Source organism: Nocardioides sp. SRI_004, assembly GCF_057586415.1.
Genome location: NZ_JBYCZV010000003.1, coordinates 112625 through 168970, shown reverse-complemented (window position 1 = coordinate 168970; position 56346 = coordinate 112625). Strand labels below are relative to the sequence as shown.

Below are 56346 nucleotides of genomic sequence, written 5' to 3'. Positions count from 1 at the left end.
CCACTGGTCGCCGGTCACCTTGACGTAGGCCGACGCGTAGCTGTCGGTCACGCCCTTGGTCGCCGAGCTGGTGCGCAGCCGGAGCTCGTAGACACCGCTGAACGAGCCCTGGCCGGCCCCGTCGAAGGCGGCGACGGCGTCGGCGAGGGTGTAGCCCCCTGCGGTGTGGACGTAGGGCCGGCCCGCGAGCGGAGCAGGTGCGGTGACCGCGCCCTCGCCCGTGAACCGGTCGGTCCCGGTCGCCTGGACGCCGGGCCACGCGCCCGCCGCCGTGCCCGACTGGGCGGCGTGCACGAAGAGCGAGGCGTGGGTGTCGTTCGCCCGCACCGTGCCGCCCGCCGCGGCGAACGCCGGGAGCGCCGCGGTGACGGAGCCCGAGGTCACCTCGACGCCGCTGGCGTCGTACAGCTGGAGGCCGACGGCCGTGCGCGCCGGGTCGTCGATCGTCGCCTCGTCGCCGGTGTACCAGGCGAGCGAGGTGGGATCACCGGAGAACTCCGGCGCCGCGACGGCGAGGCCGCCGACGGTGGAGGCGACGAGCGCGAGCCCGACGGCGGCACCCCACCTCTTCTGCTTGCTGATCTTCATCTCTTCTCCTCGAAGTCTGTGGTCGACCGGTCGGGTCAGGAACCGTCGGCGACGGCGGACGCGGCGTCGCGGCACGAGGCGGAACCGCCGCGCACCAGCTCCCACCGGTCGCCGTCGACCTTGATGTCCGCCGTGTCGTAGCCGTCCGCGAGCGTCCCGAGCTGCGGCGTCCCGAGCACCAGCCGCAGCTGGACGTAGCCCTGGAGGCTCGCCGGGAAGGCCGTGACGAAGTCCCCCAGGGACCAGGCGTCGGCCGTGACACGGGTGGCCGGACTGGACGGGTCGGCGAACGCGACCGCGGCCGTGATCGGCGAACCGCTGAACTCACCGGGCGCGATGCCCTCCCGCGGCTGGTAGGCGTACAGCGTCGCCACCGCACCGGCCGGGTCGGCGTCGTCGGGCAGCGGGGTGTCCCCCAGCACCAGGTCCGCGAACGGCCTGTCCCCCGTCCGGCCCTCCGTGACGGCCTTGCCGTCGGCCGAGCAGAGCGTCAGTCCGCCCGTCGACGCCGGGTCCGTGTACGGCGCCTCCTCGGTCGACCCGAGCCGCCACACGAGCACGCTCGCGACGACGACGACGACGGCGACGACCGCGAGGCCGAGCGCGAGGCGCGTCCTCGTGCCGGCGCCGCTGATGGTGAGCACCCTGGTTCCCATGACGGTTGGTTCCTGGCCCGGCGGGCTCAGTCGACCGGGATCTCTGCGTTGTTGGTGCCGAACACGTGGTAGTCCGGCGTGACGCCGGCCGCCTCGAGCAGGGCCTGGCCGGCAGGCGTGCGCACGAAGGGCAGCGGGCCGTCCGGGTTGTAGAACAGCGCCTGGACCCAGTTGAGCGTGCTGCCCGGCTGCCACGGCTCGTTGGACGTCAGGTCCGACTCGCGGATCAGCGCGTTGTAGGCGAAGTTGCCGCCGTACGGCGCCGTCTTGTCCAGCACGTCGGAGGTGCTGTCACCGTCGAGGAGCTTGATGCCGCTGGCGTCCGCAGGGGTGCGGTGGCCGGTCTCGGTGTTGTAGTTGTTCGTCTTCTGACCGTCGAAGGTCTGCGTGTAGTAGCCCGTGTTGAGCGTGCGGTAGCGCCCGCGCGGGAACGGCACGATCGCGTTCTTGCGCTGCGCGTCCGGCAGGTTGGTGATCGCGGTCGGGTCGTTCTGCTGGACCTGGATCTTGTTCGGGTTGCTGCGCAGCACGTCGCTGGTGACCGAGACGCCGGGGTTCTGCTGGCCGACGTTCTTGACGAAGGTGTTCCACATGCCCGCGTCGGTCGGCAGGATCAGCGGGATGATCGTCTCGCCTGCAGCAGGGCCGGAGTAACCGGGCACCTGGCCCCACGTGGTGATGTCGCCCTTGTAGATCTTGAGGATCGTCTCGGCCGAGAGGGTCGCGGGCGCGTTCGTCGTCGTGGCCGTCGCGATCAGCTGCCGGTCGGTGGCGATCTGGACGCGGTAGAGCTTGGTGCCCTGCTTCGACTGGATCAGGTTCTGGTGGGTGTCGTTGAGCGCGTCGGGGCTGCGGCCCACGTCGATCCAGCCCTGGTCGTCGTTGATGATCGCGTCGCGACCGCCGCCGCCACCGCCGCTGGGCCGGACGACGAGGTCCTGGCCGGCGCGCAGCGCGATCGTCGGGTTGAGCAGCTTGATGTCGGACTGCTTGACGTACTTGGTGTCGGCGTCGCCGACGGTGCCGTTGCCGGTGATCGTCGGCAGCAGGCGCGGGTCGGTGAAGGCGCTGCGGCCCTGGGCGTCGCCCGAGGAGTCGAAGTTGATGAACCGGTAGCGGTTGCCGGCCGTGTTGTAGCCGGGCAGCTCGTGGTAGCCGTCGGCGAGGAAGTTGAACGAGTTCTGGATGATGTCCGAGCCCGTCGCCACGACGTCGTCGGGCTGGGGGGCCGGGTCGGCCTGGGCGGGGGTGAGGGTGAAGGCGAGCCCGGCGACGGTCGCCAGGCCGAGCACCGCTGCGGAAGCAGACGTCCTGCGGATCATGAAACTTACCTATCTCTAGTGGTTCAGTCGATTTAACGAGCGGGCGAGGCCCCGGTGACCCGGGGCCTCGCGGACCGGGATCAGATGAGGGCAGGCAGGAGGCGGGCTCCGATCGACGAGACCAGCCACAGCGCGGCCACGACCGCGGGCGCGCCCGCGATCCACGCCGCCCTGCGCGACCAGCGGCTCCACGCCCACACGAAGGCGGCGAGGGCACCCAGCAGCACCTGCAGCGCGAGCGCGAGCTCGGCCAGGGTGAGCCGGTCGACGTGCGGCTCCAGCAGCGTCGGCTCCGGGTCCGCCGACGAGCGCGGACCGGCAGCGGCCGCGCCGGAGCGGAGCTCGGCGTCGACGTACACGGTGTGGGAGGTTTGGAGCCGCGCCAGGCGCGAGCCCGAGCCGGAGGAGGTCACCAGGATCAGCCGGCTCGCCCCGTCCCCCGGGGGCGCGGGCATCGGGTCGCCGTCGACCCGGATCCCGGAGACGACGTACTCGAAGCGTCCCTGGGCGGTCGTCACGACGACCTCGGCACCACGCTCGATGTCGGGCAGGTCCGCGAACGGCCTGCCGTACGACGTCGAGCGGCCTGCCACGACACTCACGCCCTGCTGTCCCGGCAGCACGGTGCCCGGGCGGTGGCCCGGACCGTCCTGCAGCTGGCGGGACCGCGTGCCCTCCACGACGACCAGCGAGTCGACGTCGAGGGAGGGGATGTCGAGCAGGGCGACGGGCGCACCGGCTCGCACCGGTGCGCCCGTCGGTGCCGTGCCCTCGGCGAGCTGGGTGCGTAGCTCGCCGTAGAGCACGTTCTGTGCATGGTTCTGCTCGAAGTCGCTCAGAACCAGCAGGTACAGGAGGAACCACCCGAGCAGCAGGGACAGCGCGAGCATCGCGCGGCCTCCCGCGATCCGGATGTGCTCCTCGGCGCGCCCGGGCGGCGGCGAGGCGTCGACCTCGCCGTCGTGGACCAGGGTGCGGGTGGGGTCGCTCATGCCCGCCTCCGGGGTGCGGGCCGGCGGGCGCTGGCGACGACGCTGGAGACCAGTCCCTGCAGCAGGTCGAGCCAGCGCAGCACGGACCCGGCGATCGCGCTCAGCGCCGCCATGAGCACCAGCGTGGGCAGGCCGACCCGGCCGAGCGAGGACTGCTCGCCGGCCGTGAGCACGGTCTCGGCCTCGACCACCGGCGCAGCCGGGGCGGCGGCGGGCTTCTCAGCCGGCGGCGCGTCATCGGCCACGACCGGTGCGGCCGGCACGTCGCCTGCGGCCCCCGCCTTCGGCGGTGACTCCTGGACCGGCGCAGCGGCGGTGGAGAAGTCGCACGCCTTCGCGAGGGTGGGCGCCTTCCCCGTCACCTCGAGCGCCGGGACGGCGCCCTTCTGCGCGCGCACGGCGTTGACCGCGTTCGCCAGGTAGGCCTGCTGCGTGGCGAAGCCGTTGTCGGCCGTGAGCGGCAGGTAGCCCGCGGGCAGCGAACCGTTGGCCTGGCCGGGCGTCTGGCCGGCGCCGCCGGCGTAGCAGAGGAACTTCGCCAGCTTGGTCGCCGTGGCGGTGTCCTCGCCGCTCGTCGGGAAGACGGCGTACACCGGCATCGCCCCCGGATAGGCCGCCTTGCCCTTCGCCGTGCCGAGCGCGTCGTCGGCGACGACCCAGGTGCCCGCCTCGTCGTCGGCCTCCAGCAGGCCGGCCGCGGCCGTGAGGCCCTTGGTGTCGGGCTCGACGAACGTCCGCCCGGAGGCGTCCGAGAACTGCTTGCCGGCGGCCACCTCGGAGCTCGACTGCAGGGCGGCCGTGCGGAGGTTGTAGCGACGCGCCGCCGGGAGCGAGACGAGCCCGAGGACGAAGCGGTAGCCGACGGCCTGCCGGCCCTCCGTGCGCAGCGGCAGCGTCGTGGCGTCGTACCCGTCGTAGCGGCAGACGGTGGCTGCGGCCGAGCTGGCGAACTGCAGGTTGAGGCCGACGGCACCGAGGCCGGACAGCGGGTTCGCGACCAGCTGCAGGTAGGGCGTCGGGCTCTTCCGGTAGCAGGCGTTGTCGTCGATGTACCACTGCGGGGCGACGAACTCGTCGAGCAGCGGCCAGTTGTCGACCGGCAGGTCGAGGCCCTTGTACGCCGGGTTCACCTTCATCCCCCACGGGTCGGGCGTGCCGTCGAGCCAGGCACGGGCCTCGGGGTCGGCGTCGATCCAGCGGGTCAGCGCCCACACGAGGTCGGAGTTCGACGAGAACACCTGCAGCGCCGCGCCCGCCTGCAGCGTCGATCGCTCGTCGATGCCGGGGTTGAGCGCGCGGAACTCCGGGTCGAGGGTGATGTTGAGCGGGTTGTCGCCCAGCCCCTCGTGCCCGTTGCGCACGAACGCCACCGCCGGGTACGACGCGCTGAGCAGCTTCGCGACCAGGCGGGCGTTGAGGTTCAGCTGCTCACGGCGCCGCTTGTCCCCGTTGTCGATCGAGAACGCGATGGCGAACCCGCCGAACGCGATGGGGGCCTGGGCCACCGGGCGCTGGTAGCCGCCCGGCTGCGGCGCGGTGCTGAACGCACCCTTGATCTCGCCGGACTGGACGAGGCTGCGCGCGAGCGACTCGGCCTGCTGCACGTGGGTGAACGAGTACAGCGAGTCGGTGGTGCAGAACTTCGGGCGCCACGAGGCGGTCAGCTCGTTGAGCACCACGGAACCCATCAGCTCGAGCGGCTTCTCGACCGACTCCACCGGGCAGACCTCGGCGGTCTGCGCGAACTCGAGCGGGACCGTGATCCGGTTGCGCCAGTTCGACGGCGTCCACCACAGGTTGCCGCGCACGGCCTGGTCGGAGGTCCGGCTCGACGCCGGCTCCCCCGCCGCGTACGAGCCGGTACGACGGCAGGTGGCATCGCCGCTCGCCAGCTGGGCGTCGGTCAGCGGCACCCCGGCCTTGGTCGTCAGCTGGGTGCCCTCCGGCAGCGTGGTGCCGAACGCGTCGCAGCTGACGCCGACGACGGGCACCGCGACGAGGGCGCAGGCGACCTTGGCCGAGCACCCGAGCGAGGCGTTCTCCGCCTTGGTCCACACCGCGAAGTCGGCGGAGCCCTTGCCGTCGGAGCCGGTGATGCCGTAGGTCGTGTTGCTCGGCAGGCCGCCGGCCTCGGCCGAGTCGGACTCCGGCGGCAGCGGCATGCAGCCGACGCCCGGGTCCGGTCCGCCGTAGTAGGTCGTGCCGCCGGCGGCCTTGAAGGGCAGCCAGTGCTCGGTGGTCAGCTGGGACACCGACGAGCACGCCTTCGGCAGGGTGGCGGGCGGGCCGACGATCGCCTCGCGGTCCTCGGCCTTCGCCCAGGCGTCGAAGCGCCACGACGGCGTGCTCGAGGCGGCCGCGAGGTAGCGCTCGGGCGCCGTCTGGGTCCAGCAGGTCTCCGGCGAGAGCCTCACCTGCCCCTTGGGGGTGGCACCGTCGGTGTCGACGCCGCGGCACTGCAGGAGGACGAAGGGGTACTCCTGGTTGCGGCCGTCGGACGAGTTCGGGTCGGGCACGACGGCGCCGGTCGGGTGCGCCCCCTCCCAGCGGACCTTGATCTCCTGGCGTCCGCGCAGGTTGGTGGTCTGCGAGACGTTGAGCCGCACCTTGTTGGTGGAGGCGACCGTCTCCTTGCCGTCGGCGTCGAGGAAGGCCCGGACGGCGGTCACCGACTTCGTCACGCCCTCGGCAGCACCGGCGGGCGCCTGTCCGCCGGGGAGCACGACCGCCAGGCCGCCGAGCACGAACGCGAGCGCGAAGAGGAGCCGCTCGGCCCGGCGTCGTGCCGTGCCCCCGCCTGTCACCCGGCCTGTCGCCCGGCCGGCCATCACGACCGCCTCCGGCCGACCACCTGCGCCACCACGGGCGGCACGATGAGCACGCCGGCGAACAGGCCGATCACGAGCGCGGCCAGGACCGACGGCGGGCCGGACCCCGCGTCGGGGTCGAGGGTGGTCGCGACGACCTGCACGTCGTCGCTCGTGGTCCCGGCGCCGGTGCCGTCGGCGCCGCCGCCGGCCACCGGGACGTCGCCGGCACCCGCCGGGGCGTCGGGGATGCCGTCGCCGTCGGTGTCGGTCGTCGCGGCACCGGGCGTGTCGGAGCCGGTGTCCGTCGTACCGCCCTTGGGGCCGCCGGTCCCGTTCGGGTTGTCGTTGTAGGAGCCCACGCCGTCGGCGCACGGGCCCTTGCCGGGCCGGTCACAGTCGGCCGGGAAGGGCGCGATCTTCGCGAGCAGGTTCTGCTCGGGGTGGCCGGCGACGAACGTCGGGTTGTGGCAGTTCTTGACGTTCTGGATGATCGAGGCGTCGAAGGACACCTTGGGGTCGGCCTTCTTCAGCTTGTTGACCTGGGTGAAGCTCGCCTGGACCAGGTTGATCGGCAGCGGCGAGTAGCCGATCGGGCCGATCTCCGACTGGCCCTCGCAGATCGAGTGCTTGAGGAAGTCGACGATCGTCTGGCGCTTCGCCGTCGTCATCCGGGAGTCGTCGGCGGCGGTCGGGATGATCGCGTACACGTACGACGACAGCGGGTAGGTCCGCTTGTCCGGGTTGACGTAGACCTTGTCGAGCTTCTGGGTCAGGTAGTTCGGGTCGCTCGGGTTGTCGTTGATCTCCGCCTTGGTCAGCGCGACCGCGACGTTGTACTGCGTCGGCAGGGTGAAGTAGCCGGCCTTGTTGAGCAGTTTCGCGACCGGGTAGCCGGCCATCAGCGGGTAGGAGTACTCCTCCATCGCGATGGCGCCGACCGAGCCCTTGGCCTTGATGAAGTTCATGACGCCGTCCGAGCCGGTCTGCGCGCGCTGGGGACCGCGGGCCTCGCCGCAGTTGAGCGGGAAGTAGTCCGTCGGGGCTGCCTTGCCGCCGTTGCAGTCCTTCCAGAGACCCGCGTGCTGGCTGGTCATCCACGTGCTGAACTGGTTGGTGACACCCGCGCCGTCGGCGCGCACCACGGGGATGATCGGGATCGACGGCAGCGCCCGGCCGTTGTTGTCGCTGGTGATCGCGGGGTCGTTCCAGTTGCTGATCTTGTTGGTGAAGATCTTCGCCAGGGTGTCTCCCGACAGGCGCAGGTTGCGGATCTTCTTGCCGCCGACCTCGATGTTGTAGGGGAAGGCCGTACCGCCGGCCACGACCGGCAGGTAGGCGAACGAACGGCCGAGCGAGGAGTCCGTCGCGCCCGTCGTCGGGTCCTTCCCCCGGTAGGGCGAGTCGGTCACGCCGAAGTCCGTGGACTTGTTGGCGTAGTCCTTGCGGCCCTGGGCCGCGCCGTTGGCGGTGTAGACGACCTTGAGTCCCTTGGCGTCGACGTCGGCCACCCACTGGTTGACCGCGTTGGCCGCCCACGAGGAGCCGGAGCCCTGGATCAGCGCGTACGACGGCGCGGCGGCGCTGGCCGCGCCGGGACCGGCCGCGACGGCGAGGTAGCCGGCGAGCAGGAGCGCGACGGTGCGGACGACCCGCATCCGGGTGCGCGTGGCGATCATCGGTTCTTCCTTCCCCTGGCCGCCAGGCGGGCGAGCAGGAACAGCGAGAGCACCACGGCGAGCAGGACGGTCGCGCCGGCGTACGCGCGCTGCTCCATCTCCGGGCTTCCGGTGCTCACCGAGGCGTAGACGAACAGCGGGAGCGAGTTCATCGGGTTGTGGGTCGGGTTGGCGTTGAAGAAGGTCGAGGCGCCGGAGGTCAGCAGCAGCGGCGAGGTCTCGCCGACCGCGCGGGCCACGCCGAGGATGAGCGCGGTCGCCAGGCCCGGGCGCGCGGTCGGCAGGACCACCTTCCACACGGTCTGCCAGCGCCCGGCGCCGAGGGCGTACGACGCCTCGCGCAGGCCGTTCGGCACGACGCGCAGGACGACCTCGCTCGCGCGGGCCATGATCGGCAGCGCCATCACCGCGAGCGCGAGCGAAGCCGCGAGGCCGCTCGTCTCCATGCCCAGGTTGACGATCCAGACGGTGTAGATGAACAGGCCCGCCACGATCGAGGGCAGCGCGGTCATCGCCTCCACGACGGTGCGCACGAGGACCGCGCCCCGGCCGCCGACCTCGGAGATGTAGACCGCCGTCGCGACGCCGAGCGGCATGGCGATGGACACGGCGATGCAGACCTCGATGACGGTGCCGACCAGCGCATGGGCGATACCGCCCGTCGTGAAGGGCGCATCGGCGTGCACCCCGGCCATGTCGTCGAAGAAGAAGTTCCAGTGCGTCAGGGCCGGCAGGCCCTTCCACACCGTGGAGACCACCGTGCTGAGCAGGGCGAGGCCGACCAGCGCCGGAGCGGCCATCACGACCGACGCGACGACGCGGTCCACGACGATGCGGCGGGGCTGGGTGAGCGCCGTCAGGCCGGCGTAGAAGGCGACGAAGACGGCGTACCAGATCACGGCGAAGCCGACGGCGCCCGAGAACGGCAGCACCTGCGTGTAGCCGACCCAGGTCGTCGCGGTCGCGCCGACCAGCGCGCCGACCAGGGTCAGCGTGTCCTCCCGGGTGCGGTGCCCGGCGCGGCGGAGCGTCTCGGGAGCGGGCACCGTCTCGGGCTGCGGCTGCGGGTGGTCCTCGGCACGGGCCTCGGGCCGGGTCTCGACGGCGGTCACAGCTCGGTCACCCCGCCTCCGCGCGAGCGGGCCACGACGACCGCGGCGAGGCTGTTGACCACGAGCGTCATCACGAACAGCAGGAAGCCCGCGGTCAGCAGGGCCGAGAGCTGCGCCGGCGTGGCCTCCTTGAACCCGGACGCGATCAGCGCCGAGATGGTCGCCGTACCGGACTCCAGCACGTTCGGCTTGATCTCGAAGGCCTGCGAGATGACCATCACCACGGAGATCGTCTCGCCGAGCGCGCGGCCCAGGGCGAGCATCGTCCCGCCGATGACGCCACCGCGGCCGAACGGCAGCACCACCGTGCGCACCATCGCCCAACGGGTGGCGCCCAGCGCGAGCGCCGCCTCCTTCTCGCCTGCCGGCGCCTCCGAGAAGACCTCGCGCATCACGGAGGTCGCCATCGGGTAGATCATCATCGCCACGGCGAGCGCGGCGATCGCCGCCGACCCCGCGTACGACGGGTAGCCCGGCGCCTGGTTCCAGATCGGGTAGTCGACGTCGGTGCGGACCTTGAAGAACGGGATCCAGCCGAAGTGCTTGCTGATCCAGTGGGTCACCAGCGTGGCGTGCGGCTGGACGACGATCAGCACCCACAGGCCGAACACGATGCCGGGCACGGCGGCCATCAGGTCCACCGCACGCACGAGCAGCGGCCGGGCCCAGCCCGGGGCCCAGTCGGTGATGTAGAGCGCGGTCAGCAGCGAGAGCGGGAAGGCGATGAGCAGCGCGATCACCGCGACCTGGATCGTGCCGAGCACGACCGCGGCGATGCCGACGATGTCCTGGCTGGGCAGCCAGCGGTACTCGGTGAAGAACGAGAGGCCGTAGTGCTGCAGCGTCGGCACGGACTGGATCCCCAGGAAGATGCCGATGCCGGAGGTGATGACCAGGACGGTGAAGGCGAGCACCCGCACGACCTGCAGGAACACCCGGTCCTGCACGGAGTACCGCACGGCGATCGGCCGTGGGACGTCCTCACCCGGGTCCTCGTAGGACGACGCAGGTGGCGTCGGGACAGCAACACGCGACATACCGGGGGCACCCCTACCCGTAGGCGGCCCCCGATGGCCGAACCAACAACTGCATTAAGTCTAGTGGTTCGGCTGGATTAATTTGGAAACTACAGATCAGATGCTGGACGTGTGTCCTCCGCCACCTCGTCCGGCGTGGTGGCCCGCCCGTCGACGTACACGTCCTCCTCCCGGCCGGGCCGGTTGCGCAGCGACCACACGAAGTACGCCGCCGCGAGGACGAAGAGCACGATCGAGGTCCACACGTTGAAGCGCAGGCCGAGGACGTCCTCGAGCTGCACGTTGTCCACGCGGATGTACTCGATCCAGCCCCGGCCCAGCGTGTAGGCCATGACGTAGACGGCCATCACCCGGCCGTGCCCGAGGCGGTAGCGACGCTCGAGCCAGATGATCAGCGCGAAGGCGGCGAGGTTCCAGAGGCACTCGTAGAGGTAGGTCGGGTGGAAGACCGTGCCGTCCGCGTACGGTCCGCCGAAGGCGGTGCCGCAGTACTTGCCGGAGGTCTGCACGCCGTCGACCAGGCACTGCCAGTGGTCCTGGTCGATCTCCAGGCCCCAGGGCAGGTCGGTCGGACGGCCGTAGAGCTCCTGGTTGAACCAGTTGCCCCAGCGGCCGATCGCCTGCGCCACCAGGACGCCGGGCGCGAGCGCGTCCAGCATCGGCAGCAGCCGGATCCCCTTGCGGCGGGCGCCGATCCAGGCACCCACGGCCCCCAGGCCGACGCCGCCCCAGATGCCGAGGCCGCCGTGCCAGACGTAGAGCGCGTCGACGGGCGAGCCGTCGGAGCCGAAGTACTTCTCCCAGTCGGTCGCGACGTGGTAGAGCCGGGCGCCGATGAGGCCGAAGGGCACGGCCCAGAGAGCGACGTCCTGGACCTCGCCCAGCGTGCCGCCGCGCGCCTGCCAGCGCTTCTCGCCGATCCAGATGGCGACGACGATGCCGAGGATGATGCACAGCGCGTAGCCGCGCAGCGGGAACGGCCCGATGTGCCACACGCCGTTGGCCGGGCTCGGGATCGTGGCGGTGATCAGCTGGGGCAGCACGGGTCAGTCCTCGGTGAGCAGGGTGTGGATGTCCGCCGCGAACTCGGCGGCCGAGGTCTCCTGGTTCCACAGGACGACGGCCTCGTCGTGGCTGTCGATGGCCAGGGTGAAGGTCGAGTGGCCGCCGAGGTCGTAGCCCCCGGTCGGCAGCTTCTTGCCGTCGTTGACGTAGACGTGGATCGGCTCGCCGAGCTCGATGATCGTGTCGAGGTCGCCGGTCAGGCCGATGAACGACTTGTCGTAGCGGTCGAGATAGGCGCGCATGGTCTTCTCGTCGTCGCGCTCGGGGTCCGTCGTGACCAGCACGACGTCGACCTTCTTGCGGTCGGCGGCGTCGAGCTGGTTGAGCCCGGCCGCGATGTTGTTGAGCACCAGCGGACAGAAGTCCGGGCAGTTGGTGTAGCCGAAGAAGACCAGGGTGAGCGGCTTGTCGGTGCTCGCCGCGAGCGAGTACGGCTTCCCGTCGGTGTCGGTCAGCGCGATGTCCGGCGCCTGGTAGGGCTGCTCCAGCCGGGTGCCGGTGAACTCGGCCTTCTCGTCGGCCGTGCCGCAGGCGGCCATCACCAGGCCGAGCAGTGCGCACAGCACTGCGAGCCTACGCACGAACGCCCCCCGCCAGCTCCTCGGTCAGGGACTTCAGCGCCGCGAGGCCCGCCGCCCGGTCGTCCGGGTGGTCCAGCAGGGTACGGACGAACGCCGAGCCGACGATCACGCCGTCGGCGTACGCCGCCAGGGCGGCCGCCTGCGCACCGGTGCTCACCCCGACCCCGACGCCCACGGGGAGGTCGGCCCCGCCGTTCGGGCTCAGCGCCTTGGTGCGCTCGATCAACGGCGCCACCCCGGCGGCCGTGGCCTGCGTCGTGCCGGTGACGCCCATGATCCCGGTCGCGTAGACGAAGCCGCGCGAGGCGGCCGTGGTCAGGGCGATCCGCTCGTCGGTCGACGACGGCGCGACGAGGAAGACCTTGTCGAGGTCGCGCGCGTCGGCGGCCGCGATCCACTCGGGAGCGAAGTCGGGCGTGAGGTCGGGCGTGATCAGGCCCGCTCCCCCGGCGTTCGCCAGGTCCTGGGCGAACCGCTCGACGCCGTACCTCTCGATGGGGTTCCAGTAGGTCATCACGAGCGTCGGCACACCGGTCGCCGCGACCGCCTCGACCGTGCGCAGCACGTCGGTGGTGCGCACCCCCGCCTCGAGCGCCTGCTGCGCGGCGGCCTGGATCGTCGGGCCGTCCATCACCGGGTCGCTGTAGGGCAGGCCGATCTCGATGATGTCGCAGCCGGCGTCGACCATGGCCTTGAGCGCGGCGATGCTGCCGTCGACGTCGGGGAAGCCCGCGGGCAGGTAGCCGACGAGGGCAGCGCGACCCTCGGCCCGCGCCTTCGCGAACGCGGTGCTCGTGCTGGTCACTTCTTCTCCCCCGCCTCACCGAGGTGGAACCACTCCATGGCGGTGCCCATGTCCTTGTCGCCGCGGCCCGAGAGGTTGACCAGCAGGGTCTGGCCCGGCCGGTCCTTCGCGACCTTCAGCGCGCCCGCGATCGCGTGGGCGCTCTCGATCGCCGGGATGATGCCCTCGGTGCGCGCCAGCAGGGCCATCGCGTCCATCGCCTCGGCGTCGGTCACCGGGAGGTACGACGCCCGGCCGCCCGCCGCGAGCGCGGCGTGCTGCGGGCCGACGCCGGGATAGTCCAGGCCGGCGGAGATCGAGTGCGACTCGACCGTCTGGCCGTCGTCGTCCTGGAGCACGAAGGTGCGCGCCCCGTGGAGCACCCCGATCGAGCCGGCGAAGATCGTCGCGGCGTGGCGACCGGTCTCGACGCCGTCGCCGCCTGCCTCGAAGCCGTAGATCGCGACCTCCGGGTCGTCGACGAAGCCCGCGAACAGCCCGATGGCGTTGGAGCCGCCGCCGACGCACGCCGCGATGGCGTCGGGCAGGGCGCCGGTGAGGTCGAGGCACTGCTGGCGCGCCTCGTCGCCGATGCCGCGCACGAAGCTGAGCACGAGGCTCGGGAACGGGTGCGGGCCCGCGGCCGTGCCGAAGAGGTAGGCGGTGTGGTCCACGCTGGCGACCCAGTCGCGCAGGGCCTCGTTGATCGCGTCCTTCAGGGTCCGCGAGCCGCTCCTGACCGGGATCACCTCGGCGCCGAGCAACTGCATCCGCGCGACGTTGAGCGCCTGGCGCTCGGTGTCGACCTCGCCCATGTAGACGGTGCAGTCGAGCCCCAGGTACGCCGCCGCCGTCGCCGAGGCCACGCCGTGCTGGCCGGCGCCGGTCTCGGCGATGACGCGCGTCTTGCCCATCCGCTTGGTCAGCAGCGCCTGGCCGAGCACGTTGCGGATCTTGTGCGCGCCGGTGTGGTTGAGGTCCTCACGCTTGAGCAGGATGCGCGCGCCGGCGTGCTCGGAGAGCCGCTTCGCGTCGTAGAGCATGCTCGGGACGCCGGCGTAGTTCTGCAGCAGGTCCTCGAACTCCGCGGTGAACGTCGGGTCGACCATCGCCTTCTGCCAGGCGATGTCGAGCTCGTCCAACGCAGCCATCAGGGCCTCGGGCATGAACCGGCCGCCGAAGGCGCCCGCGCCTCCGAACCAGCCGAGCGCGTCGGCGTCGTACGTGCTCCCTGCGCCAGTCATCGCTGCTCTCCACTCCTCCGTTGCAGGCCGGTCATGGCGGCCACGGCGTCCCTCGGTGCTCCGTCCCTGACCAGCGCCTCACCGACCAGCACCGCACGGGCGCCCTCGTCGACGAAGCGCTGCACGTCGGCCTGCCCGGTGATGCCGGACTCGGCGACCAGGACCCGGGCGGCCGGCACCAGCGGCGCGAGGCGGCCGAAGGTCCCGGCGTCGACCTCGAGCGTCTTCAGGTTGCGCGCGTTGACACCGATCAGCTCGGCGCCGATCTCGATCGCGCGCTCCGTCTCGGCCTCGTCGTGCACCTCCAGCAGCACCGTCAGCCCGAGCTCGCGGGCGAGGTCGTGCAACCGGTCCAGCCGGTCGTCCGGCAGGCACGAGGCCATCAGCAGCGCCAGGTCGGCACCCGCCGCCCGGGCCTCGAGCAGCTGGTACTCGGTGACGATGAAGTCCTTGCGCAGCACGGGCACCTCGACCGCGGCCCGCACGGCGCGCAGGTCGTCCAGGCTCCCACCGAAGCGCCGCTGCTCGGTGAGCACGCTGATCGCGGCGGCGCCGCCGGCGGCGTACTCCTTCGCCAGCGCGGCGGGATCGGGGATGTCGGCCAGCTCGCCCTTGCTCGGGCTCTTCCGCTTCACCTCGGCGATCACGCTCGAGCCCGCGTCGCGGAAGTGCGGCATCGGGTCGCGCGGCGCCGGAGCGTCGGCGAGGGCGGCACGCAGGTCGGCCTCGGGCACACTCGCCTGCCGGAGCGCGAGGTCCTCGCGAACACCGGCGACGATCTCGTCAAGCACAGTTCCCATCGCTGTCAGTGTTCCACGCGGCAGGGAACGCACCGCACAGTGGCTGGACTTGTGGACCTCCGGCCAGCCGATGGTTTCCGGGGCGCCGACGCGGTTAGGCTGCTGCGACCGCCCGGATTTCGGCCGGGCCCGACCCAGAAGGATCAGCGTGAGCTACGGATCTCCGCCGCCCCCGCCCGGCAACCAGCCTCCCTACGGTGGCAACCCCTACGGCCAGCAGCCGCCCTACGGCGGCGGTGCGCCCTTCGGCGGCCCCACCTCCGGTGACCCCGGCACCCTCGACCTGCCCTACTACGGCATCGGGTTCGGCGCCGCGGTCCAGCGGGCGTTCAAGAAGTACGCGCGCTTCGACGGTCGCGCCAGCCGCAGCGAGTACTGGTGGTACGCGCTCGGCGTCGGCCTGATCGGCGTGGTGCTCTACGTCCTGCTCTTCATCGGGCTCGCGGCCGAGTCCACGGCGCTGACGCTGATCTTCGGCCTGCTGTTCCTGGTGTACTTCCTCGCGACCATCGTGCCGAGCATCGCCATCGGCGTGCGGCGCCTGCACGACGGCGGCTTCAGCGGCTGGATGTACCTGCTCGGCTTCATCCCGGGCTGTGGCGGCATCATCCAGCTGGTGATGATGTGCCTGCCCTCGAAGCCCGAGGGTGCGAAGTACGACCGCGTCGGCGGTGGACAGAACTTCGGCGGGGGCGGCTACGGCAACCCCTACGGCCAGTAGCCGCTGCCGCTCAGGACGTCACGACGCCCCGGACCGTTGGTCCGGGGCGTCGTTGCATGTCAGGTGCGGGCCGGCCGCTCGTCAGGGCGCGAGCCAGGCGCCGGCGGGCAGGTTGCGCAGCACCGTGAAGACGAGCATCGCCACGCCCAGGATGATCGCCGACCTGTTGAGCGAGCGGTCGGACGGACTCCACGGGGTCCCGGTCCAGCGGCCGTGCGCCCAGCGGTAGAAGGCGTAGGCGATGAACGGCAGCGACAGCACGAAGAGCAGGTTGCTCGACGCCGCGGCGCCGATCTGCAGGTTGCCGAGGTCGTTGACGGCACGCAGGCCGCCGCAGCCCGGGCAGGAGAAGCCCATCGCGGCGGTCGGGCAGATCCCCCAGCTGTTCTGGTCGTGGGGGTCACGCAGGTGCAGCGCCAGCGTGGCGGCCGCGAGGCCGCCGGCCACCGCGGCGGGCGGCACCATCCGGCGCCACCGGGAGACCCCGGTGGCGGGCGTGGAGGGTGCCGTGAGGGTCATCGCCTCGGCCGAGCCTCAGTGGCTCGACTCGTGCAGGCCCATCTTCACGAGGACGAGGAACAGCGGGCCGGCCGCGACCGCGATGACCGCGCCGATCCAGAAGAGCGGCCAGTTCAGCGGCGAGACGGACATTCCGATGGCGCCGACCACGAAGCCGACCAGCGAGACCAGCACTGCAGTCCAGGCGGCGGGGGTGTTGCCGTGGTTGTCGGCCATGGGTGGGAACTCCTCGTTCAAGCGGGTCGGTCAGGAGGATTCTAGGGGGTCAGCTGTCCGTCGGGTCGCTGCCCTCGTCCAGTGACTTCCACAGGTCGAGGTTGGTGCGGTCCTCCGGGGCGCCGGCGGGCGGGGGCGAGGCGTCGGCGGCGGCGCCCGGGGCGTCGTACCGGGTGCCCATCTCGGGCCACTCCGGGACCATCCGGACGGCGGCACCGGCGGCCAGGAAGGCCACGAGCGAGGTCAGCAGGGCGATCCACAGCCACGGGGTGCGCTCGACCTCGACGGCGGAAGCGTTGAGGCCCAGCCGGATCGCGAGGTCGCCGGCTGCGGAGTCGTCCTGGACGAAGCCGCCGACAACGACGACGACCCCGATGCCGGCCGCCGCGACGAGCGCGAGGACGGCGACGATCCGGCGCACGACGCCGCGGGTGACCAGCAGGACTCCCCAGGCGGCCAGCGCCACCAGGGCCAGCGCGCCGGCGAGCGGGAACTCGACGGACCGGTCCTGGACCGTGCGGGCGAGCCCGCCCGCAGCCGTCAGCGTCGACTCCGGGACGGTCAGCATCTCCTTGTGCCCGGCGACGGCGGCGAACCCGCTGCCCGCGATGCCGAGGAGCACCGTCGGCCCGAAGGTACGACGGCCGGCCGGCGCCGCGGGGCGCTCAGCCACCGAGCAGCCCGTCGTCGAAGCAGGTCCGGGCACCGGTGTGGCACGCGACGCCGACCTGGTCGACCTTGACGAGGAGGGTGTCGCCGTCGCAGTCGAGCCGGACCTCGTGGACGTGCTGGGGATTGCCGGACGTCTCGCCCTTGACCCAGTACTCGTTGCGGGAGCGGCTCCAGTAGGTCGCCCGCCCGGTCGTCAGCGTGCGGTGCAGCGCCTCGGTGTCCATCCACGCGAGCATCAGCACCTCGCCGGTGTCGTGCTGCTGCACGACGGCGGGCAGCAGCCCGTCGTCGGTCAGCTTGAGCCGGTCGGCGATGGCGGGGTCGAGGGAGGTCACGGCTCCATTATCCGGTCAGGGGTGGTGCCGCGCTGCGCGACCCACGACGCGTGGAGCCGTGCGTAGGGCGTGTCCGCCTGCTGCGCCAGCTCGCGGTGCGGGCCGTGCTGCACGATCCGGCCGCGGTCGACCACGACCACCACGTCCGCCGCCTCGGCGGTCGAGAGGCGGTGCGCGATGGTGACCGAGGTGCGGCCGGTCATCAGGCTCTCCAGGGCTCGCGCGATCCGGGTCTCGAGCTCGGGGTCGACGGCGCTGGTCGCCTCGTCGAGCACGAGCAGGTCGGGGTCGGCGAGCTGTGCCCGCAGCAGCGCGACGAGCTGGCGCTCCCCCGCCGACAGCGACTCGCCGCGCTGGCCCACCCGCGTCTCCACGCCGTCGGGCAGCCCGGCGAGCCAGTCACCGAGGCCGATGGAGTCGGCCGCCTGCTGGATCTCCTCGGCGGTGGCACCGAGACGGCCGTAGCGGACGTTGGCGGCCAGGGTGTCGTCGAAGAGGAAGCCCTCCTGCGGCACCAGGACCACGCTGCTGCGCAGCGCCGCCTCGCTGATCTCGCGGAGGTCGACGCCGTCGAGCAGGACGCGTCCGCGGCTCGGGTCCATCAGCCGGGTCAGCAGCTTGGCGATCGTCGACTTGCCCGAGCCGGTCTCACCGACGACGGCGACCCGCTGGCCGGCGGGAATCGCCAGGTCGATGTCGCTGAGGACCTCCGAGCCGCCCGGGTAGGCGAACCCGACGCCCTCGAACCGGACGTCGATCGCGCCCTTCGGCAGCGTCTGCCCGTCCCGGCCGGGGTCGACGAGGTCGGCGGGGGTGTCGAGGATGCCGATCACCCGACGCCAGCCGGCGATGGCGTTCTGGGCGTCGGTGAGGATCTGGGTGCCCATCTGCACCGGGCCGACGAAGAGGGTGACCAGGAAGGCGAAGGCGAGCACCTCGCCCGCGGTGATCCCCTCCCCCCACGCGAAGCCCTGGCCCAGCCAGATGCCGACGATGAGCACACCCGCGTTGGCGAAGCCGGCCGAGATCCCGCCGAGGCTGAACGAGAACGCCGTGAACCCCTGGGCCCGCGTGCTCGCCGCCTTGTGCGTGTCGATCGCCAGGTCGATGCGCTCCTGGGTGCGGTCCTCGATCGCGTAGGACTTCACCACCGTCGCGCCGACCACGGGCTCGGACACCGCGGAGAGCAGCACGCCGACCTGGCGTCGTACGGTCCCGTAGGCGGCGGCGAGCTTGCGCTGGAAGTAGCGCAGGCTCAGGAAGAGCGGCGCGAAGCAGAGCCACACGACGAGGGCGAGCTGCCAGCTGTAGAAGAGCATCACGAGGGTGGCGACGAGCATCTGGCCGACGCTCACCACGAAGAGCAGGCCGCCGAAGACGAGGAACTGGCTCACCTGGTCGACGTCGCTGGTGACCCGCGAGACGAGGGCGCCGCGGCGCTCGGTGTTCTGCGTGAGCAGCGGCAGGTCGTGGACGTGGCGGAAGGCCTTCACCCGCAGCGTCGCCAGCCCGCGCTCGGCGGTGGAGAACAGGCGCGCCGTCATGGCGTACGACGCCCAGCTGGTCACCACGATCGCCGCACCGGCCGCGAGGGCGAGCCAGGTGGTGAAGGTGACGTCGGGGCCGTCCGGACCGCGCAGGCCCTTGTCGACCGTCTGCTGGATCGCGATCGGCACGATGACCTGGCCGACGGAGGCGAGCACGGCCAGCAGCAGCGTGCGACCGATGCCCTCGACCAGCTCGGGCGAGTGGCGCACGCCGCGGCGGATGGTCTCCCAGGCGCCGATGTCCTCGCCGGTGTGCAGCGCGGTGCTCATGCCGGCACCTCCTGCTCGTCGGTCTCGTAGGCGTTGACCAGGCGCGCATAGTCGGCGTTGCGTGCGACGAGCTCGTCGTGCGGGCCGCGGTCGGCGATGGCACCGTCGACGAGGTAGAGCACCTCGTCGGCGAGGCCGATCGTGGCCTTGCGGTAGGCGACGACGACGAGCGTGGTGTCGGTGGAGCCGAGCGCGCCGAGGATCCGCGCCTCCACCTCGGGGTCGACGGCGGAGGTGGCGTCGTCGAGGACCAGCAGGCGGGGTCGCCGGACCAGGGCCCGGGCGAGCGAGAGCCGCTGCCGCTGGCCGCCCGACAGGGTGGTGCCGCGCTCCCCCAGCCGCGTGTCGAGCCCGTCGGGCAGGGCCGCGACGAACCCGTCGGCCTGTGCCGTGCGCAGCGCCTCCCACACGTCGGCGTCGGGGACGTCGAGGCCCAGCGTCACGTTGCCCCGGACGGTGTCGTCGAACAGGAACGCCGTCTGCGGTACGACGGCCAGCGCCTCCGCCAGCGCGCCGCGCCGAAGGTCACGCACGTCCGTGCCGTCGACCCGGATCGCGCCGCCGTCGACGTCGACCAGCCGCGCCACCAGCGTGGTCAGGGTGCTCTTGCCGGACGCGGTGGCGCCGACGAGGGCGACCGTGCGGCCCGGCGCGACGTCGAAGCTCAGGTCGCGCAGCAGCGGGCGGTCCGGGGTGTAGCCGAACTCCGCACCGGCCACCTCGAGCCGCGCGCCGCCCTCGTGGGCGGGGAGCACCTGGTCGCCGTACTCCATGGCGCCGGAGGCGCGCAGCACCGCGGCCACGCGGCGGTAGCCGACGACGCTGCGCGGGAAGTCGCCGAGGAGCCAGCCGATCGAGCGGATCGGGAACGCGACGACCGTGAGCAGGTAGGTCACCGTCACGACGTCGCCGGCCACGGTGGCACCGGACATGACGCGGTGCACCCCGAGCACGAGGACCACGAGGACCGCGAGGTTGGGCAGCGCGGCGAGCGTGGGGTCGAAGGCGGCGCGGATCCGGCCGACCCTGATGTTGGCCTCGCGCAGCTCGACGGCCTTCGCCCGGAACCTCTCGGTCTCCTCGGGCTCACGGCCGAGGGTCTTCACGACGAGCGCGCCGTCGAAGGACTCGTGCGCGATCTCGGACAACTCGGCGCGCAGCTGCTGGGCGCGGGTGGCCCAGCCCTGGGCGAGGCGCTGGTAGACGACATTGGTGCCGATGACCACCGGGAAGACCAGCAGTCCGACCGTCGCGAGCGCCAGGTCGGTCAGCAGCATCTGCACGACCGCGATCACCATCATCGCGACCGTGCCGACCGCCATCGGAAGCGGAGCGATCGGTCCCCAGGCTGCCTCGACGTCGGAGTTGGCGTTGGACAGCAGCTCGCCGGTCGGGTGCCGCTGGTGCCACTCCATCGGGAGGCGGAGGTACTGCCGGGTGACGGCGCGGCGGCTGTGCGCCTGCATGCGGTACTGCATGACGCCCGCGCCCAGGCGGCGCGCGACGATGCCGACCGCGCGGAGGATGGCCACCCCGACGAAGAGTCCCAGCACGGCCCAGAGCAGGCCACCGCCGATCTCGCCGTTCTTGAAGGCCGGCAGCACGACGTGGTCGGTCGACCAGCCCAGCACCCACGCGTCGGCGACGGTCAGCGCCCCGAAGAGCACGCTCCCGACCGTGGAGAGGGTGAAGATCCAGGGCTCGCGCTTGATGGCCACCCAGAGGACACCGAAGCCGGCGGACGTCGTACCGGTTCCTGTGCTCACTTCACCCCGCAACCTGCTCGCCGATCGGCCTATTCCCTGCCGACGAGCCGGACATCACACAGCGACTGCTGCTCGACCGCGCGGGCCAGGCGTGCGTCCGAGGTGACCAGGGGCACCGACAGCGCCCGCGCCAGCTCGACATAGAACGCATCGGTGATCCGCAGGTTGTCGCGGCGCGACCACGCTGCCCGGACAAGGGGGTGACTCGGATGAAGAGCGAGAGGCATGGAGCCGAACTCCCGCACCGCGTCATCTGCGCCGGGATGCCCGGCGCGCGCCCGACGAGCCAGTGCTGACACGACCTCCCCGGTCACGACATCGGGGGCGTGGAGCCTGTCGACGCCCACGATCTCCTCGGTGGCAACGCCCGGGCGACCGCCTGACAGCAGGTCGACCACGGATGACGCATCAATCACCCACGCCATCGGCCGCGTCCCCCCACCGTGTGCCGAACTCATCGCGGACTTCGTCCATGATCCGCTGCGCTTCCTCGCGCGAGAGCTCCGGCAACGGGGGGTTCGCGCGCACCCGCTCCATCCAGACCCTCATCGCCGTGCGCTGCAGCTCCTCCTCGATCGCCTCCTGCGTCAGCTTTGACACGTTGAGCCCCGCCTCCCGCGCGCGAGCGGCAAGCTCGTCGGGGACGTAGACATTGAGGCGTGCCATACACACACGATACACACCTCAGACCGCACGCAGTCGGTCCTTGCCCGTCCCGGTCCGGCCATTCCTGCCCGGCGCAGGACGCAGGACCGCCTGGCGTCGTACCCGCGTGCCGTCCACGACGAGCGCCGTGAACGCGCGGTCGGCGTGGCTCCAGAGCACGAGCGCACCGGAGATGGCATGGTCCACCAACAGGGTGCCGACCACGTGCGCGAGCCACGGCTCGATGGCATCGACCCGCACGTACGACGCCTCGCTGATGTCGAGGCAGCAACCGTCCGGGCAGGACACCCACGGGTTGGGTCCGTCCGGGTGCCCGGGCGCCAGCGTGTCAACCAAGGCGGACGGCTTGTCGTCGAGCGACGACCGCAGGCTCGCCGCCGCGATCGCGTGCAGGAGCTCGATGTCGTCGGCCTCGAGGCGCGGCTCGATCGTCAGTGAGCCGCTGATGGTGATGCCGCTGTCAGCGTGCAGTGGGGCGTCCATGGGTCCTCCCGAGATGGAGCTCTGATGGGAGGGTTCACCCTGCACCGGGGTTCGCGCGTCCGCCACTGCAGTCACGCGGCCTGTGGAGAACTTCCCGGCTCCCGGCTGTTGTCCACAGGCGCCGCTCCGGGCGATTGCGGCGGCCGTCCGGTGCGACCACTCTCGACGTCACCAACGACGAGAGGAAGGGGCACCGTGGACCCCATCGGTACCCGCCTCGGGATCCTCTGCGTCGCGCTCGGACTGTCGATGAGCGCGTGCGCAGGTCCCGACGCAGCAGCACCGGACCTTCGTACGCCGCCGGCGCGCGACACACCCTCCAGCACGCTCGGCGACCTGGCCCGGCAGGGAGCGGAGGGAACGCAGCCCTAGGAACTGCACCCCTGGTTTCCCGGTTCACCGGACCGGACCCGGCGCGTGGCGCTACGGTCGGGTCGGTCGTCGGGTCGACTCCGGCGCGAACGCGTCCCGGGAGGAACGAGAGTCCATGAACCGCCGCCTCCGCTCCCTGTGCCACGCGACTGCTCTGTTACTGGCAGCCACCGGTGTCACGATCCTCGGCAACGCCGTGCCGGCGTCAGCGGCGCCGCCGGCCAACGACGACTTCGAGGCGGCCGAGGTGATCTCGCCCGAGTCCGGTGGAGCGTTCATCAGGCGCTACCCCACCCTCGCGGAGGCGACCCTCCAGGACGGTGAGCCGGACCACAACCCTGCAGGCGTGTCGGCGGCCGGGTCGGTCTGGTACTCGATCACGCCCGCCACCGCGGGAAACCTCACCGTGTGGGCCGGGGGAACCGATCCTGCGCTGGCGGTCTACACGGGGACGACCCTGTCCTCGTTGACCCAGGTCGCACACAACGACGACGAGTCGCCGGGGTGGAGATCGAGCCGGATCGACTCCCTGCCGGTCGACGACGGGACGACGTACTGGATCGTCGCCACGGCCACGACCTCGCAGGCGCTCACCTGGATCTCCTTCCGCCTCAGCCCGACTCCCCTGAACGACATGCTGGCGAACCCTGCGCCGTTGATCCCGGACTACCGGTCCACAACGTTCAACACCCGGGCTGGCGTGGAGGACGGTGAGGACTCCCTGTGGCAGGCGGCATGGGCGACCTCACCGCAGGCGACCCTGTGGTGGCGCTTCAGCCCAGGCCGCAACGGGACCCTCGACCTCGAGGCCACCGGCATCGATCAGGCCGTCCGGATCGCGGTCCTGAGCGCAACGTCGGAGCCCGCATCGGTGACGGACCTCCAGCCGGTGGCGCTCTCCACCGCTGCGACACCGACCTCGACACTCTCCGAGATCTCCGTCAAGGGAACGAAGTCCTACTACGTCAGCGTCTCCGGAGCGACCGCTGACGACCGCGGCCAGGTCCAGCTCATGCCGCGATGGACTCCGTCGCCGTACCCCGACAACGACAGCTTCGGCGATGCGACCTTCATCCCCAACCCCGCCGTCGACGCCGCCGCGGAGGTCGACTTCGACTCCGTCGGCTCGACCACCGAGACCGGCGAGCCGGACCACGCTCCGGGAGTCCCCGTCGGTGGCAGCGTGTGGTTCCGCTTCGTTGCTCCCTCGACCGGAATGGTCGAGGCCAGTCTCCCGTGGACGGCATTCGACAGCGTCGCCGTCCTCTACCGGGGAACGAGCCTGAGCACCTTGACGCGCGTCGCATCAGACCGTGGTGCCACCGCCGTGCCCGCACGAGAGACGCGGGTGCGGGCCCCTGTGACGATGGGCGAGACCTACTACGTCGCCGTCCTCGGCGTGGACGGCAGTGGTAATGACACCCAACTGTGGCTCCGGTTCGGGCTCCGGCCGGTCGTGACCAGCACCAGCACGAAGCGCGGCTCGACCGGAGCGCCCAACTGGGTGACCATCCGGGGAGCCCATCTCGACGCCTACGGCGCGGCCGTGTGGTTCGGCGACCGGAGGGCGCGCTATGTCGGGTCCACCGATCCGTCCGACCCCGGGGCCGTCTCCGTCCTGGTCCCCAGCGGACTACCGCGCGGCCCGCTCCGCATCACCGTCAGAACCTGGGCGGGAACCGCGGCCACCCACCCGCTCTGGATTGCCGGAGTCCCCTACATCCTCAGGCTGTCGGAGACCGTGGTTCCGAGGCGCGGTGGCGTCTGGGTGGTCGTCTACGGACGTGACTTCGACGGAACCACCTCCGTCAAGGTGGGCGGGGTGCCAGCCCGTAGCTTCCGCGTACTGCGGCCCACCGTCATGCGAGTTCTCATCCCGCGCCACGCGCCCGGCCGGGTGCGAGTGTCCGCGCGCGACCGGTGGGGCGGCGTCGGCGTCAGCTCCGTGACGATGCGCTACCGCTGACTCCTCAGCGGACGGGCACGCCTGCTCCGGCGAGCGACTCCTTCACGTCCGCGATCCGCAGCGTCCCGAAGTGGAAGACCGTCGCGGCGAGGACCGCGTCGGCGCCGGCCTCCACGGCCGGCGGGAAGTGCTCGACCGCACCGGCGCCGCCGGAGGCGATCACCGGGATCGAGACCTCGGCACGGACCTTGCGGATCAGCTCGAGGTCGAAGCCGTCGGTGGTCCCGTCGGCGTCCATCGCGTTGAGCAGGATCTCCCCCGCGCCCAGCTCGGCCGCGCGCACGGCCCACTCGATGGCGTCGATGCCGGCGGACTGGCGCCCGCCGTGGGTGGTGACCTCGAACCCTGAGTCGGTGCGCACCTCGGAGCCGGCCGGCACCCGCCGGGCGTCGACCGAGAGCACCAGCACCTGGTTGCCGAAGCGCTGGGCGATCTCGGCGATCAGCTCGGGCCGCTTGATGGCGGCCGTGTTGACCGCGACCTTGTCGGCGCCGGCGCGGAGCAGGCGGTCGACGTCCTCGACCGAGGAGACTCCCCCGCCGACCGTGAGCGGGATGAAGACCTGCTCGGCCGTCGCGGAGACGATCTCCATCGTGGTCGCCCGGCCCTCGTGGGAGGCGGAGATGTCGAGGAAGGTCAGCTCGTCGGCGCCCTCGGCGTCGTAGAGCTTGGCGAGCTCGACCGGGTCGCCGGCGTCACGGAGGTCCTGGAAGTTGACGCCCTTGACCACGCGGCCGGCGTCGACGTCCAGGCACGGGATCACCCGGACGGCCAAGGTCATACGAGGCCGCCCTTGGTGAGCGCCAGCGCGTCCTCGAGGGTGAACTGGCCGGTGTAGAGGGCGGTCCCGGCGATGGCGCCCTCGACCCCGACGGGGACGAGCTCCATCAGCGCACGGATGTCGTCGAGCGTGGTGACGCCGCCGGAGGCCACGACCGGGCGGTCGGTGGCGGCGCAGACGTCCTGCAGCAGCTGGAGGTTCGGGCCCTGCAGCATGCCGTCCTTGTTGACGTCGGTGACGACATAGCGCGCACAGCCCTCGGCGTCGAGGCGGGCCAGCGTCTCGTAGAGGTCGCCGCCCTCCTGGGTCCACCCGCGGGCGGCCAGCGTGCGGCCGCGGACGTCGAGGCCGACGGCCACGCGGTCGCCGTACGTCGCGATCGCCTTGGCGCACCACTCGGGCTGCTCGAGCGCGGCGGTGCCGATGTTGACCCGGCGGCAGCCGGTCGCCATCGCGGCCTCGAGCGACTCGTCGTCACGGATGCCGCCGCTCATCTCGACCTTGATGTCGAGCCGACCGACGATCTCGGCCTGCAGCTCGCGGTTCTGGCCGTGGCCGAACGCCGCGTCGAGGTCGACCAGGTGCAGCCACTCGGCGCCGGCCTCCTGCCAGCGCAGCGCGGCCTCGATCGGGTCGCCGAAGCGCTTCTCCGAGCCGTCCACGCCCTGCACCAGCTGGACGGCCTGGCCGCCCTTGATGTCGACGGCGGGCAGCAGCTCCAGGTAGGAGGTCACAGCGACTTCACCCAATTCCTCAGCAGTTGCGCGCCCGCGTCCCCCGACTTCTCCGGGTGGAACTGCGTGGCGCAGAGTGGTCCGTTCTCGACGGCGGCGACGAAGCGGTCGCCCGCCCCCTCGACAGATCCCGTCTCCGCCCAGGTGACGAGCGGCTGGTGGCTGTCGGGCGTGCGGTCGTTGGTGACCAGCGTCCAGTCGCGCACGCCGTAGGAGTGCACGAAGTAGAAGCGCTCGTCCTCGATGCCCGCGAACAGCCGGGTGCCCTCGGGCACCTCGACGGTGTTCCAGCCCATGTGCGGCACGATCGGCGCCTGCAGGCGCTCGACGACGCCGGGCCACTCGTCGCAGCCCTCGGTCTCGACGCCGTGCTCGATGCCGCGCTCGAAGAGGATCTGCATGCCCACGCAGATGCCCAGGACGGGGCGGCCGCCGGACAGCCGCCGAGCGATGATCCGCTCGCCGCGGATCGCGCGCAGGCCGCGCATGCACGCCTCGTAGGCGCCGACACCGGGCACCAGCAGGCCGTCGGCCTCCATGGCGGCCTCGAGGTCGCCGGTCAGCGTCACCTCCGCACCCGCGCGCTCGACGGCGCGCACGGCGGAGCGCAGGTTGCCGGAGCCGTAGTCGAGGACGACGACGGACGGCTTGCGGTCGCTCATCGGGTTACAGGGCGCCCTTCGTGGAGGGGATGCCGGTCTCGCGCGGGTCGAGGGCGACCGCGTCGCGGAAGGCGCGCGCGAACGCCTTGAACTGCGTCTCGACGATGTGGTGCGGCTCGCGCCCCGCGAGCACGCGCACGTGCAGCGCGAAGTGGCCGTGGAAGGCGATCGACTCGAAGACGTGCTGGGTCAGCGAGCCGAGGTAGGAGACGCCGGAGCCGCCGAGCTGGACGTACTGCTGGCCCTCGGGCTCGCCGGTGTGCACGCAGTAGGGACGGCCGGACACGTCGACGACGGCGTGCACGAGCGCCTCGTCGAGCGGGACGGTCGCGTCGCCGAAGCGGCGGATCCCCTTCTTGTCACCGAGCGCCTCGCGCAGCGCCTGGCCGAGCGCGATGGCGGTGTCCTCGGTCGTGTGGTGCGCGTCGATGTGGACGTCGCCCTCGGTCTGCACGGTCAGGTCGACCAGCGCGTGGCGCGCGAACGCGGTGAGCATGTGGTCGTAGAAGCCGACGCCCGTGGAGATGTCGTGACGGCCGGTGCCGTCGATGTCCACCTCGACGAGGACCTTGGACTCGCTCGTCTGCCGCTCGACGCGGGCAGTCCTGGCACTCATGCGCGCTCTCCATCCACATCAGTCAGTGCGGCCCGGAAGGCCGCCATCTCGTCGGGGGTGCCGACGGAGACCCGCAGCCACCCCTCGGGCCCGGTCTCCCGGATCAGGACTCCCCGGTCGAGGAGACCCTGCCAGACAGCATGACGGTCGGCGAATCGCCCGAACAACACGAAATTCGCGTCCGAGTCGGCGACGTCGTACCCCTCGGCGCACAGCCAGGTCACGAGCGCATCGCGCTCCGCGCGCAGCTCGTCGACCTTGCCGAGGAGCTCGGGCGCGTGGCGCAGCGCCGCCAGCGCGACCGCCTGGGTGACCGCCGAGAGGTGGTAGGGCAGGCGCACGACGCGGATCGCGTCGCAGATCTCCGGCGCCGCGGCGAGGTAGCCCAGCCGCAGGCCGGCACCGGCGAACGCCTTGCTCATCGTCCGGGTCACCACGAGGTTGCGGTACGACGGCAGCAGCTCGAGCGCGCTCGGGACCCCCTCACGGCGGAACTCGCCATAGGCCTCGTCGACGACGACCAGCCCGTCACCGGCGGCCTCGCACAGCTCGCCGACGGCCTCGGGCGGCAATGCCGTGCCGGTCGGGTTGTTGGGGCTCGGCAGCAGGATCACGCTCGGCTGCTCGGTCTTGACCAGGTCGCGCGCGGCGTCGAGGTCGAGCGAGAAGTCGTCGGCGCGACGACCGGCCACCCAGCGGGTGTTCGTGTCGCGGGCGTACTCCGGGTACATCGAGTACGTCGGCGCGAAGCTCACCGCCGTCCGGCCGGGTCCGCCGAAGGCCTGCAGCAGCTGCAGCATGATCTCGTTGGAGCCGTTGGCCGCCCAGACCTGCTCCGGGAGGATCCCGGCGAGGGTGTCGCGCGAGAGGTACCAGGCCAGCGACTGGCGCAGCGCGACGAACTCGCGGTCCGGGTAGCGGTTGAGCGTCACCGCCGCCTCGGCCGCGGCCGTCGCGATGTCGGCGACGCACGCCGGGGAGGGCCCGTAGGGGTTCTCGTTGACGTTGAGCTGCACCGGCACGTCGAGCTGCGGGGCGCCGTACGGCTCGATCCCGCGCAGCTCCTCGCGCAGCGGGGGCCAGGGGGTCGGCTCGGTCATCGAGCCACCCGAACGGTGATGGCGGCGCCGTGTCCGGGCAGGTCCTCGGCCTCGGCCAGTGTCACGACGTGGCCGGCCACCTCGTCGAGCGCCGCGGCGGAGTAGTCGATGACGTGCACCGACTTGGTGAACGCGCGGACCGAGAGGCCCGAGGAGTGGCACGCGCAACCGGCGGTCGGAAGCACGTGGTTGGACCCCGCGCAGTAGTCGCCGAGGCTGACCGGGGCGTAGGGGCCGACGAAGATGGCGCCGGCGTTGCGCACGCGGGCGGCCCAGTCGGCGGCGTCCTCGGTGTGGATCTCGAGGTGCTCGGCGGCGTAGGCGTTGACCACGTCGAGGCCCTGCTCGAGGTCGCGGACGAGCACGATGCCGGACTGCCGCCCGCCGAGGGAGGTCGTGATCCGGTCGGTGTGCTTGGTGGCGGCGACCTGCTGCTCGAGCTCGTGCTCCACGTCCGCGGCGAGCCGCTCCGACGTCGTCACCAGGACGGAGGCGGCCAGCGGGTCGTGCTCGGCCTGGCTGATCAGGTCGGCCGCGACGTAGGCGGCGTTGCCCGTGTCGTCGGCGAGGATGGCGATCTCGGTCGGACCGGCCTCGGAGTCGATGCCGATCTGGCCCTTGAGGATCCGCTTGGCGGTGACCACCCAGATGTTGCCGGGCCCGGTGACCAGGTCGACGCGCTGGCAGGGGCCGACCCCGTAGGCGAACATCGCGATCGCCTGGGCGCCGCCGACGGCGTACACCTCCTCGACGCCGAGCAGCGCGCACGCCGCCAGGATCGTCGGGTGCACCGAGCCCCCGAACTCCTTCTGCGGCGGGCTCGCGAGGGCGATGGACTCGACGCCCGCGGTCTGCGCCGGGACGACGTTCATCAGCACGCTGGACACCAGCGGCGCCAGGCCGCCGGGGACGTAGAGGCCGACCCGCCCGACCGGGACCTTGCGGTGGGTCACCCGGGCGCCGGGACCGAGGTCGGTGACCGCGTCCTGCTCGACCTCGTTGGCGCAGGTCGCCCGCAGGCGCCGGATCGACTCCTCCAGGCCCGCGCGGATGTCGGGGTCGAGGTTGTCGAGGGCAGCCTGCATCACCTCCGGGGCGACCCGGATGTCGTCGACGCGCACGCCGTCGAACTTCTCGCCGAACTCCACGATCGCGTCCAGCCCGCGGGTGCGGACCTCCTCGCAGATCGCATGCACCGCCGGCACCGCGGCTTCGATGTCGAAGTCGGCACGGGGCACTGCTGCGCGGTAGTCGACCGAGGAGTCGGCGTCGCGCAGGTCGATGCGGCGGATGAGGGACATGTCCCCGATTCTACGGTTCCGCCGGTGCCTCCCCCGCCTCGGCGACGCCTGCCGGGACGACTGGCGGGACGACCGGCGAGAGGACTGGCGGGAGGACGGCGAGGGCGAGTCGGCGGCCGGTGTCGAGGGCGGCGTCGTCGCCGAACAGCTCCCGGCGCGTGTTGGCGGCGACGAGGTAGGCGTCGATGCGGAACGCCGCCTCCGCGGGGTCCGGTACGCCGGCCACGGACAGCTCGCGCTCCAGGACGCCGATCCACTCCCGCTTGAGCTCGCGGACCGCGTCCGCCACGCGCCCCTCGCGGTGGCCGAACTCGGCCGACGTGGTCGCCACGAAGCACCCGCCCGGGAAGACCTCGTCGCGCAGGTAGCCCACCCAGTGGTCGAGCAGCGCGCGCAACCGGGGGGTGCCCGAGGGCTCGGTCCACGCGGGCGCGATCACGTGCTCGACGTACAGGGTGCGGGCCTCGGCCACCGCGGCGACGAGGATCTCCTCACGGTTGCCGAAGACGGTCAGCAGCCCGCTCTTGCTGGCCCCGGTCGCCTCGGCGAGTGCGCCGAGGGTGATCGAGTCGAGGCCCTGCACGGTCGCGAGCCGGGCTGCCGTGCGCGCGGCGTGGCGGCGGGTGCGATCGCCCCGCTCGCGCCGGCCGTCGACCGTCGAAGTCATGACGACCAAGATACCCGACCGACTGGACGCATTGTCTCGGCGCGGCTACGGTGCGGCAATAGACGACCGATCGGTCGCTTACCGACAGGAGGCCCCTCATGACCACCAGCAGCGACGTCCCGACCCTGCAGGACCACGAGCCGATCGCCGCCTCCCCCGAGACGGTCTGGGCGCTCGTTGGCGACCCCACCCGGATGGCCGAGTGGAGCCCCCAGGTCGACTCGACCCGGCTGGCCGGCGACGCCACGGCCTGTGCCGTGGGCACCCGGTTCACCAACCGCAACGTGCAGGGTGAGCTGGCCTGGATCACCCACGGGGAGGTGGTGCGCCACGAGCCCGGCCGGGCGCTGGCCTTCCGGATCGAGGAGAACTGGGCGGTCTGGTCGTTCGAGCTCGAGCCCACCGCCGACGGCGGCACCGTCCTGCACCAGCGGCGGGACGCGCCCGACGGCATCTCCGAGCTGTCCCGGCAGCTGACCGACGCCTACCTCGGCGGCATGGAGACGCTGACCGACACCCTGCGCGCCGGGATGCGCGAGACGCTCGCCAGCATCCGCGCCGCGGCGGAGCGCGAGCAGTAGCCGGGCGGGCACTAGGGTCGGAGGCGTGTCCGACGAGCTGCCCATGTTCCCGCTCAACGCGGTGATCTACCCCGGGGTCAGCCTCCCGCTCCACGTCTTCGAGGACCGCTACCGGGCGCTGGTCCACCATCTGCTGCGGATCGATGATCCCGCCGAGCGGGTGTTCGGGTCGGTCGCGATCCGTGAGGGCTACGAGGTCGGCGACCACGGCGCGCAGTCGCTGTTCCGGGTCGGCGTGCGCCTCCAGCTGACCGACGTGGAGAGCAATCCCGACGGCACTTTCGACATCGTGGCGGTCGGCCGCGACCGGATCCAGCTCGACCGGCTGCGCACCACCGAGACCTTCCCGGTGGGTGAGGTGCGGGTGCTGAACGAGCCCGAGGTCGTCGTACCCGTCGAGGTGGTGGAGCGGGCCCGGGCGACCTTCACCGCCTACCGCGCGATGGTCCGCGAGATCGCCGGGGACCCGCTCGAGGGCGAGCTCCCCCGCGACCCCGCCTACCTGTCCTGGACCCTCGCCGCCTGCACCCCTCTCCCCCTCGGCGAGCGCCAGGAGCTGCTCGAGGCCGCCGACCCCACCGATCGGCTGCTGCTGGTCACCGACCTGCTCCGCGCCGAGCTGCGTGCGATGAACGTGATCACCTCGCTGCCCGCCACCGAGGTGGCGCGGACGCGGTGGAGTCCCAACTGATGGCCCGCAGGAAGGCGGCCGGCGGCACGCAGGCCACGGTGGCGCTCACGGCTGCCGGCGTGGCGTTCACCGTCCACGAGTACGCCCACGACCCGCGCGCCGACTCCTACGGGCTCGAGGCCGCCGAGGCGATGGGGGTCGACCCAGGACGCGTGTTCAAGACGCTCTTCGCCGACCTCGACGGCGCACTGGTGGTCGGCGTCGTGCCGGTCGCCGGCCAGCTCGACCTCAAGGCGCTCGCCCGGGCCCTCGACGGCCGCAAGGCCGCGATGGCCGACCCCAGGGCGGCTGAGCGCGCCACCGGGTACGTCGTCGGCGGGATCTCGCCGATCGGCCAGCGCCGGGCGCACCCGACCGTCGTCGACGAGACCGCGCTCGACCACGAGACGGTCTTCGTCTCGGCCGGACGCCGCGGGATGGAGGTCGAGATCAGTCCTGCAGAGCTGGTTCGGATGACGGCTGCCCGGGTCGCTCCCATTCGCCGCTAGGCGTGCGGGAGTTCAGCGCGAGCATCACGACCAGGTAGCCGAGCAGGCTGCCGACCGGCCAGGCGAGATAGGGCGTCCAGCCGCTGACCTCGAGGTGCCCGGGGAGCTCGGTCCCGATCTTCACCTCGTCGACCTTGTCCTGCGGGTCGGACGGGCTCTGCACCAGCCCGATGACGGTCATCAGCGCGCCCGCCACCACGCTCGCCACGGCCACCGCGGCGAGCCCGGCCAGCGCCCGGTCGCGCGCGAACCAGCCGGCGACGACGCCGAGCAGCAGGGCCAGGCCGAAGGCGATGACCACGAAGTCCGCCGTACCGCTGAAGTCACGGGTGATGCCGGGGTCGAACGGGTCCGGGTACCAGGTCGGGCCCGCGGCCGTGTCGTAGACCTTGCCCTCGGGGGCGGGGCCCCACCACGTCCACCACAGCCAGCCGCCGGCAGCACCGAGCGCGGCGCCCAGCACCACCGGGACCACGATCGCCCGGAGCGCCTCCTGCGGCCTCATCCGGCGAGGCACCCCGGCCCGAGGAGCTGCTTGAGGTCGGCGAAGAGCGCGGAGGAGGGAGTCACCCGGAGATTGTCCCCCAGACGCATGACCTTGGTGGAGTCACGGCTCAGCAGCTGCAGCCGGACCTCGGTCAGGCCGGCGTGGGTCACCAGGACGTCCTTCAGCTGCTGCACCACCGGCCCGGTGCACCGCGTCGACGGAAGGCTGATCACCACGGGCCCGTCGGCGGTGTTCTCCAGGTCGGGGACGGTCACCTCCTGGCCCCGCAGCTGCGAGGGCTCACGCTCGGTGTCGAGCTGGCCGCGGACCCGCACGATCGCGTCCTCGGTGAGGTACGGCGCCGCGAGCCGGTAGCTGCTCGGGAAGAGCAGGACGTCGATCGCGCCCTCGAGGTCCTCGAGCGTGACCGTGGCCCAGGGGTCGCCGTTCTTGGTGATCTTGCGCTGGATCGACGTGATCAGGCCCGCCACCGTGACCGTCGAGTTGTGCGCGCGGTCCTCGTCGGTCATCAGCTGGCCGATGGTGCAGTCCGTGCCGTTGGACAGCACGTGCTCGAGACCGAGCAGCGGGTGGTCGGAGACGTAGAGCCCCAGCATCTCCCGCTCGTGGCCGAGCAGGGTCATCTTGTCCCAGTCGTCGATGTCCGGGATCGCGACGCTCACGCCGAAGCCACCATCGCCCCCGTCGTCGTCGCCGAGCCCGGCGAAGAGCGAGTCCTGGCCGATGGCCTCGTTGCGCTTGATGTCGACGTACTGGTCGACGGCGGTCTCGTGGATCGCCACCAGCGCACGCCGCTTGTGCTTCATGTCGTCGAAGGCGCCAGCCTTGATCAGCGAGTCGATGACCCGCTTGTTGCAGACCTGGGCCGGGACCTTGGAGAGGAAGTCGTTGAAGTCCGCGAACCGGCCCTCCTCGGTGCGGGCCGCCACGATGCCGTCGACGACATTGGACCCGACGTTGCGGATGGCGGTGAGGCCGAAGCGGATGTCGGGACCGACGGCGGTGAAGTTGTGGGCCGACTCGTTGACGTCGGGCGGCAGCACCTGGATCTTCATCCGGCGGCACTCGTTGAGGTAGATCGCCATCTTGTCCTTGTCGTCCTTGACGGACGTCAGGAGGGCGGCCATGTACTCGGTCGGGTAGTTGGCCTTGAGGTAGGCGGTCCAGTAGGTGATGACGCCGTACGCCGCGGAGTGCGACTTGTTGAAGGCGTAGTCGGCGAACGGGACGAGGATGTCCCACAGCGTCTTGATCGCGTCCCTGGGATAGCCGCGCTCGAGCATGCCGGCCTCGAAGCCCTCGAACTGCGCATCGAGCTCGGCCTTCTTCTTCTTGCCCATGACCCGGCGCATGTTGTCTGCAGCGCCCAGCGAGTAGCCCGCCAGGACCTGGGCGATCGCCATCACCTGCTCCTGGTAGACGATCAGGCCGTAGGTCTCCCCCAGGACCGGCTCGAGGGCATCGGCGAGCGCCGGGTGGATCGGCTCGATCGGCTGCCGGCCGTTCTTGCGGTGGGCGTACTTGTTGTGCGAGTCCGCGCCCATCGGGCCGGGCCGGTAGAGCGCACTGACGGCCGTGATGTCGGCGAACTTGTCCGGCAGCATCGAGCGCAGCAGCGCACGCATGCCACCACCATCGAGCTGGAACACGCCGAGGGTGTCACCGCGGCCCATCAGCTCATAGGTCGCCCGGTCGTCGAACGGCAGCTCCTCGAGGACGACGTCCTCACCCTTGTTGGCCTTGATGTTGGCCAGCGCGTCCTCGAGGATGCGCAGGTTGGACAGGCCGAGGAAGTCCATCTTGACCAGCCCGAGCGCCTCGCACATCGGGTAGTCGAACTGGGTGATCACGGCGCCGTCCTGCGGGCGGGCCATGATCGGCACGATGTCCAGCAGGGGCTCGCTGGACATGATCACGCCGGCCGCGTGCACGCCCCAGTTGCGGATCTGCCCCTCGAGGCCGAGCGCCGTCTGGTAGATCGTGCGGACGTCGGCGTCCTGCTCGTAGAGCGCTCGGAACTCGCCGCCGTCGTTGTAGCGCTTGTGCTCCGGGTTGAAGATCTCCTTGAGCGGGACGCCCTTGCCCATCACGTCGGGCGGCATCGCCTTGGTGATCTTGTCGCCGATCGCGAACCCGTGGTCGAGGACCCTGGCGGCGTCCTTGATCGCGGCCTTGGACTTCAGCCGACCGAAGGTGGCGATCTGGCAGACCCGGTCGGCGCCGTACTTGTCGGAGACGTACTGGATGACCTCGCCGCGCCGGGCGTCGTCGAAGTCGATGTCGAAGTCGGGCATCGAGGGCCGCTCGGGGTTGAGGAAGCGCTCGAAGTAGAGGCCGTGCTCCAGCGGGCACAGGTCGGTGATCCGCAGCGCGTACGCCGCGATCGAGCCCGCACCGGAGCCACGGCCCGGCCCGACCCGGATGCCGTTGTCCTTGGACCAGTTGATGAAGTCGGCGACCACGAGGAAGTAGCCGCAGTAGCCCTTCTGGGCGACGACCGCGAGCTCCATCTCGACGCGGTCCTTGACCTCCTGGGTCAACCGGTCGCCCGGGTAGCGGGACTCGATGCCGCGCCAGACCTCCTTGCGGAACCAGGACTCCTCGGTCTCGCCCGCGGGGATGTCGGCCTTGGCCATGTAGCCGCCGGTGTTCTCGTTGAACTCCACCGAGCAGCGCTCTGCGATCGCGACCGTGTTGTCACAGGCCTCGGGCATGCCGAAGCGGTCGGCCCACAGCTCGCGCATCTCGGCCGCGGACTTGATGTAGTAGCCGCCGCCGTCGAACTTGAGCCGGTTGGTGTCGGAGAGCCGTTTGCCGGAGGCCACGCAGATGAGGGCGTCGTGGGCGTCGGCGTCCTCGGGGTTGTTGTAGTGCGAGTCGTTGGTGGCGATGGGCGGGATATTCATCTCGCGGCCCAGGCGCAGCAGGTCGTCGCGGACCCGCTTCTCGATCGAGATGCCGTGGTCCATCAGCTCGAGGAAGACGTTCTCCTTGCCGAAGATGTCCTGCAGCTCGGCCGCCTCGCGCACGGCCTCGTCCCACTGGCCGAGCCGGAGCCGGGTCTGGATCGCGCCGCTGGGACAGCCGGTGCTGACGATGAGGCCCTTGCTGTGCTCGGCGAGGATCTCCTTGTCCATCCGGGGCTTGAAGTAGTAGCCCTCGAGGCTGGACCGGGACGAGAGCCGGAACAGGTTGTGCATGCCCTCGGTGCTCTGGGCCCACATCGTCATGTGGGTGTACGCGCCGCCGCCGGCGACGTCGTCACCGCCCTCCTCGGCGGCGTCGCCCTTGCCCCAGCGCACCCGCCGTCGCTCGCCGCGGGGAGTGCCCGGGGTCAGGTAGGCCTCGATGCCGATGATCGGCTTGACGCCGTACTTCTTGGCCTTGGAGTAGAAGTCGTAGGCACCGTGCAGGTTGCCGTGGTCGGTCATGGCGATCGACGTCATGCCGAGGTCGTTGACGCGCGTGAACAGTCCGTCGAGCAACGACGCCCCGTCGAGCATGGAGTACTCGGTGTGGACGTGCAGGTGGACGAAGTCCGCTTCCCCGGAACCGGCTGCCATCGGGTGTGGTGACTCCTCGAGAGAGATGGTGGACGGGACGTCGGGGAAGGGGATCAGCCTACGCGACCCGACCCGAGGAATGGTGGCAGGGAGGTCCGACACTCACAGCGGGTCCGGGGGGTGCCAGGACATCCGTACGTCGGGCGCCCGCTCCTCGTTGCCGGAGCCGTCGGTGCGCTCCTCCTCGACGAGCCCGTGGGCGGCGTAGAAGGCCTGTGCGGGCGTGTTGGACTCGAAGACCCACAGCCCGAAGCCGGCCGGGTGCCGGGCCTTGACGAGGTCCAGCAGCGCGGAGCCGACGCCCCTTCCGGCGTGCCCCGGGTCGACGTACAGGTCGTCGAGCCAGGTGCGCGTGAACCGGGCGTACCCGACCACCTCGCCGGCCACCTCCGCGACCCACACCTCGTCCCCGCTGCCGTCCAGGCGGGCGGCGAGCCACGCCCGGACCTCGGCGTCGCTGTGGACCGCGGCCGGCATGGGAGCGGCCGCGCGGGCCCGCAGGTGCACGCCGGCTACCGCTCCGGCGTCCGCCGGGATGGCCGGGCGCAGGAGCAGGTCCGGCTCCATCAGTGGGAGTCGCGGATGATCTCGAGCGCCCGCGCGAGGTCGTCGGGGTACGACGACTCGTACTCGACGTAGCCGCCGTCGGGGTGCTCGAAGCCCAGCTTCACGGCGTGCAGCCACTGGCGCTCGAGGCCCACCCTGCGGGCGAGCACCGGGTCCGCGCCGTAGGTGATGTCGCCGACGCAGGGGTGCTTGAGCGCGCTCATGTGGACCCGGATCTGGTGGGTCCGGCCGGTCTCGAGGTGGACCTCCAGCAGGCTGGCGAAGCGGTGCGCCTCGAGCGTCTCGTAGTGCGTGACGCTGTGGCGGCCGTCGTCCATGACCGCGAACTTGTAGTCGAACTTCGGGTGCCGTCCGATCGGGGCGTCGATCGTGCCCTCGAGCGGGTCGGGGTGGCCCTGGACGAGCGCGTGGTAGGTCTTGTCGACGGTGCGCTGGCGGAAGGCGTTCTTGAGCACCGAGTAGGCGTGCTCGGACTTGGCGATCACCATCACGCCCGAGGTGCCGACGTCGAGGCGCTGGACGATGCCCTCGCGCTCCTTGGCCCCGGAGGTGGAGATGCGGAAGCCGGCGCCGGCGAGGTGGCCCACGACCGTCGGCCCGCGCCAGCCCGGCGAGGGGTGGACGGCGACGCCGACCGGCTTGTCGATCACCACGATGGCGTCGTCGTCGTGGATGATCTTGATCCCCTCGACGATCTCGGGGACGACCTCGAGCGGGTCCGCCTCGGCGGGGATCTCGACGTCGAGCACGGAGCCGGCCAGCACCCGCTCGCTCTTGCCGCCCACGGCCGATCCGTCGAGCTGCACCCGGCCGTCGGCCACGAGCTCGGCAGCCCGGGTGCGCGAGACGCCGAAGAGCTGGGCCAGCACGACGTCGACCCGCTCCCCCTCGAGGCTGTCGGGGACGGGCAGGCTGCGGTGGTCGACCGTGCTCATGCGGATTCCTTCGCGACGCGGGTGCCGTCCATCGCGACGCCGCGCAGCACCTGGACCAGGATCATCGCGACGCCGACGTTGATGCACATGTCGGCGACGTTGAAGACCGGCCAGTTCGGCAGCATCAGGAAGTCGACGACGTGGCCCCGGAAGGGCGCGGGATCACGGAACAGCCGGTCCATCAGGTTGCCGTCGATGCCGGCGAACATCAGGCCGAGCGCGACCGCCCACCACTTGTTCTGCACCCGACGGCTCAGCCACAGCACGACGACCGTGGCCACGCTCGCCAGGACCGACAGCGCGACGGTGAAGCGGGTACCGAGGCTGAACGCCGCACCCGGGTTGTAGGTCAGGTGCAGCTGGAGCAGCTCACCGACGATCTCGACATCCGGCTCGCCGGCGAGGCGGTCGACCGCGAGCGCCTTGGTGACCTGGTCGACGACGAGCATGACGCCACCGACGGCCGCGAAGAGCAGCCAGGTCCGGGGAGCGGCCAGCAGGGGGCTCCGTGTCGGTTCGGTCCCGTCGTCGCGGTCGTCTACCGGCGTTCCTCGCGCTGCTTGCATGTCATGCACAGTGTGGCACGCGGGAACGCCATGAGCCGCATCTTGCCGATCGGGTTGCCGCACGACTCGCACACGCCGTAGGTGCCGTCGTCGATGCGGGCCAGGGCACGGTCGATCTGGGCCAGCTTCTCGCGCTCGTGGTTGAGCACCGTCAGCTCGTGGTCGCGCTCGAAGCTGGTGGCCCCGAGGTCCGCCTGGTCCTGGCCGGCGCCGTCACCGGAGTCGCGAAGCAGGCCGGTCAGGTCGGCCTCCTGCTCCTCCACGATCTCGGCGGCGCGGGCGCGCTGCTCGTGGAGCTCGGCGAGGACCTCGGCGATCTCCTCCTTCGACCAGGCCTCCTCGTGGTCGAGGACGACGAGGGCGGACGGAGCCGCCTTCTTCGCGGGTGCTGCCTTCTTGGCGGGTGCCGCCTTCTTCACGGGTGCTGCCTTCTTCGCTGGTGCGGGCGTCTTGCTGACGGGTGCGGCCTTCTTGGCCGCGGATGCGGCCTTCTTGGCCGGTGCGGTCTTCTTCGCGGGCGCGGCCTTCTTCGCCGGCGCGGTCTTCTTCGCCGGAGCAGGCGCGGCCTTCTTGGCGGGCGCGGCCTTCTTGGCCGGAGCGGTCTTCTTCGCCGCAGGGGGCGCGGCCTTCTTGGCCGGTGCGGTCTTCTTCGCCGCGGCGGGCGCCGCCTTCTTGGCCGGCGCGGCCTTCTTCGCGGGGGCCGCCTTCTTCGCGGGGGCCGCCTTCGTGGCCGGCGCGGTCTTCTTCGCGGGGGCCGCCTTCTTGGCCGGGGCGGGCGCGGCCTTCTTGACCGGTTCGGGAGCCGTCTTCGCCGCGCCGGCGGCCTTGCGTGGCCGGATGATCTTCCGGGCGGCCGATGCGGCCTGGCCGGCCAAACTCTTCTTCGCGGTGCGGGCCATGACGGACTCCTCAGGAAGGGCAGCCTGTGACGGTGGTCTGCAGGCGTGCTGGGGAGGGTAGCGGCTCACGCCAGACGGTCCAAGGAGCCACACCGAAAGCGAGACCGGCCGGCCCGCGCAGTGCGGGCCGGCCGGTCTCGGTCGTTCAGCTGGGGATGAGCCGCAGGCTCAGCCCTCCTCCTCGCCGAGGATGGAGCGCAGGCGCTTGGGGGCCGGGGCCTCCTCGACCGGCGCCAGGGTGTCGCCCGGCGTCTGCAGCGACTCGAGCTGCTGGGTGAAGTAGCTCTTGAGGCGCGAGCGGTACTCACGCTCGAACGAGCGCAGCGTCTCGACCTCGGCCGAGAGCTTGTCGCGCTCCTTCTCGAGGTCACCGAAGAGCTGGGTACGACGCTCGGCGGTCTCGCTGTCGAGCATCTCCGCGCGGGTGCGGGCGTCGGACTCGAGGCGGTCGGCCTTGACCTTCGCCTCGGACTCGAGGCGCTCGGACTTGGTGCGCGCCTCGCCGACGATCTTGTCGGCCTCGTTCTTGGCGTCCTCGACGAGCTCGTCGGCGTTGCGGGTCGCGATCTCGAGGAGGCGGGCCGCGGCGTTGGACGCCTCGGGGACCGTCTCGACGCGGATCGTCTCGACACCACCGGCGACCGGAGCGGCGACGGGAGCCGCAGCGACGGGAGCGGCGGCAACGGGCTCGACCGGAGCGGGCACCTCGACGGGGGCCGGCGGCTCGGGGGTCGGCTCGGGAACGGGCGCCAGCTGCGTCGGGACGTCGAACGCCGCCGTCGAGGAGCCACCGGCCTGGGCGGCCGCCAGCTTCGCACGGAGGTCGTCGTTCTCCTGCGTCAGGCGGGCGAGCTCGGCCTCCACCTCATCCAGGAACTGGTCGACCTCGCCCATGTCGTAGCCCTCGCGCAGCCGGACCGGCGTAAAGCGCTTGTTGCTCACGTCCTCAGGCGTCAGCGGCATGACCTCACCTATCTTCGAAGTACAAGGACAAACTGTCTCAACGAACCTTAGCGCCTGCTGCCGAGAAGGCCGCATCACCCGCCGTTGCACGACACGCGGACAGTGCGTGTCACCGGTGCAAAATGCCGTCGAACAGGGCGCTCAGGCAAGCAGTGTGTTGCGGTTCACGGTCAGCAGCACGTACGCGAGGATCAGCACCAGCAGGAAGCTGAGGTCCAGCGCGAAGTTGCCGATCCGGATCGGCTTGATGACCTTGCGCAGCGCCATGATCGGCGGGTCCGTCGCGGAGTAGCAGAGCTCCAGGAAGACCAGGATCACGCCCCGCGGCTCCCAGGCCCGGGCGAAGACCTGCACCCAGTCGGTGATGAAGCGCACCCACAGGAACGCGATGAAGGCGAAGAGGATGCCCTCGATGATCCAGCCGGCGATGCTCACGACCTCAAATCTATCGGGTGGGTTCTATCGAGCGAGAGCGGAGCCCGGCTCCGGCCCCAGCCACACTGGAGCTCCTGCTCGACCCTGCAGTGTCGGCTTGCCGCCAGACGGACCCAGCCACCTACGCGAGACAACCGTGCGGTGCGCCAGCGTCGGCGACACGCTCGGCCCAACAGGCGCGTGTCGGCTTGCCGCCAGGCGGACGCGGCCAGCTACGCAGGTCAACTGCGCGGCCGGCAGCGTGGCGCCCCGCGCCGAAGGCGCGTCGTGCGAAGCCCGCGGTCCGAGCGGAGCGAGGACCGTGCGGCGAGCACGACCGGCGACACGCTCGGCCCAACAGGCGCGTGTCGGCTTGCCGCCAGGCGGACGCGGCCAGCTACGCAGGTCAACTGCGCGGCCGGCAGCGTGGCGCCCCGCGCCGAAGGCGCGTCGTGCGAAGCCCGCGGTCCGAGCGGAGCGAGGACCGTGCGGCGAGCACGACCGGCGACACGCTCGGCCAGACCAATCAGCTCTGGTTGAAGAAGTCGCGGTCGGCGATGCGCTGCTTGTCCTCGGCCGCCACGGTGACATTGGGCGGGGACAGCAGGAACACCTTGTTGGTGACCCGCTCGATGCTGCCGCGGGTGGCGAAGATCAGGCCGGCGGCGAAGTCGACGAGACGCTTGGCGTCGGTGTCGTCCATCTCGGTGAGGTTCATGATCACCGGGATGCCGTCGCGGTACTGCTCCCCCACGGCGCGCGCGTCGTTGTAGGTCGTCGGGTGCAGCGTGGTGATCCGGGACAGCTCGGCCACCTCGGGCTGCGGGGCGACCGCGACCGGGCGGCGGCGCTCGTCGAGGTCGGCGACGGGGCTGGACGGCACGGCGCGCACGGGACGGGCCTGGCGAGGCTCGCGGGCCTCCCGGGCAGGGGCGCGCTCGGCGACCTCGTCGTCGTACTCGTCATAGCCGGTGTCCTCCAGCAGGCCGAGGTACTCACCGATCCTGCGCATCGCACCGCTCATGACTGTTGCCTCCGTGTTCCCTGGCCCCGGGTCTCGGGAGCCTGTGGTGGTGTTGTGGACATTACTGGACTCCAGGCCTCGAACCGAGGACCGCCGAGCCAATGCGAACGTGTGTCGCGCCCGCGGAGACGGCCGCCTCGAGATCGCCGCTCATGCCGGCCGAGAGGCGGGTCGCCGAGGGGTGCTGCTCGAGGAATTCGGCCCTGATCGCGGCGAGCCGGCCGAAGGCGTCGACGGGGTCCTCCCCGAGCGGTGCCACGGCCATCAGGCCGCGCAGGGCGAGGTGCGGGGACGCGTCGACCTGGGCAGCGAGCGCCGCCAGGTCCTCCGGTACGACGCCCGCGCGGTTGTCGCGCCCGGGCGGGTCGAGGCTGACCTGGACCAGCACCTCGACCTCGCGCGCGGTCTCGGCCGCACCGCGGTCGAGCCGGCCGACCAGGCTCGCGCGGTCGACGGACTCGACGACGTCGGCGTACCGGGCGACGGCGGCGGCCTTGTTGGACTGCAGGCCGCCGATGAAGTGCCACCGCAGGGGCAGGTCGGCGCACTCGGCGGCCTTGGCCTCGGCCTCCTGGTGGCGGTTCTCGCCGACGTCGGAGACACCGAGGTCGGCGAGCAGCCGCACGTCGGAGGCCGGGAAGAACTTGGTGACCACGACGAGGTCCACGTCGGCCGGGTCGCGCCCGGCGGACTCGGCGGCCCGGGCGATCCGGTCGTGGACGGCGGCGAGGTTGGTGCGGAGCTCCTCGAGGCGTGCGCTCATGACAGCCACACCAGTCCCGCGAGCCGGCCGGACTCCTGGCCGTCGCGGCGGTAGGAGTGGAAGCGGTCGTCCTCGAGCGTGCAGCCCCCGACGACGGTGACGGCCACGTCGGCGGCCGCGAGCTGGGCGGCGACGCCGGCGCCGAGGTCGAGCGACGGGGTGCCCCACGTGGTCTCGGCGTACGTCTCGGGCACGAGGGCCGCGACCTCGGTACGCATCTCCTCGGGCACCTCGTAGCAGCCACCGCAGATGTGCGGACCGATCCAGGCCTGGATGTCGGCGGCGCCGAGCGCCCGCATCCGCTCGACGGTGCGGGTGACCACGTCGAGCTCCACCCCGCGCCGGCCGGCGTGGGCGGCGCCGACGACGCCCGCCGCGGCATCGGCCAGGAGGACCGGGACGCAGTCGGCGACCCGCACCATCAGAGCGGTACGACGCCGGGCGGTCACGAGCCCGTCGGCGACCGGGACCCGGCCGTGGTCGTCCGCGTCGACGGTCACGACGTCGTCGCCGTGGACCTGGCTGGCCCGGGCGACCGCCACGTCGAGCAGGCCGCCGAGCTCGTCGAGGACGTCCTCGATCCGGTCGCCCTCCTGCAGGTCGAGGCTGGCGTCCGTGAACGCGACCTCGACCCGGGCCCCGCCGTCGGCGGGATCCGGGTCGAGGTCGTGGCTCTCACGGAAGGCGAACACGGTGCCCTTCGGCTCTCACTTCAGGAAGTCGGGCACGTCCAGGTCGTCGCCGTCGTCGAACTGGATCGGCGCCGGGTTGGTGCGCGCGCCGACCGGCTGCGGCTCGGCCGGGGCCGGCGTGGGCTCGGCCGGTGCCTGACGCGCCGGCGTCGCCGGAGCCGACTGACCGGACGGCGTGGACGGGGACGCGGGGCGGGCGGCCGGCGTCGCGGACTGCTGCGGACGACGGATGGCCGTCTCCTCGCGACGCTTCGGCAGGCCACCGTCGAAGCCGGCGGCGATGACGGTCACCCGGACCTCGTCGCCGAGCGCGTCGTCGATGATCGTGCCGAAGATGATGTTGGCGTCGGCGTGGACCGCGTCGGCGACCATCGCGGCGGCCTCGTTGATCTCGAAGATGCCGAGGTCCGAGCCGCCGGCGATCGAGAGCAGGACGCCGTGGGCGCCGTCGATCGAGGCCTCGAGCAGTGGGCTGCTGATCGCCATCTCGGCGGCCTGGAGGGCACGGTCCTCACCGCGCGCCGAGCCGATGCCCATGAGCGCGGAGCCCGCGTTGCTCATGACGGCCTTGACGTCGGCGAAGTCGACGTTGATGAGGCCGGGGGTGGTGATCAGGTCGGTGATGCCGGAGACACCCTGGAGCAGCACCTGGTCGGCCTGCTTGAACGCGTCGAGCATCGACACGTTGCGGTCGGAGATCTGCAGCAGCCGGTCGTTCGGGATGACGATGAGGGTGTCGACCTCCTCGCGGAGACGCTCGATGCCCTCGTCGGCGGACTTCTTGCGGCGGGCGCCCTCGAAGGTGAACGGACGGGTCACCACACCGATGGTCAGCGCGCCGAGCGAACGGGCGATCCGGGCGACGACGGGGGCGCCGCCCGTTCCGGTGCCGCCACCCTCGCCCGCGGTCACGAAGACCATGTCGGCGCCCTTGAGCACCTCCTCGATCTCCTCCGCGTGGTCCTCCGCGGCCTTGCCGCCCACGTCGGGGTTGGCGCCCGCGCCGAGGCCGCGGGTGAGCTCGCGGCCGATGTCGAGCTTGACGTCGGCGTCGCTCATCAGCAGCGCCTGGGCGTCGGTGTTGATCGCGATGAACTCGACGCCCTTGAGGCCGACCTCGATCATGCGGTTGACGGCGTTGACGCCGCCACCACCGATGCCGACGACCTTGATGATGGCCAGGTAGTTCTGTGCAGCTGCCACGGCGGCTCCACCTCTCAGGTGTGTCCGAAATGAATGTGTGTCCGTTCACCGACGTCGGCGGCCGGACCGCTTCCCCGTGGCCAGCCGGCGTGTCGACAACCCTTACCCTCAGCCTGAGGGTTATAGTTATGTCAACCTCGTCGTGATGAAGACAGTAGGGACGCCGGGCTCCGCCATCGCGGAGACACGCCGCAGATGCAGCCAACGGCCGGACTTGTCGGCCGGTTCATGCGCTTGTCGGCCGTTGCAACCCCCGACAAGTGCAGGAATCCCCGGTCGACCGGGGATTCATGCAGCGCCGGACCTCACTTCGTCGTCGGCGCCCCAGGCACCGAGACGTCGTACGTGCCCGCCTTGCGCTTGAGCAGCTGCAGCAGCACGGCGGCCTTGTCGTCGGACTGGTCCGCGCTCCCCCACTTCACGAGCCGGTCGTCGCGCAGGTGCAGGAGGATCTCGTCGACCGTGCGGACCTCGACATAGCTCACCATCGAGGCGACGTCGCCGTCGAGGGAGGAGACGACGGCGGCGCCCTCGCGCAGGGCGTTCCTGTCCGCGCCGCTGCCGACCCGGATGCGGGGCAGGCCCTCGCGCGCCCGTGCGGGCGTGGGGAAGGAGGTGCCGTCAGCGTCGATCGCGACGACCCGGTCGCCGAGGTCGAGGACCGCGATCGGCGAGCGCTCGGTGATCTCGATGCGGATGTCGTGCGGCCACTTGCGTGACACGTCGACCTTCTTCACGGCCGCGAGCGACTTCACGCGCTTCTCGATCGCCTCGAGGTCGACGTTGACGAGCGGCCCGCCGGTCGGGACCTCGGCCGCGGCCAGCACCTGCTTGTCGGTCAGCAGGTCGTTGCCCACCAGGTCGACACCCTCGGTGCGCAGCCAGGAGGAGAACCAGAGGGCGTAGACGCCGAGCCCGACCAGCAGCACGGCCAGGGCACCGGCGAGCACCTTGCGCAGCGTGAGCCAGCGCCGCGCCCGCTGCCGGCGCGCGAACGCCTTGCGCGCCCGGTCCTGGGCCTTCTCGTGGCCGGTCGGAGCGGGACGGCGCCGGAGGCTAGCCACCCGCCGCTCCGAGGGCTGCCAGGACCTGGGGCGCGATCGTCGTGACATCGCCCGCCCCGAGGGTCAGCACGAGGTCGCCGGGCCGGGCCAGCCCCACCAGCGTGGGTACGACGTCGGCACGGTCCGCCACGAAGCGGACCCGCTCCGCGGGCAGCGGCACGGCGGCGGCCACCAGCGCTCCGGTGACCTCCGGGTCGGGGTCCTCGCGGGCGACGTACACGTCCATCACGACGACCTCGTCGGCGGCGGCGAGCTCGCGGCCCATCGCGGCCCCGAAGATCCTGGTGCGCGAGACGAGGTGCGGCTGGAAGCAGACGAGGAGGCGCTGGTCGCCGGTGACCATCGAGCGGGCCGCCTCGAGGTCGCCGCGGATCTCGCTGGGGTGGTGGGCGTAGGAGTCGTAGACGCGGATGGCACGGTCGGCCTCGCCGGCCGATCCGACCAGCTCCATCCGGCGCTTGGCGCCACGGTGGCGGGCGAGCCCGCGGATCAGCGCGGCGGGCTCGGCGCCGAGCTCGAGGCCGACCGCGAGGGCGAGCAGGGCGTCGACGGCGTAGTGGCGGCCGGGGACGGCGAGCTCGACCTCGCCGAGGTCCTCGCCGCGCGCCTCGACGCGGAAGCGCGTGCGCCCGCCCTCGACGACGAGGTCGTGGCCGCGGACCTGGGCGCCCTCGGCGAAGGACGCCGTGACGTCGGCCAGGTCGGCCCGCTCGGCCACGGTGACCCGCGCACGGCGGGCGAACTCGGCGAAGGCAGCCTCGTAGGCCTCCTCGGTGCCCCAGTGGTCGAGGTGGTCGGCGTCGACGTTGGTGATCGCGGCGACCTCGGGGGTGTAGACGAGGAAGGCGCCGTCGGACTCGTCGGCCTCGACGACCGCGACCTCGCCCCCGCCCAGCCGGGCGTTGGTGCCGAGGCTCTCGACCTCGGCGCCGATCGCGAAGGTCGGGTCGAGGCCCGCCTCCTGCAGCGCGACGGTGAGCATCGCGGTCGTGGTGGTCTTTCCGTGGGTCCCGGCGATGGCGACAACCCGCTTGCCGATCAGCACCGACTGCAGGCCCGCGGAGCGCGGCCACAGGCGCAGGCCGCGCGCCGTGGCCTCCACGATCTCGGGGTTGTCCTCGCGGGCGGCGGTGGTGGCCACGACCGTGTCGACGCCCTCGAGGTGGGCCGCGTCGTGGCCGACGTGGACGGTGATGCCCTCGGCGCGCAGGGCTTGCACGACGGCGGAGTCGTTGGCGTCGCTGCCGCTGACAACGACGCCCGCCTGGTGCATCAGCCGGGCGATCGCGGACAGGCCGGCGCCGCCGATGCCGACGAGGTGGACGCGGCCGAGCCGGTCGGCGGGCAGGATCTCGTCGGGGACCGGGATCTTCACCGGGCGACGTCCTGGATGATCCGGGCCAGCTTGTCGTCGGCGTCGCGGGGCACGAGGTTCGCGGCCGCGGCACCCATCGCGGCGAGCCGGTCGCGGTCGGTGGCCAGCGCCGGCACGGTGTCGGCGACGTAGTCGGCACTGAACGCGGCGTCCTCGACCAGCAGGGCTCCCCCGGCCTCGACGACCGGCTTCGCGTTGAGCGCCTGCTCGCCGTTGCCGATCGGGAGCGGGACGAAGATCGCGGGGACGCCGCTGGCGGAGGCCTCGACCACGCTGGACGCACCGGCGCGGCAGACCATCAGGTCGGCGGCGGCGAGGGCGAGGTCCATCCGCTCGACGAACGGCAGCACCACGTAGGGCACACCGGTCGGCGCGGGCTCGGACCAGCTCGGGTCGCTCGCGCCGTTGGGACCGATCACGTGCAGCACCTGCACCCCGCCCGAGCCGAGGGCTGCCGCGGCGCCGCTGATCGCCTGGTTGAGCCGCCGCGCGCCCTGCGAGCCTCCGGTGACGACGAGGGTCGGCAGCTCGGGGTCGAGGCCGAAGAAGGCGCGGGCCTCGGCCCGCAGGGCCGGCCGGTCGAGGGTCGCGATCATGCGCCGGATCGGCAGGCCGACGTACTCGGCCTTCCTGAGCGGGGTGTCCGGGAAGCTGACCGCGACCCGGGTGGCGACGCGAGCGCCGAACTTGTTGGCGATGCCGGGCAGGGCGTTCTGCTCGTGCACGACCAGGGGCAGCTTGCGGCGCCGGGCGGCGACGTACGCCGGCATGGAGACGTAGCCGCCGTAGCCGACCACGACGTCGGGGCGGACGTCGTCGATGACGTCGAGCGCGGCCTTCACCGCGGCGCGCAGCCGCTTCGGCACCAGGGCGAGGTCCTTGCCGGGCTTGCGCGGCAAGGGCACCGGGGGCACGAGGCGCAGCGGGTAGCCGGCCTCGGGGACGACCTTGTTCTCCAGCCCGCGCGGGGTCCCGAGACAGGTGATCTCCGCCTCCGGGTCGAGGCGACGCAGCGCGTCCGCCGTCGCGAGCAGTGGCGAGGTGTGCCCCGCCGTTCCCCCACCGGCCAGAAGAATCCTCACGCGGCAGAACCTACCTGCGGGCGGAGAGCCCGGCCGAACGGGCCCGCCGGCGCTGGGCCAGCGCCCGCGCGGCGGCCGGCTCGCGGCGGGCGAAGCCGATCACGAGGCCGAGCGCGGCCAGCGTCGGCAGCAGGCTGGACCCACCGTAGGAGACGAGGGGCAGCGGGATGCCGATCACGGGGAGCAGGGCGAGCACCATGCCGACGTTGATGATCATCTGGCACAGCAGCCAGACCACGATGCCGAACGTGCAGTAGCGGACGAACGGCTCCTTGGTCTCGCGCGCGACGCGGATGCCGGCGTAGGCGAGGACGAGGAAGAGCGAGATCACGAGCAGCGTGCCGACCAGGCCCAGCTCCTCGCCGAGCACGGCGAAGATGAAGTCGGTGTGGGCCTCGGGCAGCTGGCCCCACTTCTGCTGGCTGGCGCCGATGCCCTCGCCGAACACGCCGCCGCTCGCCATGGCGTAGAGGCCGTGGGCCGGCTGCCAGCCGGTGCCGTGGTAGTCCTTGAACGGGTCGGCGAAGTTGTAGATGCGGGCGAGGCGCTCGCCGTCGGTCGCCGCCAGGCCGAGGGCCAGCACGCTGACGCCCGAGAACGCGAGGGCGAAGAGCTTGCCCGGCGCGCCGACGACCCAGAGCATCGCGACCAGCAGCGCGAAGAAGACCAGCGCCGTGCCGAGGTCGCGGCCGATGACGACCATCGACGTCGCCAGCACCATGCCCGGCACCACCGGCACCAGCATCTGGTGCAGGTTGCCGAGGCGGCGCTCCTTGTTGGCGTAGATGTGGCTGGCCCAGATGATGAGGGAGAGCTTGGCGATCTCGGACGGCTGGATCTGGACCGGGCCGAGGTCGAGCCAGTTCTTGTTGCCGTTGACCTCGACGCCGACCTTCGCCGTGAGCGCGAGCAGCAGCAGGGAGATGGAGAAGGCGGGGTAGGTCAGGCCGCGCACCCAGCGCACCGAGACCCGCGAGGCGAGGAAGGCGCACGGGACGCCGATGAGCACCCACATCACCTGGCGGCGCACCACGGTGTACGAGTCGCCGGTCTCGCGGTAGGAGTACACGCTCGACGCGCTCAGCACCATGATCAGGCCGATGGTGAGCAGCAGCGCGGTCGCGCCCAGGAGCAGGTAGTAGGTCGTGAGCGGACGGTCGAGGGCGTCCTTGAGCGCGGCCGTCCAGCCGGGGCGTCGTACGGACGCGCGGAGGGAGGGACGCAGCGAGAGCCGCTGGCGGAGCTGGGAGCGGAGGTTCTCCGGGTTCGCCGTGGTGATGGCCCGTCCCCCTCCTGCCCCTGGAGCCTGCTAGCTCTCGCCGATGTAGTCCCGGACCGCCTCGGCGAACGCGTCGCCGCGGGCGGCGTAGTCGGAGAACTGGTCCATCGACGCGCATCCCGGGGCCAGCAGCACGGTGTCACCCGTTCGGGCGACCTCGGCCGCTGCCGCGACGACGCGCCTCATCCGGTCGTCACCGACTACGTCCCCAGTCTCGGGGCTGTCCACGTCGATCACCGGCACATCGGGAGCGTGTCGCGAAAGGGCCTGCCGGATCACGTCGCGGTCGCGGCCGATGAGTACGACGGCGCGCAGGCGGTCGCCGACCGACCGGACCAAGTCGTCGAAGCTCGCGCCCTTGGCCAGTCCCCCGGCCACCCAGACGACCGGCGCGAACGCGGCCAGCGACGAGGCGGCGGCGTGGGGGTTGGTCGCCTTGGAGTCGTCGACCCAGGTGATGCCGGAGTGCTCGGCGACGACGGCGATCCGGTGGCCGTCGGGCTGGAAGGCGCGCAGCCCGTCGCGGACGGCGGCCTGGCTGACGCCGTGGGCCCGCGCGAGCGCGGCCGCGGCGAGGGCGTTGGTGACGAAGTGCGGCGCGCGGGAGGCGAGGTCCTCGAGGGTGCAGAGCTCGGCCGCGCTCGTGGACCGCTCCTCGATGAAGGCACGGTCGACCAGGATGTCGTCGACGACGCCCACCATGCCGGGGGCGGGCACGCCGAGGGTGAACCCGATCGCGCGGGCGCCCTCGACCACGTCGGCGTCCCGGACCAGCTGCTCGGTCGCGGGGTCGGCGACGTTGTAGACGCACGCCCGCTCGACGCCCTGGTAGATCCGCCCCTTGTCACGGGCGTAGTCGTCCATGGCCGACGGGCCGTCGTACCAGTCCAGGTGGTCCTCGGCGACGTTGAGGACCACGGCGCTCTCGGCGGCCATCGTGTCGGTGTAGTGCAGCTGGAAGCTGGAGAGCTCGACGGCGATCACGTCGTAGGGCTCGGGGTCCATCACGGCCTCGGTCAGCGGCAGGCCGACATTGCCGGCGGCGACGCTGCGCAGCCCGGCCGCGCGCAGGATGCTGTCGAGCATCTGGACGGTGGTGGTCTTGCCGTTGGTGCCGGTGATGCACAGCCAGGGTGCCGGGTGGTCGGGGTCGCGCAGCCGCCAGGCCAGCTCGACCTCGCCCCAGACGGGGACGCCGCGGTCGCGGGCGGCGGTGATGATCGGCGCGTCCGGACGGAAGCCGGGCGAGACCACCAGCACGTCGACGTCGTCGGGCAGGATCGAGGTGGCGCCCTCGTGGACGTCAATCCGGGCGCCGAGGACCTCGAGCAGCTCGACCCGCTCGAGGATCTTCGGGCTGACCGACTCGGCGACGGCGTGCACGTCGGCGCCGAGGTGGAGCAGGTTGTCGACGGCGGCCGCGCCGCTCGTGCCGAAGCCGGCGACGACCGCGCGGACGCCGGCCCACGAGTCCTTGCGGCCCAGGGTGGTCGGGTCGGGCCGGCTCACAGTCGCGACACCCACTCGGCGTAGAAGATGCCGAGGCCGGTGGCGACGAACAGGCCGGTGATGATCCAGAACCGGATCACGACGGTGACCTGCTCCCAGCCGAGCATCTCGAAGTGGTGGTGGATCGGCGCCATCCGGAAGATCCGCTTGCCCTTGGTCAGCTTGAAGAAGCCGACCTGCATCATCACCGACACCGTCTCGAGGACGAACAGGCCACCGAGGACCACGAGCAGCAGCTCGGTGCGGGTGAGGATCGCGAAGCCGGCGAGCGCGCTGCCCAGCGCGAGCGAACCGGTGTCGCCCATGAAGATCTTGGCCGGCGACGCGTTCCACCACAGGAAGCCGAAGCAGGCGCCGGTGATCGCCGCCGCGATGATCGCCAGGTCGAGCGGGTCCCGGACGTTGTAGCAGGTGGCGCTCGGGTCGTCCTGGCAGAACTGGTTGTTCTGCCAGATGTTCACGAGCGTGTACGCGCCGAACACCATCACCGAGGCGCCGGCCGCGAGGCCGTCGAGCCCGTCGGTGAGGTTGACCGCGTTGCTGAACCCGGCGACGAAGAGCCAGATCAGCAGGATCGCGAGGATCGTCGGCAGCACGAACCAGTCGAGCTCGCGCAGGAAGGAGACCTTCTCGCTCGCGGGCGTGCGGCCGTTCTCGTCCTCCAGCATCGGCGAGAGGGCCAGCCAGCCGAAGACCAGCGCGATGACGGTCTGGCCCGCCATCTTGGCCTTGCTGCGCAGGCCGAGGCTGCGCTGCTTGGAGATCTTGATGAAGTCGTCGAGGAAGCCGACCAGGCCCATGCCGACGAACAGGAAGAGCAGCAGGAGCGCGGACGCGCTCGGCGAGGTCAGCGTGATCAGCTTCGCCGCGAAGTAGCCGATGACGGCGGCCAGGATGATGACGACGCCGCCCATCGTGGGCGTGCCCCGCTTGGTGTGGTGGCTGGTCGGGCCGTCGTCGCGGATCTCCTGGCCGTAGCCCCACTGGGTGAAGAGGTTGATCACCACGCGGGTGCCGAGCAGGGAGATCAGCAACGCGATGCCGCCCCCGAGCAGGATGGCTCTCATGGCGTCGTCTCCTCCAGGACCTGCTCTGCTACCCATTCCAAGGCGGCGCCGCGGGACGCCTTGACGAGGACGACGTCCTCCGGTCCGGCATTCTGCCGCACCCAGGCCGCAGCTTCCTCACGGCCCGCCGTGACGATCACCTCACCCACCCCGTCGGCCGCGGTCTCGGCGATGCCGCGGGCGGCGTCGCCGACCACGACGACCACGTCGATCCCGAGCCCGGCCGCGACCGTGCCGACCGCGCGGTGGCCCGCGTCGTGCTCGGCACCGAGCTCCTTCATCTCCCCCAGCACCGCGACGGTACGACGGCCGGGGGTCGCGGCCGCGATCGCGTGGACCGCCTCCAGGGCGGCCGTCATGGAGTCGGGATTGGCGTTGTAGGCGTCGTTGACGACGACCATGCCGTCGGAGCGCTCGGTGACCTCCATCCGCCAGCGCGACGCGGCCTGCGCCTGGCCGAGCGCCTGGGCCACGGAGGGCAGCGTGAAGCCGGCGGCGATCGCCATCGCCGCCGCGGCGGCGGCGTTCTTGATCTGGTGCAGCCCGGTCTGGAGGAGCTGGACGGTGCACAGCTCGCCGTCGAGGTCGAGGGTGAAGGACGGCCGGCCGAGCCCGTCCAGGCTGGCCTCGCGCCAGCGCAGCCGACCGGTCTCGCCGAAGGTGAGCACCTGCGCCTGCGTGCGCGGCGCCATCGCGGCGACCAGCGGGTCGTCCGCGTTGAGGACGGCCGTGCCGTCCGCACCGAGCGCCTCCACGATCTCGCCCTTCGCCTGCGCGATCTGCTCGCGGCCGCCGAACTCCCCCACGTGGGCGGTGCCGACGTTGAGGACGGCCGCGATCGAGGGAGGCGCGATGCCGCACAGGTAGGCGATGTGGCCGATCCCGCGGGCGCCCATCTCGACCACCAGGTGCCGGGTCGAGGTGTCGGCGCGCAGCACGGTGAGCGGGACGCCCAGCTCGTTGTTGTTGTTGCCGGTGGTCGAGACGACGGCGTCCTCCCCCGCGAGGGTGCGCAGCACCGCCGCCAGGTAGTCCTTCGTGCCGGTCTTGCCCTGCGAGCCGGTCATCGCGTGGACCGTGACGTCGAGGCGGTCGACCACGTGGCGGGCCAGGAGGCCGAGTGCCACGACCGGGTCCTCGACCACGACGGTGGGGCGGCCGGTGGGGCGGCTGCCGAGGACCGCGTGCGCGGTGGCGGCGTACTCGTGGCCGTCGGAGCGCTCGCCGACCAGCGCGACGAAGAGCCCGTCGGGGACGGGGGTGCGGCTGTCGACGTAGGCGGGACCGGCGACGAGCAGGTCCTCGCCGTGCAGCTCACCGCCGACGACGCCGGCGATCTCGGAGAGGCGCAGCGGGATCATCGGGCGAGCACCTCGCGCACGACCTCGCGGTCGTCGAACGGGTGGACCACGCCGGCGACCTCCTGGCCGGTCTCGTGCCCCTTGCCGGCCACGACGACGACGTCGCCCGGGCCGGCGCCGTCGATGGCCCGCTCGATGGCGGTACGACGGTCGCCGACCTCGACGACCTCGGCCTGTCCGCCGCTGGTGCCGGCCAGCACCTCGGCCCGGATCGCGGCGGGGTCCTCGGAACGCGGGTTGTCGTCGGTGACGATCACCAGGTCGGCCAGCCGGGCGGCGATCTCGCCCATCACCGGCCGCTTGCCGGTGTCGCGGTCTCCCCCGGCGCCGATCACGATGACCAGCCGGCCCCTCGTGACCGGCCGCAGCGTGCGCAGCACCGCCTCGACGGCGTCGGGCTTGTGGGCGTAGTCGACGACGACGGTCAGGTCGCGCCCGGTGGGCACCCGCTCCAGGCGCCCGGGCACGCCGCCCGAGGCCGCGATGCCGTCCGCGACCGCCTGCGGGTCGAAGCCTGCCTCGGCCGCCGCCGCGATCGCGGCCAGGGCGTTCGCGACGTTGAAGTCCCCCGGCAGGGGTACGACGCCCGCGACCCGCACACCGTCCGGCCCGTGCACGGTGAACCGCGACCCGTCGGCGCCGAGCTCGACGTCGGCCACGGTCCAGTCGGCCGGACCGGCCAGGCCGTAGGTCCGGACCGGGATCGTGGCCTCGTCGACGAGGCGCCGGCCGTGCTCGTCGTCGACGCAGACCAGGCCGAGGGCGGCGTGCTCGGGCGTGAAGAGCGACGCCTTGGCGGCGAAGTAGTCCTCGACGTCGGCGTGGAAGTCGAGGTGGTCGCGGCCGAGGTTGGTGAACACGGCGACGTCGAAGCGCACGCCGTCGACGCGACCCATGACGAGCGCGTGGCTCGAGACCTCCATGGCGCAGGCGGTCACGTCGAGCTCCCGCATCCGGGCGAAGAGCCCGTGCAGGTCCGGGGCCTCGGGCGTGGTCAGCGCGGTCTTCACCTCCTCGCCGGCGATCCGCGTCCCGACGGTGCCCACGACGGCGCTGCGCACCCCGCTCGCGAGCAGGCCACCGTCGAGGAGCCGGGTGACGGTGGTCTTGCCCTGGGTGCCGGTGACGCCGATCGTGCGCAGCGCAGCGGCGGGGTGGCCGTAGACCAGAGCGGCGACGTCGCCGAGCACCGCGCGGGGATCGTCCACGACCAGCACGGGCAGACCGTGGCCGGAGGCGTCGGCGAGTCCGGTGGGGTCGGTCAGCACGGCAGCCGCACCCGCCGCGGCGGCCTGCCCGGTGAACCCCGCGCCGTGGGCGCGGGAGCCGGGCAGGGCGGCGTACAGGTCGCCGGTCTGGACGCGACGTGAGTCGAGGGTGACTCCCTGCACCTGGGTGCCGGGGAAGTCCGGGGCAAGGCCCAGCGCCCGGGCGACGTCGTCGAGCGACGTCAGGTTCGGGTGTGCGGGCCGGGTCGGCTGGCTCACCACTCGACCGGGGTCTGGTTCGGCTTGCCGCCCGTCGGCGGGACGCCGTAGCGGCGCAATGTGTAGCTCATCAGCTTCGAGAATGCCGGACCGGCGGTGCTGCCACCACCACTGCCCGGTCGCGGGCTGTGCACGACGACGTAGATCGTGAACCGCGGGTCGTCGGCCGGGGCGAATCCCGCGAAGGAGACCGTGGTGCTGCCGTCGTAGCCGCCGTTCTCGCCGACCCGCTGGGCCGTGCCGGTCTTGCCGGCGACGCGGTAGCCGGGGACGGCCGCGCCCGGCGCGACGCCCTCCTCCGGGTCGAGCACCCGCTCCATCATGAGCATCGTCTCGTGGGCGGCGTCGGCGCTGATCACCCGCGTGGTCGACGCGACGTCGCTGCCGACCTTCTGGCCCTTGTCGGTCGTCGCCTCGCCCTGCACCAGCGACGGGGCGATCCGCACGCCGCCGTTGGCGATCGTGTTGACGGCCGCGGCCATCTGGACGGCGTTGACCGACAGCGACTGCCCGAAGGCGATGCGGTCGCCGACCTGCGAGGTCCACGCGGCGCCCTGCGGCAGGAGGCCCTTCGTCTCGCCGCCGAGGCCGACGTCGGTGCGCTGGCCGAGGCCGTAGGCGGTGAGGTAGCGGCGCAGCTGGCCGTTGTGGAACTGGTCGGCCGCGAGCACGGTGCCGACGTTGGAGGACTTGGCGATGATGCCGGCGAGCGTGAGCCGGAGCATGCCGTGCTCCCAGTAGTCGCCGATCGGCCGGTCTTGGCGGTGGAGCTGGCCCGGCACCCGGAACTTCTGCTCCTTGAAGGCCAGCCCCGCGTCGACCAGCGAGCTGACGGTGAGCACCTTCTCGACGGAGCCGGGCTCGTAGACGTCGGTCAGCGCGGACGACTTGTAGAGGGAGTCGTCGTAGCGGTAGGGGTCCGAGGCGTCGTACGTCGGGTAGTCGGCCAGCGCCAGCAGGTCACCGGTGCGGCTGTCCATGATCACGGCGATCCCGGACTTGCCGGCCGCGCGGGTGACCGTCTGCTGCAGGACCCGCTGGGCGTAGAACTGCAGGTCGCGGTCGATCGTCAGGTGCAGGTTGCGGCCGTCGACCGCGGGCGTGACGGTGTTGTCGCCGAGCGGGATCTGGTTGCCGGCGCCCACCTCGTAGGTGGCCTCGCCGTCCTTGCCCGAGAGGTACTTGTTGAACGATGCCTCGAGGCCGGCGAGCGCCTGCGCCGAGCCGTCGTCCTTCGGCGTGCCGAGGAAGCCGAGCAGGTTGGCCGCGACGTCGTCGTTGGGGTAGATCCGCAGCGGGTCGCGCTCGGTGGTGAGGCCGGCGAACGGGCGGCCGTCCTCGTCCTCGAACTCCTTGCGGATGTCGGCGACGACCTTCTCGGCCTTGCTCGCCGGGACCTGCCGGGCGACGTACTGGAACCGGCTGTCCTCGACGCGCAGGCGCTCCAGGGTCTGGAAGTAGTCGATGCCGAGCCGCTTGGCCAGGACGGTCGCCAGCTGGGGCGCCACCTTCGCGGTGACCGCCGGGTCGGCGATGATCATCCGCCCGTCGACCGTCTCGGCCAGGGGCTCGCCGTTGCGGTCGAGGATCTCGCCGCGCGACGCCGGCAGCACCACGTGGTCCGACCCCTCCGCGGCAGCCATCTGCGCGTAGGAGTCCGGGTCGAGGCCCTGGAGCTGGACCAGGCGCCCGGCGAAGACCGAGAGCACGATGGCGATGAGCAGGAACCCGACCTGCATGCGCAGCTTCGGGGAGCCTCGCCGGGGACCGGTCCCGCGGCGGGTGCGGAGGGTGCTGGGTCGGCTCAACGCTCTCGTCCTGATCGGTGGCAGGGCCCGTCGCCCTCGGTCGGTCCGACCCTAGGCCGAACGCTCACCGATCTCCGGTGGGCGCGCCGTCGGTCGTGTTCTTCGGCTTGGTGCCGGCGTCCGTCCTCGCCGCGTCGACCTTCGCCGGGTTGACCTCGACGTCGGCCGGCCGCTGCAACTCCGCCGGCTTCTTCGGGCCCGGCATGTGCAGCGGGATGGCGTCGCCGCCGGAGGCCGGCACCGGCTTGCCCGTGATCCGGCCCGTCGACAGGTCGAGGACGCCGGCCGGCGTCGACGGGATCACCATGCCCATGTCCTGGGCCAGCCGGGCCAGGCGCTGCGGCTCGCGCAGCGCCTGGATGTCCATCTCGAGCGCCTCCTGCTGCGCGCCGAGGT

The 56346-nt window shown here is 71.9% G+C and carries 56 protein-coding genes (2 of these 56 only partly in view); 5 read left to right on the top strand and 51 right to left on the bottom strand.

The genetic code is table 11. The annotated features are described in order from the left end of the window. From AC2YHB_RS04850 to trpC, 13 genes are all read right to left on the bottom strand, one after another. Positions 1–588 carry the start of an Ig-like domain-containing protein gene (locus tag AC2YHB_RS04850; protein ID WP_179650899.1) on the bottom strand. It extends 618 nt beyond the left edge of the window, so only the first 588 of its 1206 coding nucleotides appear in the window; its start codon is at positions 586–588; the stop codon falls past the left edge of the window. A gap of 35 nt (positions 589–623) precedes the next feature. Then, entirely contained in the window at positions 624–1244 is a 621-nt protein-coding gene (locus tag AC2YHB_RS04845; RefSeq protein WP_487353575.1) for a hypothetical protein, read from the bottom strand. A gap of 26 nt (positions 1245–1270) precedes the next feature. Next, positions 1271–2566, bottom strand: coding sequence for a substrate-binding domain-containing protein (locus AC2YHB_RS04840; RefSeq protein WP_179650895.1), 1296 nt, complete (start codon positions 2564–2566; stop codon positions 1271–1273). Positions 2567–2646: 80 nt separating this feature from the next. Then, positions 2647–3558 (bottom strand): sortase, encoded by a 912-nt coding sequence (locus AC2YHB_RS04835; RefSeq protein WP_487353574.1) that lies wholly within the window; start codon positions 3556–3558, stop codon positions 2647–2649. Next, positions 3555–6386 (bottom strand): hypothetical protein, encoded by a 2832-nt coding sequence (locus AC2YHB_RS04830; RefSeq protein ID WP_487353573.1) that lies wholly within the window; start codon positions 6384–6386, stop codon positions 3555–3557. Before AC2YHB_RS04830 ends, AC2YHB_RS04835 begins: the two co-directional genes overlap by 4 nt. Continuing rightward, positions 6386–8044, bottom strand: a complete 1659-nt coding sequence (locus AC2YHB_RS04825; RefSeq protein ID WP_179650889.1) for a substrate-binding domain-containing protein — start codon at positions 8042–8044, stop codon at positions 6386–6388. The genes AC2YHB_RS04830 and AC2YHB_RS04825 overlap by 1 nt, the downstream gene beginning before the upstream one ends. Continuing rightward, a complete protein-coding gene (gene pstA / locus AC2YHB_RS04820; RefSeq protein ID WP_487353572.1) occupies positions 8041–9156 on the bottom strand; it encodes a phosphate ABC transporter permease PstA in 1116 nt (371 codons plus the stop codon). The genes AC2YHB_RS04825 and pstA overlap by 4 nt, the downstream gene beginning before the upstream one ends. Then, entirely contained in the window at positions 9153–10193 is a 1041-nt protein-coding gene (pstC, locus tag AC2YHB_RS04815) for a phosphate ABC transporter permease subunit PstC (protein ID WP_179650887.1), read from the bottom strand. The genes pstA and pstC overlap by 4 nt, the downstream gene beginning before the upstream one ends. Before the next feature lie 89 nt (positions 10194–10282). Further along, complete coding sequence (gene lgt / locus AC2YHB_RS04810; RefSeq protein WP_487353571.1) at positions 10283–11236, bottom strand: prolipoprotein diacylglyceryl transferase; 954 nt, start codon at positions 11234–11236, stop codon at positions 10283–10285. A gap of 3 nt (positions 11237–11239) precedes the next feature. Further along, complete coding sequence (locus tag AC2YHB_RS04805; RefSeq protein ID WP_308645652.1) at positions 11240–11839, bottom strand: SCO family protein; 600 nt, start codon at positions 11837–11839, stop codon at positions 11240–11242. After that, a complete protein-coding gene (gene trpA, locus AC2YHB_RS04800; protein ID WP_487353570.1) occupies positions 11832–12644 on the bottom strand; it encodes a tryptophan synthase subunit alpha in 813 nt (270 codons plus the stop codon). Before trpA ends, AC2YHB_RS04805 begins: the two co-directional genes overlap by 8 nt. Next, positions 12641–13867 carry a tryptophan synthase subunit beta gene (trpB, locus tag AC2YHB_RS04795; protein WP_036542462.1) on the bottom strand — a complete coding sequence of 409 codons (1227 nt, stop codon included), beginning with the start codon at positions 13865–13867 and terminating at the stop codon, positions 12641–12643. The genes trpA and trpB overlap by 4 nt, the downstream gene beginning before the upstream one ends. After that, positions 13864–14667, bottom strand: a complete 804-nt coding sequence (gene trpC, locus AC2YHB_RS04790) for an indole-3-glycerol phosphate synthase TrpC (RefSeq protein WP_487353569.1) — start codon at positions 14665–14667, stop codon at positions 13864–13866. The genes trpB and trpC overlap by 4 nt, the downstream gene beginning before the upstream one ends. Positions 14668–14815: 148 nt before the next feature. Between trpC and AC2YHB_RS04785 the strand changes: the two genes are divergently transcribed. After that, a complete protein-coding gene (locus AC2YHB_RS04785) occupies positions 14816–15388 on the top strand; it encodes a DUF805 domain-containing protein (protein WP_207010451.1) in 573 nt (190 codons plus the stop codon). Between the two features lie 81 nt (positions 15389–15469). Here AC2YHB_RS04785 and AC2YHB_RS04780 read toward each other — a convergent pair whose 3' ends face one another. Genes AC2YHB_RS04780 through AC2YHB_RS04740 form a run of 9 tightly spaced genes read right to left on the bottom strand, consistent with a single transcriptional unit; the run spans position 15470 to position 21862 of the window. Continuing rightward, the gene (locus AC2YHB_RS04780; protein WP_179650881.1) at positions 15470–15907 is read right to left on the bottom strand and encodes a DUF2752 domain-containing protein; all 438 of its coding nucleotides are present in this window, start codon (positions 15905–15907) and stop codon (positions 15470–15472) included. Positions 15908–15922: 15 nt separating this feature from the next. Further along, the gene (locus AC2YHB_RS04775; RefSeq protein ID WP_036542456.1) at positions 15923–16123 is read right to left on the bottom strand and encodes an HGxxPAAW family protein; all 201 of its coding nucleotides are present in this window, start codon (positions 16121–16123) and stop codon (positions 15923–15925) included. Between the two features lie 49 nt (positions 16124–16172). Continuing rightward, positions 16173–16796, bottom strand: coding sequence for a Trp biosynthesis-associated membrane protein (locus AC2YHB_RS04770; RefSeq protein ID WP_487353568.1), 624 nt, complete (start codon positions 16794–16796; stop codon positions 16173–16175). Next, positions 16789–17130, bottom strand: coding sequence for a phosphoribosyl-AMP cyclohydrolase (gene hisI, locus AC2YHB_RS04765; RefSeq protein WP_487353567.1), 342 nt, complete (start codon positions 17128–17130; stop codon positions 16789–16791). Before hisI ends, AC2YHB_RS04770 begins: the two co-directional genes overlap by 8 nt. Then, positions 17127–18947 carry an ABC transporter ATP-binding protein gene (locus tag AC2YHB_RS04760; protein ID WP_487353566.1) on the bottom strand — a complete coding sequence of 607 codons (1821 nt, stop codon included), beginning with the start codon at positions 18945–18947 and terminating at the stop codon, positions 17127–17129. The genes hisI and AC2YHB_RS04760 overlap by 4 nt, the downstream gene beginning before the upstream one ends. Further along, the gene (locus AC2YHB_RS04755) at positions 18944–20713 is read right to left on the bottom strand and encodes an ABC transporter transmembrane domain-containing protein (RefSeq protein ID WP_036542447.1); all 1770 of its coding nucleotides are present in this window, start codon (positions 20711–20713) and stop codon (positions 18944–18946) included. The genes AC2YHB_RS04760 and AC2YHB_RS04755 overlap by 4 nt, the downstream gene beginning before the upstream one ends. A gap of 29 nt (positions 20714–20742) precedes the next feature. Beyond that, a complete protein-coding gene (locus tag AC2YHB_RS04750; protein ID WP_487353565.1) occupies positions 20743–21111 on the bottom strand; it encodes a type II toxin-antitoxin system VapC family toxin in 369 nt (122 codons plus the stop codon). 10 nt (positions 21112–21121) lie between these two features. After that, positions 21122–21379 carry a type II toxin-antitoxin system CcdA family antitoxin gene (locus tag AC2YHB_RS04745; RefSeq protein WP_051931789.1) on the bottom strand — a complete coding sequence of 86 codons (258 nt, stop codon included), beginning with the start codon at positions 21377–21379 and terminating at the stop codon, positions 21122–21124. 18 nt (positions 21380–21397) lie between these two features. Beyond that, complete coding sequence (locus AC2YHB_RS04740; RefSeq protein ID WP_487353564.1) at positions 21398–21862, bottom strand: hypothetical protein; 465 nt, start codon at positions 21860–21862, stop codon at positions 21398–21400. 487 nt (positions 21863–22349) lie between these two features. Between AC2YHB_RS04740 and AC2YHB_RS04735 the strand changes: the two genes are divergently transcribed. Then, on the top strand, positions 22350–24200 hold the full coding sequence (locus AC2YHB_RS04735; RefSeq protein ID WP_487353563.1) for an IPT/TIG domain-containing protein: 1851 nt from the start codon (positions 22350–22352) through the stop codon (positions 24198–24200). 4 nt (positions 24201–24204) lie between these two features. On the opposite strand, the gene hisF is transcribed toward AC2YHB_RS04735, so the two are convergent. The 7 genes from hisF to AC2YHB_RS04700 are packed head-to-tail and all read right to left on the bottom strand — an operon-like array spanning position 24205 to position 30061. Then, the gene (gene hisF / locus AC2YHB_RS04730; RefSeq protein WP_036542446.1) at positions 24205–24981 is read right to left on the bottom strand and encodes an imidazole glycerol phosphate synthase subunit HisF; all 777 of its coding nucleotides are present in this window, start codon (positions 24979–24981) and stop codon (positions 24205–24207) included. Beyond that, entirely contained in the window at positions 24978–25715 is a 738-nt protein-coding gene (gene priA / locus AC2YHB_RS04725; RefSeq protein WP_036542443.1) for a bifunctional 1-(5-phosphoribosyl)-5-((5-phosphoribosylamino)methylideneamino)imidazole-4-carboxamide isomerase/phosphoribosylanthranilate isomerase PriA, read from the bottom strand. The genes hisF and priA overlap by 4 nt, the downstream gene beginning before the upstream one ends. Next, on the bottom strand, positions 25712–26377 hold the full coding sequence (gene hisH, locus AC2YHB_RS04720; protein WP_036542440.1) for an imidazole glycerol phosphate synthase subunit HisH: 666 nt from the start codon (positions 26375–26377) through the stop codon (positions 25712–25714). Before hisH ends, priA begins: the two co-directional genes overlap by 4 nt. Before the next feature lie 4 nt (positions 26378–26381). Further along, positions 26382–26993 carry an imidazoleglycerol-phosphate dehydratase HisB gene (gene hisB, locus AC2YHB_RS04715; protein WP_036542437.1) on the bottom strand — a complete coding sequence of 204 codons (612 nt, stop codon included), beginning with the start codon at positions 26991–26993 and terminating at the stop codon, positions 26382–26384. Next, positions 26990–28093: a histidinol-phosphate transaminase gene (locus tag AC2YHB_RS04710; protein WP_487353562.1), complete on the bottom strand. Its 1104-nt coding sequence runs from the start codon at positions 28091–28093 to the stop codon at positions 26990–26992. Before AC2YHB_RS04710 ends, hisB begins: the two co-directional genes overlap by 4 nt. Beyond that, on the bottom strand, positions 28090–29394 hold the full coding sequence (gene hisD / locus AC2YHB_RS04705; RefSeq protein ID WP_179650870.1) for a histidinol dehydrogenase: 1305 nt from the start codon (positions 29392–29394) through the stop codon (positions 28090–28092). The genes AC2YHB_RS04710 and hisD overlap by 4 nt, the downstream gene beginning before the upstream one ends. 10 nt (positions 29395–29404) lie before the next feature. Next, positions 29405–30061: a TetR/AcrR family transcriptional regulator gene (locus AC2YHB_RS04700; RefSeq protein WP_179650868.1), complete on the bottom strand. Its 657-nt coding sequence runs from the start codon at positions 30059–30061 to the stop codon at positions 29405–29407. Between the two features lie 98 nt (positions 30062–30159). Between AC2YHB_RS04700 and AC2YHB_RS04695 the strand changes: the two genes are divergently transcribed. From AC2YHB_RS04695 to ybaK, 3 genes are read left to right on the top strand one after another with little or no spacing between them, the layout of a single operon-like run. Further along, complete coding sequence (locus AC2YHB_RS04695; RefSeq protein ID WP_036542427.1) at positions 30160–30642, top strand: SRPBCC family protein; 483 nt, start codon at positions 30160–30162, stop codon at positions 30640–30642. Positions 30643–30667: 25 nt separating this feature from the next. Further along, the gene (locus AC2YHB_RS04690) at positions 30668–31333 is read left to right on the top strand and encodes an LON peptidase substrate-binding domain-containing protein (protein WP_179650866.1); all 666 of its coding nucleotides are present in this window, start codon (positions 30668–30670) and stop codon (positions 31331–31333) included. Further along, the gene (gene ybaK, locus AC2YHB_RS04685) at positions 31333–31821 is read left to right on the top strand and encodes a Cys-tRNA(Pro) deacylase (RefSeq protein WP_487353561.1); all 489 of its coding nucleotides are present in this window, start codon (positions 31333–31335) and stop codon (positions 31819–31821) included. The genes AC2YHB_RS04690 and ybaK overlap by 1 nt, the downstream gene beginning before the upstream one ends. Here the strand turns inward: ybaK and AC2YHB_RS04680 are convergent. The 22 genes from AC2YHB_RS04680 to ftsL all read right to left on the bottom strand — a co-directional run. Then, complete coding sequence (locus tag AC2YHB_RS04680; protein WP_487353560.1) at positions 31763–32326, bottom strand: hypothetical protein; 564 nt, start codon at positions 32324–32326, stop codon at positions 31763–31765. The two genes, ybaK and AC2YHB_RS04680, sit on opposite strands and share 59 nt — an antisense overlap. Next, positions 32323–35892 carry a DNA polymerase III subunit alpha gene (gene dnaE / locus AC2YHB_RS04675; protein ID WP_036542415.1) on the bottom strand — a complete coding sequence of 1190 codons (3570 nt, stop codon included), beginning with the start codon at positions 35890–35892 and terminating at the stop codon, positions 32323–32325. Before dnaE ends, AC2YHB_RS04680 begins: the two co-directional genes overlap by 4 nt. Before the next feature lie 102 nt (positions 35893–35994). After that, a complete protein-coding gene (locus tag AC2YHB_RS04670; RefSeq protein ID WP_179650859.1) occupies positions 35995–36459 on the bottom strand; it encodes a GNAT family N-acetyltransferase in 465 nt (154 codons plus the stop codon). Then, positions 36459–37394 (bottom strand): RluA family pseudouridine synthase, encoded by a 936-nt coding sequence (locus AC2YHB_RS04665; RefSeq protein ID WP_036542411.1) that lies wholly within the window; start codon positions 37392–37394, stop codon positions 36459–36461. The genes AC2YHB_RS04670 and AC2YHB_RS04665 overlap by 1 nt, the downstream gene beginning before the upstream one ends. After that, entirely contained in the window at positions 37391–37960 is a 570-nt protein-coding gene (gene lspA, locus AC2YHB_RS04660; RefSeq protein ID WP_179650857.1) for a signal peptidase II, read from the bottom strand. The genes AC2YHB_RS04665 and lspA overlap by 4 nt, the downstream gene beginning before the upstream one ends. Further along, positions 37933–38859: a TraR/DksA family transcriptional regulator gene (locus AC2YHB_RS04655; RefSeq protein ID WP_487353559.1), complete on the bottom strand. Its 927-nt coding sequence runs from the start codon at positions 38857–38859 to the stop codon at positions 37933–37935. Before AC2YHB_RS04655 ends, lspA begins: the two co-directional genes overlap by 28 nt. 168 nt (positions 38860–39027) lie before the next feature. Beyond that, positions 39028–39822 carry a DivIVA domain-containing protein gene (locus AC2YHB_RS04650; RefSeq protein ID WP_036542406.1) on the bottom strand — a complete coding sequence of 265 codons (795 nt, stop codon included), beginning with the start codon at positions 39820–39822 and terminating at the stop codon, positions 39028–39030. A gap of 141 nt (positions 39823–39963) precedes the next feature. After that, the gene (locus AC2YHB_RS04645) at positions 39964–40257 is read right to left on the bottom strand and encodes a YggT family protein (protein WP_036542403.1); all 294 of its coding nucleotides are present in this window, start codon (positions 40255–40257) and stop codon (positions 39964–39966) included. Positions 40258–40762: 505 nt separating this feature from the next. Beyond that, positions 40763–41260 carry a cell division protein SepF gene (locus tag AC2YHB_RS04640; protein ID WP_036542400.1) on the bottom strand — a complete coding sequence of 166 codons (498 nt, stop codon included), beginning with the start codon at positions 41258–41260 and terminating at the stop codon, positions 40763–40765. A gap of 61 nt (positions 41261–41321) precedes the next feature. Further along, entirely contained in the window at positions 41322–42023 is a 702-nt protein-coding gene (locus tag AC2YHB_RS04635; RefSeq protein WP_487353558.1) for a YggS family pyridoxal phosphate-dependent enzyme, read from the bottom strand. Continuing rightward, the gene (gene pgeF, locus AC2YHB_RS04630) at positions 42020–42715 is read right to left on the bottom strand and encodes a peptidoglycan editing factor PgeF (protein ID WP_179650851.1); all 696 of its coding nucleotides are present in this window, start codon (positions 42713–42715) and stop codon (positions 42020–42022) included. Before pgeF ends, AC2YHB_RS04635 begins: the two co-directional genes overlap by 4 nt. 15 nt (positions 42716–42730) lie before the next feature. After that, the gene (ftsZ, locus tag AC2YHB_RS04625; protein ID WP_036542392.1) at positions 42731–43918 is read right to left on the bottom strand and encodes a cell division protein FtsZ; all 1188 of its coding nucleotides are present in this window, start codon (positions 43916–43918) and stop codon (positions 42731–42733) included. A gap of 305 nt (positions 43919–44223) precedes the next feature. Then, positions 44224–44982 carry a cell division protein FtsQ/DivIB gene (locus tag AC2YHB_RS04620; protein WP_179650849.1) on the bottom strand — a complete coding sequence of 253 codons (759 nt, stop codon included), beginning with the start codon at positions 44980–44982 and terminating at the stop codon, positions 44224–44226. Further along, the gene (murC, locus tag AC2YHB_RS04615; RefSeq protein WP_179650847.1) at positions 44975–46357 is read right to left on the bottom strand and encodes a UDP-N-acetylmuramate--L-alanine ligase; all 1383 of its coding nucleotides are present in this window, start codon (positions 46355–46357) and stop codon (positions 44975–44977) included. The genes AC2YHB_RS04620 and murC overlap by 8 nt, the downstream gene beginning before the upstream one ends. After that, positions 46354–47439 carry an undecaprenyldiphospho-muramoylpentapeptide beta-N-acetylglucosaminyltransferase gene (gene murG, locus AC2YHB_RS04610; RefSeq protein WP_036542383.1) on the bottom strand — a complete coding sequence of 362 codons (1086 nt, stop codon included), beginning with the start codon at positions 47437–47439 and terminating at the stop codon, positions 46354–46356. The genes murC and murG overlap by 4 nt, the downstream gene beginning before the upstream one ends. A gap of 10 nt (positions 47440–47449) precedes the next feature. Continuing rightward, positions 47450–48664 (bottom strand): putative lipid II flippase FtsW, encoded by a 1215-nt coding sequence (gene ftsW / locus AC2YHB_RS04605; protein ID WP_179652521.1) that lies wholly within the window; start codon positions 48662–48664, stop codon positions 47450–47452. Between the two features lie 84 nt (positions 48665–48748). Beyond that, on the bottom strand, positions 48749–50242 hold the full coding sequence (murD, locus tag AC2YHB_RS04600; RefSeq protein WP_308645650.1) for a UDP-N-acetylmuramoyl-L-alanine--D-glutamate ligase: 1494 nt from the start codon (positions 50240–50242) through the stop codon (positions 48749–48751). Next, the gene (mraY, locus tag AC2YHB_RS04595) at positions 50224–51294 is read right to left on the bottom strand and encodes a phospho-N-acetylmuramoyl-pentapeptide-transferase (protein ID WP_036542376.1); all 1071 of its coding nucleotides are present in this window, start codon (positions 51292–51294) and stop codon (positions 50224–50226) included. Before mraY ends, murD begins: the two co-directional genes overlap by 19 nt. Further along, positions 51291–52655: a UDP-N-acetylmuramoyl-tripeptide--D-alanyl-D-alanine ligase gene (locus tag AC2YHB_RS04590; RefSeq protein ID WP_179650846.1), complete on the bottom strand. Its 1365-nt coding sequence runs from the start codon at positions 52653–52655 to the stop codon at positions 51291–51293. The genes mraY and AC2YHB_RS04590 overlap by 4 nt, the downstream gene beginning before the upstream one ends. Then, positions 52652–54142 (bottom strand): UDP-N-acetylmuramoyl-L-alanyl-D-glutamate--2,6-diaminopimelate ligase, encoded by a 1491-nt coding sequence (locus AC2YHB_RS04585; protein WP_487353557.1) that lies wholly within the window; start codon positions 54140–54142, stop codon positions 52652–52654. The genes AC2YHB_RS04590 and AC2YHB_RS04585 overlap by 4 nt, the downstream gene beginning before the upstream one ends. Next, positions 54139–55950: a peptidoglycan D,D-transpeptidase FtsI family protein gene (locus AC2YHB_RS04580; RefSeq protein WP_242530618.1), complete on the bottom strand. Its 1812-nt coding sequence runs from the start codon at positions 55948–55950 to the stop codon at positions 54139–54141. Before AC2YHB_RS04580 ends, AC2YHB_RS04585 begins: the two co-directional genes overlap by 4 nt. A 64-nt stretch (positions 55951–56014) precedes the next feature. Next, positions 56015–56346, bottom strand: the 3' portion of a protein-coding gene (gene ftsL / locus AC2YHB_RS04575; RefSeq protein ID WP_179650842.1) for a cell division protein FtsL. It continues 244 nt past the right edge of the window; only the last 332 of its 576 coding nucleotides appear in the window; its start codon lies beyond the right edge, outside the window; it ends in the stop codon at positions 56015–56017.

Bases quoted from the DNA above. Each gene is read 5' to 3' on its own strand.
- AC2YHB_RS04845 (WP_487353575.1), bottom strand. From the start codon at position 1,244: ATGGGAACCAGGGTGCTCACCATCAGCGGCGCCGGCACGAGGACGCGC.
- AC2YHB_RS04840 (WP_179650895.1), bottom strand. From the start codon at position 2,566: ATGATCCGCAGGACGTCTGCTTCCGCAGCGGTGCTCGGCCTGGCGACC.
- AC2YHB_RS04835 (WP_487353574.1), bottom strand. From the start codon at position 3,558: ATGAGCGACCCCACCCGCACCCTGGTCCACGACGGCGAGGTCGACGCC.
- AC2YHB_RS04830 (WP_487353573.1), bottom strand. From the start codon at position 6,386: ATGGCCGGCCGGGCGACAGGCCGGGTGACAGGCGGGGGCACGGCACGA.
- AC2YHB_RS04825 (WP_179650889.1), bottom strand. From the start codon at position 8,044: ATGATCGCCACGCGCACCCGGATGCGGGTCGTCCGCACCGTCGCGCTC.
- pstC (WP_179650887.1), bottom strand. From the start codon at position 10,193: ATGTCGCGTGTTGCTGTCCCGACGCCACCTGCGTCGTCCTACGAGGAC.
- trpB (WP_036542462.1), bottom strand. From the start codon at position 13,867: ATGACTGGCGCAGGGAGCACGTACGACGCCGACGCGCTCGGCTGGTTC.
- trpC (WP_487353569.1), bottom strand. From the start codon at position 14,667: ATGGGAACTGTGCTTGACGAGATCGTCGCCGGTGTTCGCGAGGACCTC.
- AC2YHB_RS04780 (WP_179650881.1), bottom strand. From the start codon at position 15,907: ATGACCCTCACGGCACCCTCCACGCCCGCCACCGGGGTCTCCCGGTGG.
- AC2YHB_RS04775 (WP_036542456.1), bottom strand. From the start codon at position 16,123: ATGGCCGACAACCACGGCAACACCCCCGCCGCCTGGACTGCAGTGCTG.
- AC2YHB_RS04760 (WP_487353566.1), bottom strand. From the start codon at position 18,947: ATGAGCACCGCGCTGCACACCGGCGAGGACATCGGCGCCTGGGAGACC.
- AC2YHB_RS04745 (WP_051931789.1), bottom strand. From the start codon at position 21,379: ATGGCACGCCTCAATGTCTACGTCCCCGACGAGCTTGCCGCTCGCGCG.
- AC2YHB_RS04740 (WP_487353564.1), bottom strand. From the start codon at position 21,862: ATGGACGCCCCACTGCACGCTGACAGCGGCATCACCATCAGCGGCTCA.
- AC2YHB_RS04735 (WP_487353563.1), top strand. From the start codon at position 22,350: ATGAACCGCCGCCTCCGCTCCCTGTGCCACGCGACTGCTCTGTTACTG.
- hisF (WP_036542446.1), bottom strand. From the start codon at position 24,981: ATGACCTTGGCCGTCCGGGTGATCCCGTGCCTGGACGTCGACGCCGGC.
- hisH (WP_036542440.1), bottom strand. From the start codon at position 26,377: ATGAGCGACCGCAAGCCGTCCGTCGTCGTCCTCGACTACGGCTCCGGC.
- hisB (WP_036542437.1), bottom strand. From the start codon at position 26,993: ATGAGTGCCAGGACTGCCCGCGTCGAGCGGCAGACGAGCGAGTCCAAG.
- AC2YHB_RS04710 (WP_487353562.1), bottom strand. From the start codon at position 28,093: ATGACCGAGCCGACCCCCTGGCCCCCGCTGCGCGAGGAGCTGCGCGGG.
- hisD (WP_179650870.1), bottom strand. From the start codon at position 29,394: ATGTCCCTCATCCGCCGCATCGACCTGCGCGACGCCGACTCCTCGGTC.
- AC2YHB_RS04700 (WP_179650868.1), bottom strand. From the start codon at position 30,061: ATGACTTCGACGGTCGACGGCCGGCGCGAGCGGGGCGATCGCACCCGC.
- AC2YHB_RS04695 (WP_036542427.1), top strand. From the start codon at position 30,160: ATGACCACCAGCAGCGACGTCCCGACCCTGCAGGACCACGAGCCGATC.
- ybaK (WP_487353561.1), top strand. From the start codon at position 31,333: ATGGCCCGCAGGAAGGCGGCCGGCGGCACGCAGGCCACGGTGGCGCTC.
- AC2YHB_RS04680 (WP_487353560.1), bottom strand. From the start codon at position 32,326: ATGAGGCCGCAGGAGGCGCTCCGGGCGATCGTGGTCCCGGTGGTGCTG.
- dnaE (WP_036542415.1), bottom strand. From the start codon at position 35,892: ATGGCAGCCGGTTCCGGGGAAGCGGACTTCGTCCACCTGCACGTCCAC.
- AC2YHB_RS04670 (WP_179650859.1), bottom strand. From the start codon at position 36,459: ATGGAGCCGGACCTGCTCCTGCGCCCGGCCATCCCGGCGGACGCCGGA.
- AC2YHB_RS04665 (WP_036542411.1), bottom strand. From the start codon at position 37,394: ATGAGCACGGTCGACCACCGCAGCCTGCCCGTCCCCGACAGCCTCGAG.
- lspA (WP_179650857.1), bottom strand. From the start codon at position 37,960: ATGCAAGCAGCGCGAGGAACGCCGGTAGACGACCGCGACGACGGGACC.
- AC2YHB_RS04655 (WP_487353559.1), bottom strand. From the start codon at position 38,859: ATGGCCCGCACCGCGAAGAAGAGTTTGGCCGGCCAGGCCGCATCGGCC.
- AC2YHB_RS04650 (WP_036542406.1), bottom strand. From the start codon at position 39,822: ATGCCGCTGACGCCTGAGGACGTGAGCAACAAGCGCTTTACGCCGGTC.
- AC2YHB_RS04640 (WP_036542400.1), bottom strand. From the start codon at position 41,260: ATGAGCGGTGCGATGCGCAGGATCGGTGAGTACCTCGGCCTGCTGGAG.
- AC2YHB_RS04635 (WP_487353558.1), bottom strand. From the start codon at position 42,023: ATGAGCGCACGCCTCGAGGAGCTCCGCACCAACCTCGCCGCCGTCCAC.
- mraY (WP_036542376.1), bottom strand. From the start codon at position 51,294: ATGAGAGCCATCCTGCTCGGGGGCGGCATCGCGTTGCTGATCTCCCTG.
- AC2YHB_RS04590 (WP_179650846.1), bottom strand. From the start codon at position 52,655: ATGATCCCGCTGCGCCTCTCCGAGATCGCCGGCGTCGTCGGCGGTGAG.